Source organism: Streptomyces sp. NPDC001941 (assembly GCF_040296945.1).
Classification (GTDB): domain Bacteria; phylum Actinomycetota; class Actinomycetes; order Streptomycetales; family Streptomycetaceae; genus Streptomyces.
Genome location: NZ_JBEOYE010000070.1, coordinates 1 through 51,010 on the forward strand (window position 1 = coordinate 1; position 51,010 = coordinate 51,010).

Annotated in this window: 47 protein-coding genes, 1 pseudogene and 1 riboswitch; of the genes and pseudogenes, 25 read left to right on the forward strand and 23 right to left on the reverse strand. The window is 74.5% G+C overall.

Going from position 1 to position 51,010, the window contains the following annotated elements; genetic code table 11:
• Nucleotides 1-179: 179 nt before the first annotated feature.
• The 3 genes from ABT160_RS33965 to ABT160_RS33975 all read right to left on the reverse strand — a co-directional run bounded on the left by ABT160_RS33965 (nucleotide 180) and on the right by ABT160_RS33975 (nucleotide 2,148).
• Nucleotides 180-911 carry a hypothetical protein gene (locus ABT160_RS33965; RefSeq protein WP_351651807.1) on the reverse strand — a complete coding sequence of 244 codons (732 nt, stop codon included), beginning with the start codon at nucleotides 909-911 and terminating at the stop codon, nucleotides 180-182.
• Complete coding sequence (locus tag ABT160_RS33970) at nucleotides 908-1,450, reverse strand: SigE family RNA polymerase sigma factor (protein ID WP_351651808.1); 543 nt, start codon at nucleotides 1,448-1,450, stop codon at nucleotides 908-910. Before ABT160_RS33970 ends, ABT160_RS33965 begins: the two co-directional genes overlap by 4 nt.
• Nucleotides 1,451-1,581: 131 nt before the next feature.
• Entirely contained in the window at nucleotides 1,582-2,148 is a 567-nt protein-coding gene (locus tag ABT160_RS33975) for a hypothetical protein (protein WP_351651809.1), read from the reverse strand.
• A 300-nt stretch (nucleotides 2,149-2,448) separates the two neighbouring features.
• Between ABT160_RS33975 and ABT160_RS33980 the strand changes: the two genes are divergently transcribed.
• From ABT160_RS33980 to serS, 4 genes are all read left to right on the forward strand, one after another.
• On the forward strand, nucleotides 2,449-3,240 hold the full coding sequence (locus tag ABT160_RS33980; protein ID WP_351651810.1) for a DUF4389 domain-containing protein: 792 nt from the start codon (nucleotides 2,449-2,451) through the stop codon (nucleotides 3,238-3,240).
• A gap of 194 nt (nucleotides 3,241-3,434) precedes the next feature.
• Complete coding sequence (locus ABT160_RS33985; protein WP_351651850.1) at nucleotides 3,435-3,806, forward strand: phage holin family protein; 372 nt, start codon at nucleotides 3,435-3,437, stop codon at nucleotides 3,804-3,806.
• Nucleotides 3,803-4,210, forward strand: coding sequence for a DUF3618 domain-containing protein (locus ABT160_RS33990; RefSeq protein WP_351651811.1), 408 nt, complete (start codon nucleotides 3,803-3,805; stop codon nucleotides 4,208-4,210). The genes ABT160_RS33985 and ABT160_RS33990 overlap by 4 nt, the downstream gene beginning before the upstream one ends.
• A gap of 524 nt (nucleotides 4,211-4,734) precedes the next feature.
• Nucleotides 4,735-6,030 (forward strand): serine--tRNA ligase, encoded by a 1,296-nt coding sequence (gene serS, locus ABT160_RS33995; protein WP_351651812.1) that lies wholly within the window; start codon nucleotides 4,735-4,737, stop codon nucleotides 6,028-6,030.
• 39 nt (nucleotides 6,031-6,069) lie between these two features.
• Here the strand turns inward: serS and ABT160_RS34000 are convergent, their stop codons facing one another.
• A complete protein-coding gene (locus ABT160_RS34000; RefSeq protein WP_351651813.1) occupies nucleotides 6,070-7,218 on the reverse strand; it encodes a YncE family protein in 1,149 nt (382 codons plus the stop codon).
• Nucleotides 7,215-7,823 carry an ankyrin repeat domain-containing protein gene (locus tag ABT160_RS34005; RefSeq protein WP_351651814.1) on the reverse strand — a complete coding sequence of 203 codons (609 nt, stop codon included), beginning with the start codon at nucleotides 7,821-7,823 and terminating at the stop codon, nucleotides 7,215-7,217. Before ABT160_RS34005 ends, ABT160_RS34000 begins: the two co-directional genes overlap by 4 nt.
• Before the next feature lie 496 nt (nucleotides 7,824-8,319).
• On the opposite strand from ABT160_RS34005, the gene ABT160_RS34010 reads away from it, so the two are divergent.
• Complete coding sequence (locus tag ABT160_RS34010) at nucleotides 8,320-9,183, forward strand: methyltransferase domain-containing protein (protein WP_351651815.1); 864 nt, start codon at nucleotides 8,320-8,322, stop codon at nucleotides 9,181-9,183.
• Between the two features lie 148 nt (nucleotides 9,184-9,331).
• Here the strand turns inward: ABT160_RS34010 and ABT160_RS34015 are convergent, their stop codons facing one another.
• Nucleotides 9,332-10,111: a DeoR/GlpR family DNA-binding transcription regulator gene (locus tag ABT160_RS34015; protein ID WP_351651816.1), complete on the reverse strand. Its 780-nt coding sequence runs from the start codon at nucleotides 10,109-10,111 to the stop codon at nucleotides 9,332-9,334.
• 187 nt (nucleotides 10,112-10,298) lie between these two features.
• Here ABT160_RS34015 and ABT160_RS34020 point away from each other — a divergent pair, with 187 nt between their 5' ends.
• Together ABT160_RS34020 and ABT160_RS34025 are read left to right on the forward strand one after the other, a co-directional pair.
• The gene (locus tag ABT160_RS34020; protein WP_351651817.1) at nucleotides 10,299-11,186 is read left to right on the forward strand and encodes an SIS domain-containing protein; all 888 of its coding nucleotides are present in this window, start codon (nucleotides 10,299-10,301) and stop codon (nucleotides 11,184-11,186) included.
• Between the two features lie 23 nt (nucleotides 11,187-11,209).
• Nucleotides 11,210-12,067, forward strand: a complete 858-nt coding sequence (locus ABT160_RS34025) for a class II fructose-bisphosphate aldolase (protein WP_351651818.1) — start codon at nucleotides 11,210-11,212, stop codon at nucleotides 12,065-12,067.
• Nucleotides 12,068-12,127: 60 nt separating this feature from the next.
• Here the strand turns inward: ABT160_RS34025 and ABT160_RS34030 are convergent, their stop codons facing one another.
• Complete coding sequence (locus ABT160_RS34030; protein WP_351651819.1) at nucleotides 12,128-12,994, reverse strand: endo alpha-1,4 polygalactosaminidase; 867 nt, start codon at nucleotides 12,992-12,994, stop codon at nucleotides 12,128-12,130.
• 587 nt (nucleotides 12,995-13,581) lie between these two features.
• Nucleotides 13,582-14,802: pseudogene (locus ABT160_RS34035) on the reverse strand (M6 family metalloprotease domain-containing protein); the annotation flags it as partial.
• Nucleotides 14,803-15,093: 291 nt separating this feature from the next.
• On the opposite strand from ABT160_RS34035, the gene ABT160_RS34040 reads away from it, so the two are divergent.
• The gene (locus tag ABT160_RS34040; protein WP_351651821.1) at nucleotides 15,094-15,780 is read left to right on the forward strand and encodes a M23 family metallopeptidase; all 687 of its coding nucleotides are present in this window, start codon (nucleotides 15,094-15,096) and stop codon (nucleotides 15,778-15,780) included.
• A gap of 169 nt (nucleotides 15,781-15,949) precedes the next feature.
• Here ABT160_RS34040 and ABT160_RS34045 read toward each other — a convergent pair whose 3' ends face one another.
• The 5 genes from ABT160_RS34045 to ABT160_RS34065 all read right to left on the reverse strand — a co-directional run bounded on the left by ABT160_RS34045 (nucleotide 15,950) and on the right by ABT160_RS34065 (nucleotide 22,859).
• On the reverse strand, nucleotides 15,950-18,511 hold the full coding sequence (locus ABT160_RS34045; RefSeq protein ID WP_351651822.1) for an ABC transporter permease: 2,562 nt from the start codon (nucleotides 18,509-18,511) through the stop codon (nucleotides 15,950-15,952).
• 97 nt (nucleotides 18,512-18,608) lie between these two features.
• Nucleotides 18,609-19,391: an ABC transporter ATP-binding protein gene (locus ABT160_RS34050; protein WP_351651823.1), complete on the reverse strand. Its 783-nt coding sequence runs from the start codon at nucleotides 19,389-19,391 to the stop codon at nucleotides 18,609-18,611.
• Between the two features lie 316 nt (nucleotides 19,392-19,707).
• Nucleotides 19,708-20,328 carry a response regulator gene (locus ABT160_RS34055; protein ID WP_502984352.1) on the reverse strand — a complete coding sequence of 207 codons (621 nt, stop codon included), beginning with the start codon at nucleotides 20,326-20,328 and terminating at the stop codon, nucleotides 19,708-19,710.
• 65 nt (nucleotides 20,329-20,393) lie between these two features.
• Complete coding sequence (locus ABT160_RS34060) at nucleotides 20,394-22,052, reverse strand: sensor histidine kinase (protein ID WP_351651825.1); 1,659 nt, start codon at nucleotides 22,050-22,052, stop codon at nucleotides 20,394-20,396.
• 102 nt (nucleotides 22,053-22,154) lie between these two features.
• The gene (locus ABT160_RS34065; protein WP_351651826.1) at nucleotides 22,155-22,859 is read right to left on the reverse strand and encodes a hypothetical protein; all 705 of its coding nucleotides are present in this window, start codon (nucleotides 22,857-22,859) and stop codon (nucleotides 22,155-22,157) included.
• Between the two features lie 210 nt (nucleotides 22,860-23,069).
• Between ABT160_RS34065 and ABT160_RS34070 the strand changes: the two genes are divergently transcribed.
• Nucleotides 23,070-24,170 (forward strand): M20 family metallopeptidase, encoded by a 1,101-nt coding sequence (locus ABT160_RS34070; RefSeq protein ID WP_351651827.1) that lies wholly within the window; start codon nucleotides 23,070-23,072, stop codon nucleotides 24,168-24,170.
• 118 nt (nucleotides 24,171-24,288) lie between these two features.
• Nucleotides 24,289-24,849, forward strand: a complete 561-nt coding sequence (locus tag ABT160_RS34075) for a DinB family protein (RefSeq protein ID WP_351651828.1) — start codon at nucleotides 24,289-24,291, stop codon at nucleotides 24,847-24,849.
• A gap of 30 nt (nucleotides 24,850-24,879) precedes the next feature.
• On the opposite strand, the gene ABT160_RS34080 is transcribed toward ABT160_RS34075, so the two are convergent.
• Nucleotides 24,880-25,515, reverse strand: a complete 636-nt coding sequence (locus ABT160_RS34080) for a DUF6518 family protein (protein ID WP_351651829.1) — start codon at nucleotides 25,513-25,515, stop codon at nucleotides 24,880-24,882.
• A 218-nt stretch (nucleotides 25,516-25,733) separates the two neighbouring features.
• Here ABT160_RS34080 and ABT160_RS34085 point away from each other — a divergent pair, with 218 nt between their 5' ends.
• Nucleotides 25,734-26,327: an HD domain-containing protein gene (locus ABT160_RS34085; RefSeq protein WP_351651830.1), complete on the forward strand. Its 594-nt coding sequence runs from the start codon at nucleotides 25,734-25,736 to the stop codon at nucleotides 26,325-26,327.
• A gap of 94 nt (nucleotides 26,328-26,421) precedes the next feature.
• Here the strand turns inward: ABT160_RS34085 and ABT160_RS34090 are convergent, their stop codons facing one another.
• The 4 genes from ABT160_RS34090 to ABT160_RS34105 all read right to left on the reverse strand — a co-directional run bounded on the left by ABT160_RS34090 (nucleotide 26,422) and on the right by ABT160_RS34105 (nucleotide 31,609).
• Entirely contained in the window at nucleotides 26,422-28,026 is a 1,605-nt protein-coding gene (locus ABT160_RS34090) for an ABC-F family ATP-binding cassette domain-containing protein (protein WP_351651831.1), read from the reverse strand.
• A gap of 161 nt (nucleotides 28,027-28,187) precedes the next feature.
• A complete protein-coding gene (locus ABT160_RS34095) occupies nucleotides 28,188-29,021 on the reverse strand; it encodes a class I SAM-dependent methyltransferase (RefSeq protein ID WP_351651832.1) in 834 nt (277 codons plus the stop codon).
• Between the two features lie 9 nt (nucleotides 29,022-29,030).
• On the reverse strand, nucleotides 29,031-30,488 hold the full coding sequence (locus ABT160_RS34100) for a uracil-xanthine permease family protein (RefSeq protein WP_351651833.1): 1,458 nt from the start codon (nucleotides 30,486-30,488) through the stop codon (nucleotides 29,031-29,033).
• A complete protein-coding gene (locus ABT160_RS34105; RefSeq protein ID WP_351651834.1) occupies nucleotides 30,485-31,609 on the reverse strand; it encodes an aryl-sulfate sulfotransferase in 1,125 nt (374 codons plus the stop codon). Before ABT160_RS34105 ends, ABT160_RS34100 begins: the two co-directional genes overlap by 4 nt.
• 147 nt (nucleotides 31,610-31,756) lie before the next feature.
• On the opposite strand from ABT160_RS34105, the gene ABT160_RS34110 reads away from it, so the two are divergent.
• Nucleotides 31,757-32,311, forward strand: coding sequence for a helix-turn-helix domain-containing protein (locus ABT160_RS34110; RefSeq protein WP_351651851.1), 555 nt, complete (start codon nucleotides 31,757-31,759; stop codon nucleotides 32,309-32,311).
• A gap of 526 nt (nucleotides 32,312-32,837) precedes the next feature.
• Here the strand turns inward: ABT160_RS34110 and ABT160_RS34115 are convergent.
• On the reverse strand, nucleotides 32,838-33,701 hold the full coding sequence (locus ABT160_RS34115) for a GNAT family N-acetyltransferase (RefSeq protein WP_351651835.1): 864 nt from the start codon (nucleotides 33,699-33,701) through the stop codon (nucleotides 32,838-32,840).
• A 168-nt stretch (nucleotides 33,702-33,869) separates the two neighbouring features.
• Here ABT160_RS34115 and ABT160_RS34120 point away from each other — a divergent pair, with 168 nt between their 5' ends.
• The 3 genes from ABT160_RS34120 (at nucleotide 33,870) to ABT160_RS34130 (ending at nucleotide 37,990) form a co-directional block, all read left to right on the forward strand.
• Complete coding sequence (locus ABT160_RS34120) at nucleotides 33,870-35,249, forward strand: serine hydrolase domain-containing protein (protein WP_351651836.1); 1,380 nt, start codon at nucleotides 33,870-33,872, stop codon at nucleotides 35,247-35,249.
• Between the two features lie 170 nt (nucleotides 35,250-35,419).
• Nucleotides 35,420-35,569, forward strand: a riboswitch (cobalamin riboswitch).
• Nucleotides 35,570-35,615: 46 nt separating this feature from the next.
• The gene (locus tag ABT160_RS34125) at nucleotides 35,616-37,403 is read left to right on the forward strand and encodes a ribonucleoside triphosphate reductase (RefSeq protein ID WP_351651837.1); all 1,788 of its coding nucleotides are present in this window, start codon (nucleotides 35,616-35,618) and stop codon (nucleotides 37,401-37,403) included.
• On the forward strand, nucleotides 37,400-37,990 hold the full coding sequence (locus tag ABT160_RS34130) for an anaerobic ribonucleoside-triphosphate reductase activating protein (protein ID WP_351651838.1): 591 nt from the start codon (nucleotides 37,400-37,402) through the stop codon (nucleotides 37,988-37,990). Before ABT160_RS34125 ends, ABT160_RS34130 begins: the two co-directional genes overlap by 4 nt.
• 25 nt (nucleotides 37,991-38,015) lie before the next feature.
• Here the strand turns inward: ABT160_RS34130 and ABT160_RS34135 are convergent, their stop codons facing one another.
• Nucleotides 38,016-38,549 (reverse strand): GNAT family N-acetyltransferase, encoded by a 534-nt coding sequence (locus ABT160_RS34135; protein ID WP_351651839.1) that lies wholly within the window; start codon nucleotides 38,547-38,549, stop codon nucleotides 38,016-38,018.
• Between the two features lie 140 nt (nucleotides 38,550-38,689).
• Between ABT160_RS34135 and ABT160_RS34140 the strand changes: the two genes are divergently transcribed.
• From ABT160_RS34140 to ABT160_RS34150, 3 genes are all read left to right on the forward strand, one after another.
• Nucleotides 38,690-39,268 (forward strand): flavoprotein, encoded by a 579-nt coding sequence (locus tag ABT160_RS34140; RefSeq protein WP_351651840.1) that lies wholly within the window; start codon nucleotides 38,690-38,692, stop codon nucleotides 39,266-39,268.
• A gap of 88 nt (nucleotides 39,269-39,356) precedes the next feature.
• Nucleotides 39,357-39,827 (forward strand): carboxymuconolactone decarboxylase family protein, encoded by a 471-nt coding sequence (locus ABT160_RS34145; RefSeq protein WP_351651841.1) that lies wholly within the window; start codon nucleotides 39,357-39,359, stop codon nucleotides 39,825-39,827.
• Nucleotides 39,828-39,964: 137 nt separating this feature from the next.
• The gene (locus ABT160_RS34150) at nucleotides 39,965-41,080 is read left to right on the forward strand and encodes a serine hydrolase domain-containing protein (protein WP_351651842.1); all 1,116 of its coding nucleotides are present in this window, start codon (nucleotides 39,965-39,967) and stop codon (nucleotides 41,078-41,080) included.
• Nucleotides 41,081-41,113: 33 nt separating this feature from the next.
• Here ABT160_RS34150 and ABT160_RS34155 read toward each other — a convergent pair whose 3' ends face one another.
• On the reverse strand, nucleotides 41,114-41,896 hold the full coding sequence (locus ABT160_RS34155; RefSeq protein WP_351651843.1) for a DUF4230 domain-containing protein: 783 nt from the start codon (nucleotides 41,894-41,896) through the stop codon (nucleotides 41,114-41,116).
• A gap of 195 nt (nucleotides 41,897-42,091) precedes the next feature.
• Between ABT160_RS34155 and ABT160_RS34160 the strand changes: the two genes are divergently transcribed.
• Nucleotides 42,092-42,955 carry an ATP-dependent DNA ligase gene (locus ABT160_RS34160; protein WP_351651844.1) on the forward strand — a complete coding sequence of 288 codons (864 nt, stop codon included), beginning with the start codon at nucleotides 42,092-42,094 and terminating at the stop codon, nucleotides 42,953-42,955.
• 65 nt (nucleotides 42,956-43,020) lie between these two features.
• On the opposite strand, the gene ABT160_RS34165 is transcribed toward ABT160_RS34160, so the two are convergent.
• Nucleotides 43,021-43,176 (reverse strand): hypothetical protein, encoded by a 156-nt coding sequence (locus tag ABT160_RS34165; RefSeq protein WP_351651845.1) that lies wholly within the window; start codon nucleotides 43,174-43,176, stop codon nucleotides 43,021-43,023.
• A 298-nt stretch (nucleotides 43,177-43,474) separates the two neighbouring features.
• On the opposite strand from ABT160_RS34165, the gene ABT160_RS34170 reads away from it, so the two are divergent.
• The 5 genes from ABT160_RS34170 to ABT160_RS34190 all read left to right on the forward strand — a co-directional run bounded on the left by ABT160_RS34170 (nucleotide 43,475) and on the right by ABT160_RS34190 (nucleotide 48,510).
• Nucleotides 43,475-44,236 (forward strand): DeoR/GlpR family DNA-binding transcription regulator, encoded by a 762-nt coding sequence (locus ABT160_RS34170; RefSeq protein ID WP_351651852.1) that lies wholly within the window; start codon nucleotides 43,475-43,477, stop codon nucleotides 44,234-44,236.
• A gap of 104 nt (nucleotides 44,237-44,340) precedes the next feature.
• Entirely contained in the window at nucleotides 44,341-45,708 is a 1,368-nt protein-coding gene (locus tag ABT160_RS34175) for an ABC transporter substrate-binding protein (RefSeq protein WP_351651846.1), read from the forward strand.
• Nucleotides 45,705-46,688 carry a carbohydrate ABC transporter permease gene (locus ABT160_RS34180; protein WP_502984350.1) on the forward strand — a complete coding sequence of 328 codons (984 nt, stop codon included), beginning with the start codon at nucleotides 45,705-45,707 and terminating at the stop codon, nucleotides 46,686-46,688. The genes ABT160_RS34175 and ABT160_RS34180 overlap by 4 nt, the downstream gene beginning before the upstream one ends.
• Nucleotides 46,685-47,524: a carbohydrate ABC transporter permease gene (locus ABT160_RS34185; protein ID WP_351651847.1), complete on the forward strand. Its 840-nt coding sequence runs from the start codon at nucleotides 46,685-46,687 to the stop codon at nucleotides 47,522-47,524. The genes ABT160_RS34180 and ABT160_RS34185 overlap by 4 nt, the downstream gene beginning before the upstream one ends.
• Nucleotides 47,521-48,510 (forward strand): zinc-dependent alcohol dehydrogenase family protein, encoded by a 990-nt coding sequence (locus ABT160_RS34190; RefSeq protein WP_351651848.1) that lies wholly within the window; start codon nucleotides 47,521-47,523, stop codon nucleotides 48,508-48,510. Before ABT160_RS34185 ends, ABT160_RS34190 begins: the two co-directional genes overlap by 4 nt.
• 34 nt (nucleotides 48,511-48,544) lie before the next feature.
• Here the strand turns inward: ABT160_RS34190 and ABT160_RS34195 are convergent, their stop codons facing one another.
• The gene (locus ABT160_RS34195; protein WP_502984351.1) at nucleotides 48,545-49,273 is read right to left on the reverse strand and encodes a TetR/AcrR family transcriptional regulator; all 729 of its coding nucleotides are present in this window, start codon (nucleotides 49,271-49,273) and stop codon (nucleotides 48,545-48,547) included.
• A gap of 105 nt (nucleotides 49,274-49,378) precedes the next feature.
• Between ABT160_RS34195 and ABT160_RS34200 the strand changes: the two genes are divergently transcribed.
• The gene (locus ABT160_RS34200) at nucleotides 49,379-50,848 is read left to right on the forward strand and encodes an APC family permease (protein WP_351651849.1); all 1,470 of its coding nucleotides are present in this window, start codon (nucleotides 49,379-49,381) and stop codon (nucleotides 50,846-50,848) included.
• The last annotated feature ends 162 nt before the right edge of the window (nucleotides 50,849-51,010 follow it).

The window sequence follows — 51,010 nt, forward strand, 5'->3', positions numbered from 1 at the left end:
GAGTGGCCCCCGTCCGCCCCCTCTGGCCGCCCCGCGCGGGCGCCCGCCCGGCGCGCCGGGGGGCGCCGGCCCCCCCCCGCCCCCCCCCGGCCCGTCCGTGTCGCACCTTGTGCACCCCGAGGTCCGCCGTCCGCGTCAGGCCCCGGCCGTCCCTGCCCCGTCTCCGCCCGCCACGCGTGTCACAGCCCCGGCAGGGACGACAGCAGCCTGCCCCGGCCGTCGTAGTAGCGCACCGAGGGGTCGCCGCCGCCCGCCGGGCGGCGGGGCGTGAACACGTACCAGGCGCCCCAACCGGGGCTTCCCGCCAGCTCGATGAGCTCCGCGGGCACCACCGTGCCGCCCGGGTAGGCGAGTTCGACCCGGGCCGCCCCCTTCGTGCCGTAGTAGACGCCCGAGTGGAACGTGCCCGTGGCGTCGCCCTCGGACTGGTGGCTGATGCCCGGCACCGACATGTCGAGATTGCCGTCGACCGTGCTGCGGAAGTTCTCCTGGCCGTCCGGGCCCGCCCAGTACTTGCCCCGCTCGGTCAGCCAGACGTGCCACCCGCGCCCGGCGTCCACCCGCTGCCCCGGCTCGACCGTCCGAGGCGCCCGCGCCACCGGTACGGACGGCAGGGGCGTACGGGACGGGGCGTGCGACGTCGGCGACGCGGGCGGCGTCGCCACGCGCGCGGGCGCGTCCGCCGTCGTGACCCGCCCGATCGCCAGCGGCACGGCGGCCACCACGAGGGCCGCCCCCAGGGCCGCCGCCGTCGTGCGCCGCCGCTTGATCCGGCGGCCCTCGCGCTCCACGGCCGCCAGCGGGACCGGGCCGGGCGTGATGGCCAGCGCGGCGCCGGCCAGGGCGGCGCGCAGCCGCTGCGCCGCCGGGTCCGGCGGCGCGCCGCCGCGTACGTCGTCTTCGGGCGTCATCGCTGTGCTCCAGGGGTGGCGTGCGGACGGGGTGCGAGCACGGGGTGGGCGCGGAGCGCCTCGAGACCGCGCCGGGCGTGGCTCTTGACCGTGCCGACCGAGCAGTTGAGCACCGCAGCGATGTCGGCCTCGTTCAGGTCCTCCCAGTAGCGCAGCACCATCACCGCGCGCTGGCGCGGGGACAGGTCGGCCAGTGCGGTCAGGACGGCCGCACGCCGCTCGACGGCCTCGGCGTGGCCCGTGTGCGCGTCGCGCACCGAATCGGGCAGGAACGGGGTCAGCAGGTGCACCACGCGCTTGCGGCGCAGCCGGCTGAGGTTGTTGTTGACCAGGGACCGGCGCACGTACAGCTCGACCTCGTCCCGGGGTATGCGCCGCCACCGCGTGTACACCTTGGCCAGCGTCGTCTGCACCAGGTCCTCCGCCTCGTGGAAGTCGCCGGTGAGCAGCTGGGCCGTGCGGACCAGCCGGGGCCAGGCGGCCGTGGCGTAGGCGGCGAAATCGGGCTGGTCTGCCTCGGGGGCGGACTCGTGGGACACGGTGGCGGGAACCTCGCGATCGGGCGGTGCGGGGGCGGTGCGGGCGGGGAGCGGCAGGGCCCGTTCCCTCGTCGGGCCCTGCCACCCCGGTCCGGTGAACCCCCTTGAGGGGGGTGTTCGGCTGATGCGCTCTACATGGCGGGGAGTTCGGCGAGCACGCGGCCCGCGCGGTCGTAGAGCGTGACGGTCGTGTCGTGGTACTGCCCGTCGGCGGCGGGCCCCGTGAACACGTACCAGGCGCCCCAGCCGGGCCGTCCGGGCAGCTCGATCATCGAGGCCCGCGTGCGCACGCCCCGGTGGTCGGTGAGGACGACGCGGGCGGCCGGGCGCCGGGCGGAGTGGTAGACGCCGGAGTGGAACGTCCCGGTGGCGTCGCCCTCGGACTGGTGGGTGACGCCGGGAGTCGACATGTCGATGTTGCCGTCGACGACGCTGCGGAAGTTCTCGAAGCCGGTCGGGTCCGCCCAGTGCTTGCCGTCCGGGGTCAGCCACACCGTCCAGCCGTGCCCGCCCGCCACGCGCTGGCCGGGCTTGACGACGCGGACCGCCGACGACGCTTCGGTGTGCGCCGAACGGTGGGTGGAGGGGGAGGCGGACGAGGTGGCGGGTGCGGGGGTGGCGACGGTGACCGCGTGCGCCGCCGTGGGCACCGCGAACAGCGCGGCGGCCACGGCCGCGGTCAGGACGTGCTTCTTCATCTTCATGACTCCTCGGCGATGCAAGTGACGCAAGTGACGCAAGCGATGCGGGGTGGTGCGGGTTCGTACGGGGGAGCGGCGCCTCTCCACCCGTACAAACTCCCGTGGGGCGGGGTCCGGATGACATGGACCCGCAAGAATTTTCCCGGCACCCGCGACGGGGGCGGGACACGGGCGCGGCGGCCGAGGAGTGGGCGGAGGGGAGAGGGGAACTCGTTCGGGTGCCCAGGACGGGCGGCGCGACCGGTTGCGGCCCAGGCTGGGGAGACCCCCACGCAGCGGCACGGGAACGGAGCGAACATGGCAGAGACCTGGACGGCCCGCGCCGTACCCGACCCGCACGCCGGGGAGTGGCTCCCAGTCCTGGACGTCCCGGCGCCCGCGCCGCAGCGCCGCTGGACCGTACTGCTGCGCTGGCTGCTGCTGCTCCCGCAGTTCATCGCCGTCATGCTGCTCGGGATCGCCGCGTTCTTCGTGGTGATCGCCGGCTGGTTCGCCGCGCTGGTCCTCGGGCGGCTGCCGGAGGCGCTGCACCGCTTCCTCGCGAACGTCGTCGCCTACCAGGCGAGGGTCGAGGCCAGTGCGATGCTCCTGGTGGACCGCTACCCGCCGTTCACCTTCTACGACCTCGACTTCCCGGTCCGCGTGCAGCAGCAGGCCACCCCGCTCAACCGGCTCGCCGTGCTCTTCCGGATCTTCCTGATGATCCCGGCCGCGATCATCTCCGGCCTGCTGCAGTCCGGGTGGGCGGCCGTCAGCTGGGTGTTCTGGCTGATCACGCTCGTCCTCGGCCGCCTCCCCGAGCCGGTCTTCGCCGCGTCGGCCGCCGTGCTCCGCTACCGGATGCGCTTCCAGTCGTACGCGATGATGCTCACCCCGGCCTACCCCAAGCGGCTGTTCGGCGACGACCCCGCCGGGGAGGAGCCGGTCTCCGCCACGCGCCCGCTGGTCCTGGGCACGGGCGCGACGGTCCTCGTGGTGGTCTTCCTGCTCCTCGGCCTGGTCGCCCACGTCACCACGAACACCAGCGTCGACTACGGCGCTGACGACGACTGGACCACCGGCTCGCTCCCCTTCCCCTCCAGCCGCTGACCGGCTGCTCCGCCGACCGTCCGCCTCGCCGCCCCCGCTGACCAGGTCGGCCGCCCGCTTCGTCCCGTTCGCGAACTGCCGTCGTGAAACCGGGCTTCCTGGGTACCCGCGACCTCGACGGACTCGACATCCGGATCCGGAGAGGAGAGGTGGTCCCCGTGGCGGGTGCCCGGCCCGACCTGGGCGAGGAACGCGTGGGTGAACTGGTACAACGTGCCTCGCAGCAGCTCACCGAGCTGGTGCGCGGTGAACTACGGCTGGCCCAGGCCGAGATGAAGGAGAAGGGCAAACGGTACGGGAAGGGCGGCGGGCTGTTCGGCGGCGCGGGCGTCGTGGGCTTCCTGACCCTCCAGGCCCTCGTCGCCGGGGCGATCGCGGGCCTGGCGGTACCGCTGCCCGTGTGGGCGGCGGCGCTGATCGTGGCCGCCGTGCTCGGCGTGATCACCGCCGTCATGGCGCTGGTCGGCCGCAAGGAGGTCGGCCGCGCGACGCCCGCGGCACCCGCGGAGACGATCGAGAGCGTCAAGGCGGACGTCGCCGAGATCAAGAGGAGCGCGCACCGATGAGCGAGCAACGGGACACCGACAAGGCCGCGGCGGCCCCCGAACCACAGGAGCTGCGCGAGGAGGTGGAACGGACCCGGCACGAACTCGGGCGCACCGTCGAGGCGTTGGCGGCCAAGGCGGACGTGAAGGGCCGGGCCCAGGAGAAGGCGGTACGAGTGAAGGAGCAGGCGACGGGGAAGGCGGCCGAGCTGAAGGACCAGGTGGCGACCAAGGCGGGCGAGGTCGCGACGAAGGCGGGCGAGGCGGCCCACGTCGTCCAGGACAAGCTGCCCGAACTGCCCCAGCCGGTACGGGACAAGGCCGCCCAGGGCGCGGTCGTGGCCCGGAACAACCGGGGCGTCCTCTTCGCGGTGGCGGGCGGCGTCGCGGCGCTGCTCCTGCTGCGGCGGTGGCGCAGGTCGTAGCCGACCGGCGACCCCGACGCGCGTACGGGCCGGACCCCCTCACCGGGGGGCCCGGCCCGTACGCGTACGCGCGCGTGGCCACCGGCTCCGTACACGCGCACGCGCGTCCGGCCCGTACGCGCGCGTGGGGTCGGCCCCGTACGCGCGTCCGCGGATCCGGGCGGTCCGCCTCCCGCAGGCCCCCACCGCCGTGACCGGAATTCGTTTGACCAGGTCGCAGGCCCGCTCCTAGGGTCCTCGCAATGCGTTGACGGAGACGAGTAGTCCGGAGACGGAACGGGCCGAGAGAGCCGCCGGAAGCTGTGAAGGCGGTGCCGTTCCCCGGGCGAAATCCCCTCCCGAGCGCGGGGAGGAAAAGGCGCCGCGAAAGCGCCCCAATGCCCCGCCGGCCGGCCCCCGTCACCGGGCCAGAGAGGTCGCCACAGGGCGGCGAAAGCGTGGTGGCACCGCGAGTTTCCCCGCTCGCCCACGCTCCGCGGGGATGACGCCGCTCACCCGGCCGAACGGACTGGAGTGTCACCGACATGCTGGACGCGACCCTTATCCGCGAGCACCCCGACCGGGTCCGCGCCGGCCTCGCCGCGCGAGGCGTCGACGTCGACCTGGACGCCTTCCTCGCCCTGGACGCCGAGTACCGCGAGGTCCGCAGCGCCCTGGAGGCCCTGCGCGGCACGCGCAAGCGGCTGTCGGCGCGGGCCGCGCGGGCAGGCGACGACCCCGACGCCTTCGAGGCCGTACGCCGGGAAGCGCGAGAGGTGGGTGCCCGCGTCAAGGCACTGGACGCCCGCCTGGGCGAGCTGGCCCGGGCCCGCGCGGACTTCCTCGACCCGCTGCCCAACCTCCCCGACGACGACGTGGTCCCGGGCGGCAAGGAGGCCAACGAGGTCCTGCGGGTGGTCGGAGGGCCACAGGAGCACGGGAGCACCCCCGCCTTCCCCGCCAAGGACCACGTCGAGCTCACCGAGAGCCTCCGCCTGGTCGACCACGTGCGCGGCACGAAGATGTCGGGCAGCGGCTTCTGGGCCTACACCGGGAACGGCGCCCTGCTCGAATGGGCGCTGCTCAACTACTTCGTCGACGCCCACCGCCGCGACGGCTACACCTTCGTCCTGCCGCCGCACGTCCTCGGCGAGGCGGCCGGGTACGCGGCCGGGCAGTTCCCCAAGTTCCGCGAGGACGTCTTCCAGGTCACGGGCGGCGCGGCGGACGCGGAGGAGGGGCGCTTCCTGCTGCCCACCTCGGAGACCGCGCTGATCGCCCTGCACCGCGACGAGACACTGCCCGAACAGGAGCTCCCGCGCCGGTACTTCGCGTACTCGCCCTGCTACCGCAGCGAGATCGGCGGCTACCGCTCGACCGAGCGCGGCACCCTGCGCGGGCACCAGTTCCAGAAGGTGGAGCTGGTGCAGTTCACCCACCCGGACGGTTCGGACGCGGCCTTCGAGGAGCTGCTGGCCAAGGCGGAGGCGCTGGTCGCGGGGCTCGGACTGCGCTACCGGGTGAGCAAGCTCGCGGCGGGCGACCTGAGCGGTGCCATGGCCCGGACGTACGACGTCGAGGTGTGGCTGCCCAGCCTGGGGACGTACCTGGAGGTCAGCTCGGTGTCGAACGCCCGCGACTACCAGGCGCGCCGGGGCGGCATCCGCTACCGCGCCCGCCACGGCGGGGGCGGTTTCGTGCACACCCTGAACGCCTCGGGCCTGGCCACCAGCCGGCTGGTGCCCGCGCTCCTGGAGCAGTTCCAGCAGCCGGACGGCAGCGTCCGGGTGCCGGAGGTGCTGCACCGCTTCGGGATCGGTCCGGTGCTGACACCCGCCTGAGCGGACTGCCGGGGTGCCCCGCGCGAGGGGGCGCCCCGGTCACAGCACCGCGATCCCCAACGGCCGCTTCCCCGCGGCCAGTCGGCGCGAGCGGCCCGTGGACAGTTCCACGACCGTGATCCCGTCCCAGTAACCGTCGCGGGTGAACCCTCCGGTCACGTACGCCATCCGGCCGTCGCGGGAGACCGCCACGTCCTCGTGCGGTCCCTGAAGCGGGAACACCCGCTCGCTGCCGTCCGGTCTGCGCACGGTCAGCGACGGGCCGTCGTCGACGGACGGGTCGATCGGCCCGGTGCCCACCACGAGCAGCGTGCCGTCCCGGGTGATCGTCACCCCGTGCTGGTGGGTGTTGGCGGTCATCCGCTCGATGGCCACCCGCCCGGTGCGCGGGTCCACCACCGCGAGCCGTTCGCCCTCGAACGGCAGCAGCAGCCGGCCGTCCGTCGGGCGCACGGCCGCGTAGTGCGGCTTCAGCCAGGAGCCCAGGCCGCCCTCGGTGCCGTACGGCGCCACCTCGATGCGGCGCGGACGGAACGCGCCGGCGCCGCGCACCGGGACCACCGTCACGTCGAAGGAGTCGTGGTCCACGGCGTAGACCTCCGAGCCGTCGCGCGAGACGTCCACGTCGAACGGCCGCCGCCCCACCGCCACCGTGCGCACCACGGCGCGCGCGGACGTGTCGACGACCTCCAGCACGCCGTTCCCGTCGGGGACGTTCACGCCGACGTACACCTGCCGCCCGTCCGGCGCCAGCGCGATGCCCATGCCGCCGCCCCGGTACTCCCCGCCGGTGACCGGCCCGAGCCGGTCGCGCGGAGTGCGGTACGGGACGAGGGCCAGGCGCTTGCGGGCCCGGGTGTCCACCAGTGCCACGCCCTCGGCCGTCGCCACCCAGGCCCCGCCGTCCTCGTCCACCACGAGCCCGTACGGCGCCCGGCCGACCCGCACCGAGCCGAGCGGGCCGCGGTCGGGGTCGGGGTCGACGAAGGTCACCGTGTCGGACCCGAAGTCGGCCACGAGCAGTGTCGTCGAGGGCGCTGGACGGCCCGTGCCCGGCGCGGCGGGCGTGCTGCTGGGCAGCGGCTCGGGCGTGGCCGCCGGGCGTTGCGGCGCCCGGGTGCAGGCGGCCAGGGCGCCCGCGCCGAGCGCGCCGAGCACCAGGCGCCGCGACGGCCCGGCGGGCCTCACGCCGCACCCCGCTCGGCGTCGCGCAGCAGGGCCGCGATCCCGGGGAGGCCGCGCCGCTCGGCGTGCTCCAGCGGGGTCACGCCGTTGCCGTCGGCGAGGTCCGGGGTGGCCCCGGCGCCCAGCAGCAGCTCCACGACCCGGGTGTGGTCGCGGCCGCCGTCGCCGAGGATGACCGCCTCCAGCAGGGCGGTCCAGCCGAGGTCGTTGACGTGGTCCACGTCGATGGCGGTCTCCTCCAGGAGGGCCCGCACGTAGCCGACGTGCCCGCGCTCGGCGGCGGGGATCAGGGCGATCCCGCCGAAGCGGTTGCGCTGCGCCAGGTCGGGGCCGGCGGGCAGCAGGACCCGCATCATGGCGACGCTGCCGGTCACGCCGGTCACCAGCCAGGGGCTGTCCTGCCGCTCGTCGCGCGCGTTCACGTCGGCGCCCGCCGCGACGAGCAGCCGCGCCGCTTCGACCCGGTCCGCCAGGGCGGCCCGCAGCAGCGGGGTGCGGCCGTGCCCGTCGCGGACGTCGACCCCGGCCCCGGAGTCCAGGGCGAGCCGCACGGTGGCCGCGTCGCCCCGTCCGGCGGCTTCGAGCAGTTCGCGGTCGAACGCGCTCATGGTGCTCCTCCTGCTCGCTCCCCGTACGCGCCCACGCGCCCGGGATCGTACGTTCGCGGGACTCCAGGCCATCCCCGTCCCACCGCCTCGTGTCTCGCCGTCGGTCGTCTCGCCGTCGGTCTCCGTGCTCTGCCTTCGTGCTCTGCTCCGATCCTGGTACGGACGAAGGTCCGGGACGATCGGCCCTGCGGCTGCCCCGGCGCGCCGGTACGGACGACATCGGGGTCAACCGATCGGATGACCCGTGAGCCGCTGACCATGCGGTACGCGGAGGCGCCCTACCGTCCGGCGGGGTCGGGCCCCACACTCGTACCCACGCGCACCGTGCGCACCGTGCGGCAGGGGGAGACATGGGCAACAGAGGCGAGCAGAACGGGCAGGTCGGCGGCGACCACTCGGCGCCGGGCGACCCGGGCAACCCGGCGCCCGAGGAGGACCAGTCCACCGGCGGGGACGACGAGTAGCCGACGAGTAGTCCCGGACGGGCGGGCCCGGCATGGACGCGGCCGCGCTGCGGCTGCGCTGCGCGGACCGGATCGCGGCGTCCGCGCGCGGCTTCGGGGACTGCGACTGGCTGCGCGAGGCGTTCCTGCGGGTGCCGCGCGAGCGCTTCGTGCCCGACCGCGTGTGGTGGCCCCACCCGGACCCGGTGGACGGGCTGCACCACGTGATCGACCGCGAGCGAGCCCCCGAGGCGTGGCTGCGGGCCGTCTACCGCCCGCAGGCGGCGCTGATCACCCAGGTCGCGGACGGCGCGGTGCGGCCCGAGGACGGGCCCACCGACGCGCCGTTCACCTCCAGCGTCTCGGCGCCCGCGGTGGTCGTGGAGATGCTGCGGCACCTGGCGCCGCGCCCCGGCGAACGGATCCTGGAGATAGGGGCGGGCACCGGCTACAGCGCGGCCCTGCTGGCCCGCCGCACGGGCCCGGACCGGGTGGTGACCGTGGAGATAGACCCCGCGCTCGCGTCCCGCGCCGACGCCGTCCTGCGGGCCCTGGGCGCGGGGGTGGAGGTGGTCCCGGGCGACGGCGAACGCGGCCACGCCCCCGGCGCCCCCTACGACCGCCTGGTCTCCACGGCGGCGGTCCGCCGGGTCCCCCCGGCCTGGCTGCACCAGGTCCGCCCCGGCGGTACGGTCCTGACCCCCCTGGACACCCCTTTCGGCAGCGACGCCCTGGCCCGCCTCACGGTCACGTCCCCGGGCCGCGCGGAGGGCACGCTGGTGGAGCCGGTGGCCTTCATGAAGCTCAGGGGCCAGCGCACCCGCCGCTCGTACGGCGAACTGGGCTGGCCGGGCTGGGGGGACTACCGGGTGACGGTGGACGGGGCGGAGCAGCGGATACGGACGGGGGAGGGGTGAGGCGCGCCCGCCGTCCCCGAGGGGCACGCTGCCGTACCGGTCCGCGAGGGGCGCGCTGCCGTACGGGTCCCCCGAAGCGCGCGCTGCCGCCGTACGAGTCCGCGCCCGGTCAGGCGGTGCTACAGAGTCCGCGTCCTGTCAGGCGGTGCTACACCGCCACGACCTCCACCCCAGCCTCGCGGAACCGGGCCGCCGTCTCCTCGGCGATCCCCGTGTCCGTGACCAGGACGTCCACCTGGTCCGTCGCGCAGATGCGGGCGAAGGCGCGCTGGCCCAGTTTGGTGGAGTCGGCCGCCACCACCACCCGCTCCGCGCGCTCGCACAGCAGGCGGTTGATGCCCGCCTCGCCCTCGTCGTGCGCCGTCGTGCCGTGCGTGGCGTCGAACGCGCCGACGCCCAGCACCGCCACGTCCAGGCTGATCTGGCTCAGCACCCCGTCGGCCAGCGGGCCGATGAGCTCGTAGGACTGGGGACGGGCCACGCCGCCGGTCACCACGATCTTGAACTGCGGGCGCACCGCGAGCTCGTTGGCGATGTTCAGCGCGTTGGTGACGATCGTCAACGCCGGGGTGCCGGAGGAGAGTTCGGGGTGCAGTGACAGCGCGCGGGCCACCTCCGTGGTGGTGGTGCCGCCGGTCAGGCCGACCACCTCGCCCGGCGACACCAGGTCCGCGACCGCCTTCGCGATGCGCTGCTTCTCCGAGGCCTGGCGTGCCGTCTTGTAGCGCAGGGGCAGTTCGTACGACACGCCGTGCGCGACCGCCCCGCCCCGGGTGCGCACCAGCATCTGCTGTTCGGCGAGCTGGTCGAAGTCGCGGCGGATGGTGGCCACCGAGACGCCGAGCGTCGTCGCCGCCTCCTCCACCTCCAGCCGGCCCCGCTCCACCAGGAGCTCCAGGAGTGCCTGCCAGCGGGCGTCGCGCGACATGCGCACCACCTCTCGTCCTGCGGCCGCGGCCGGTTCCGTGCCCGATCCCGTGGCCGATCCCGTGATCGATCAGCCGAACGAGATGACCTTAGCCCACCTTCCCGTCACCCGTATGCTTGCTTGTGATTGAAACAGCGCTATAAGTTGCAGGAAAAATCATCCAGCGATCACAGGGGTGGAGATCGGCATGAGCCACGTCCAGCAGGAACTGAGCAGCCAGCCCGAGTGCTGGGAGCGCGCCGCCGCGCTCGCCCCCGGGCACCGGGACGCGCTCGGCGCCCCCGGCGAGCGGATCGCCGTCGTCGGCTGCGGCACCTCCTGGTTCATGGGCCAGGCCGTCGCCGCCCTGCGCGAAGGCGCCGGGCTCGGCGAGACCGACGCCTTCGCCGCCTCGGAGTTCCCCGCCTCGCGCCCGTACGACCGGGTGATCGCCCTGACCCGCTCCGGCACCACCACCGAGGTCCTCGCCCTCCTCGGCGCCCTGCGCGGCCGGGTCCGCACCACCGCCGTCACCGCCGACCCCGCGACCCCCGTCATGACCGCGGCCGACGACCTCGTGGTCCTCGACTTCGCCGACGAGCGCTCCGTCGTGCAGACCCGCTTCGCCACCACCGCGCTGACCCTGCTCCGCGCCCACTTCGGGCTCCACCCCGCGCAGGCCGTCGCCGACGCCCGCACCGCGCTCGCCGAGCCGCTGCCCGAAGGGCTCGTGGACTGCGCCCAGTTCAGCTTCCTCGGCCGCGGCTGGACCGTCGGCCTCGCCCAGGAGGCCGCCCTGAAGATGCGCGAGGCCTCGCTGTCCTGGACCGAGGCCTACCCCGCCATGGAGTACCGCCACGGCCCCATCTCCATCGCCACCGGGGGGACCGCCACCTGGATGTTCGGCGAGGCCCCCGCCGGGCTCGCCGCCCAGGTCGGCGCCACCGGCGCCCGCTGGATCGAGGGCCGCCTCGACCCGCTCGCCGAACTCGTGCGCGCCCAGCGCCTCGCCGTCGCCGTGGCCGCCGCCAAGGGCGTCGACCCCGACCGGCCGCGCCACCTCACCCGCTCGGTCGTCCTCGACCCGTCGGTCTGACCGGGCCCGGGGGAGGAACAGCCATGCCGCTCGCCCGCACCGGCGACCTCGTCGCCGAAGCCGCCGCCAAACGCACCGCCGTCGCCGCCTTCAACGTGATCACCCTCGAACACGTCGAAGCCGTCATCGCGGGCGCCGAGGCCGCTACGTCACCGGTGGTGCTCCAAGTCAGCGAGAACGCCGTGAAGTTCCGCCACGGCCGCCTGCTCCCGCTGGCCCGCGCCGCCGCCACCGCCGCCGGTGCCGCCGCCGTCCCGGTCGCCCTGCACCTGGACCACGTCAAGCAGGACGCCCTGCTGCGCCAGGCCGCCGACGCCGGGTTCAGCTCCGTGATGTACGACGCCGCCCACCTGCCCTACCGGCAGAACCTGGCCGCCACCCGCGCCGTCGCCGACTGGGCCCACACCCAGGGGCTCTGGATCGAGGCCGAGCTGGGCGAGGTCGGCGGCAAGGGCGGCAGGCCTCCGCTGGACGCCCACGCGCCCGGCGCCCGCACCCACCCCGAGGAGGCCCGGCGGTTCGTCGCCGAGTCCGGCGTCGACGCGCTCGCCGTCGCCATCGGCAGCTCGCACGCGATGACCACCCGCACCGCGGCCCTCGACCACCACCTCCTCGGCCTGCTCGACCGGGGGCTGAACGTCCCCCTCGTCCTGCACGGCTCCTCCGGCGTCCCCGACGACGAACTCGCCGCCGCCGTCGGCGGCGGCATCGCCAAGGTCAACATCGGCACCGCGCTCAACATCGCGATGACCGGGGCGATCCGCACCCACCTGGCCGACCACCCCGACGGCGTCGACCCGCGCGCCTACCTCACCGAGGGCCGCCGGGCGATGGCCGACGCGGTCACCCGGCTGATCGGGGTGCTCGCGCCGACCGTCTGACGACCGACCGTCCGACACGCGGGGGAGGGGTGCGGGGCCAGACGTGGGGAGGGTGCGGGATCAGACGTCGTCGCACGTGCGGTACACGTACCCGGCCTTCCCCTTCGGCACCACGTTCAGGTCGCGGCGCACCACGCTGATCTCGTCGTCCCAGCCCTCGCACGCCGCGCGCAGGCCCTTCTCCGTGTACTCGATCGCGAGCACCCGGCTGCCGAACGCCTCCACGTAGTCGTCGCACTCGTCGTACGTGCCGCACTCCTCGGCCACCGCGAAGTCCAGGCCCACCCGCTTGCGGTCCGGGGCCAGTTCCGGGGTGTTCTTCTGGCCGATCGCCAGGCCCTTGGCGTGCGCGTGCGCGGCCAGCGCCTTCAGGAACTCCTTGGCGTGCTCCGGGGTGAGCCGTCCCTTCGGGGCGCGCGCGTAGCTGTCGTAGTTGTCCGGTTCCACCGCGTCGTAGCCCTTGGCCGCGCAGTCGTCGATCCAGCCGCCGACCTTCTTGGCGATCCGCGCGCGCTTGGCGGGCGTACTGATGTCCAGGATCGCCTCGTTCCAGTCCTTGTCCATGGCGATCCGGCCCGAGCGGTCGGTCAGCAGCAGGTCCTTGTCCCACTCGTCCTCGGCTCCCGGCTGGGCCTGGAAGGCGTTGACGTAGCAGATGTTGTACAGGCCGCGGGCGGGTGCCACCCCGTGGTCGCGGGCCACGATCCGCACCCCGTCGGGCGGGGTGTAGGGGCCGCCGATCTGGTAGTCGAACCCGGCGTGCGCGGGTGGCAGCCGGACGCCGCCCGGCGACTTGCCGCCGTCGTCGGGCTCGCCGCCCGAACAGGCGGTCGCGAGCAGGGCGACGGCCGTGGCGGCGGCGAACAGCGCGGCGCGGCGGGACGCGGCCCGGGGCGTGGTGTGGGGGGCGGGGCGGTGGTGACGCATGGTGGCGGGCTCCAGGGAGGAGGGCACGGCCCCGCCTCGGACGCGTACCACGTTCCTGGCGACTCGGTCCGGGCTTGCGGCGGGAGCCGACCTACCGGCTGGGCGTGCTCTGGGCCGGGCGCTCGGACCGGCCGTCCGGAAGCTAACGGATCATGATTTGAGCCGTCAAACGGGGGCGGGCGACGGGTGCCGTATCCGGCCAGCGGAACGGTCGGTACCGGTAACGGGACGCGCACGGCGGGAGTCGGCGGGACGGACCCCGGTGAACCGGTCGACAAGGGGACTGGTCGATGAGTGGACCGGTCGAGGAGTGGGCCTGTGGAGCAGTGGACTGGTGGATCGCGCGGGACCGCGACCCGCCGCTACCGCCCGCACCCCGGCAGCCGCGCCGCCCACCACTGCGCGCACACCGCCTGCCTCAGCCGCTCCAGCGCCTCCCGGAAGCCGTCGCCGGCGGCGGCCTGTTGGGGCAGCCGCTCGGAGGGCGCGGCTAGGGAGGGCACGGGTGTGGTCGGTACGGGTGTGGTCGGTACGGATGCGGAGGGCAGCGGTTCCGAGGCAGGGGGCAGCGACGCCACCGCCTGCGCGCCGCGCGCCACCCGCACCCGGTAGTCGCCCGCGGCGTCGACGCCCAGGACCTGCACGGCGATCCCGTGCGCCCGGTCGGTGAACGTCTGGCCCGGCTGGTACGCCGCGTCGCTGAGCGCCGCGTTGACGTTCGGGTCGCGGAAGCACCCGGCGCTCCCCGGGGTCGCGTCCCGCACCCGGACCGGGCCCTCCCCGGCGGCCACCCGGGTGCCGACGCCCGCCACGAGCACCCCGGGACGGCACACGGCGGCGTCCAGCGCGCTCTTCGTGCGCGCCTCCAGGGTCAGCGCCCGCTCGCCGTCCAGGGGCACGGTCACCAGCTTGGTGCCGCCCGGCACGGACAGCGGCCGCAGCGTGAACTCCCGCGTCCCCGGGGCGTCGGCGCAGACCGCCTGGTCGGCGCCGAGCCAGCCCAGCTTCCACTTGTGCCAGGCCATCAGGTCGTTGGCCGGACCCCAGTCCTCGTCCATCAGGTCCCAGTGCCCGGCCGTGGTGCCGCCCCCGCCGTCCAGGTAGAGGTCGGGAAGGCCGAAGGCGTGCCCGTTCTCGTGCGCGAGGACCCGCCACGGGCTGTCCCCGGTCTGCCGGCTCCACACGAAGCTCCCCGCGAACGGGACCGCGCCGCGCCCGAAGTCGAAGGTGCCCCCGCTGTACGTCACCGAGAGCACGGTCTCCAGCGCGTCCGGCCCCGCGTTCGGCGTGACCAGCACGTTGAGCAGGTCGTACGCGCCGGGGTCGGCCTCGGCCCGCACGGCCCGGGCGACCTCGGCGGTGAGCGCCGCGTAGCCCGGCGAGAACGGGACGCCGCGGCCTATCCCGTACGAGGCGAGCGGCTTGGACATGCGTATCCAGGAGAAGCGCGGCATCGGCCGGTAGTCGAGCCTGCCGTACGAGGCGCGGGCGAAGTAGTCGGAGACCGCGGGGAAGAACTCGGCGTACCGCTCGCGCGGTGTCACGGTGGCGGGCGCGTCCGGGAAGTCGACGAAGACGGTGTACGCGCGCACGGTGCCGGTGGACCGGGCGAAGTTCCCCGGGGTGGGCACGCCCTCGAAGTAGCGTGCGCCCGAGTCCGGCGGACCGGCCAGCGCGCAGGGCCCTGAAGGGGCCTGGGCGCGGGGCGCGGGGCGGGCGGGGTCCTCGGCACGGACCGGCGCGACGGCCGCGACCAGGGCGACGCAGGCCGCGACGGACACGGATATTCGGCGCACGGCTCCGCGCATGGGTCCTCCCGGTGGCCGGCCGCACCGCCGCGACCGCATTCAGCCAGCAGAAGCCGCGGGAGGACCGGACGCCCGCCCAGCGGGTCCGATCGGGGGACGGGAGCCGAGTGGACCGGGGCCGACCGGTACGGCGGCCGGCCCGACGCCGCCGTCGTCGCGCCCGACCGGCCGCGTGAGCAGGGCTGTTGGGCCGGAATGGCCCTACGGCCGGGGCGGTGCGCGCCGAGGGCCCGTTACCCCGATCGGGTGCCCCGAGGTGCACGCCGCCCCGGGGTTCGATGACCTGGCCGCATGGGCGATCACATACGCGGCCCGGGTACGGGCCTGACCAGACGGGCGGCTCTGGGGATGGCGGCGCCACTCCTCGCGGGCCCCCTCCTCACCGGCACCTTCCTCACCGGCCCCCTCGCCGACGACGCCGCCGCGCGCGGCGCCCCGGGCCCCGGCGGCCCCGGCCCCGACGACTGCGGCGCCGACTACGACGAGCGGTTCGAGGCGGACCTGGAGCGGGCCGACGCCGAGGTCCCCGAACCGGAGGAGCGCTTCGTGCTCCCGGCCCGCTGCGTCCTCCCGCTGCGCCGCCGCTTCCGCGTCACCACCCGCTACGGCGAGCCAGGCGACTGGCTCGCCGGCTACCACACGGGCATCGACCTGGCCGTCCCCCAGGGCACCCCGGTCTTCGCGGTCTCCGCCGGAGTGGTGGTGCTGGCCCGCTGGTCGGGCGCGTACGGGCAGGCCGTGACCGTACGCCACCGCGACGGGCACTTCGCCGTCTACGGCCACCTCTCCCGCATCGGCACCCGCCAGGGCGCCACCGTCCGCGCGGGCGCCCGGCTCGGCCACTCCGGCAACACCGGCCGCTCCACCGGCCCGCACCTGCACCTGGAGATCCGGGCCCAGCGCGACTACGGCTCGGACGTCGACCCGCTGGGCTACCTCAGGCGCAAGGGCGTACGGCTGCCCGCGTACGCGCGCTGAGCGGCACGCGTGTCGAACGGCCGGTCGACGAGCCCGGCCGGGAAAGCTCAACGGCTGGTCGACGAGCGCGAACGGGACACCCGGGCCGCCGGGGTACGAGCGCGGCCGGGGTCGCGCGGGAACACTCCCGCGCGACCCCGGCCGCCGCCCCTCACCGACCGCGCCCCGCCTACGCCTCCGCGACCGCCTCCAGCGGGCCCAGCGCCGCCGCGTTGCGGGCCGGGACGGCCGCCGCGAGCACCCCGATCACCAGGGAGGACAGGCAGAGCAGCAGCAGCGTGCCCCACGGCAGGGCCAGCGCGTACCCGGGCATCGCCCCGTTCGCCAGCGACCCCACCGCCCAGGCGCCGAACAGGCCGCCCGCCAGGCCGAGCAGGGTGCCGAACACGGCGACCGTCAGCGACTCCAGCCGGATCATGCGCCGCACGGCGGCCCGGTCCATGCCCACCGCGCGCAGCACCCCGATCTCCCGGGTGCGCTCGGAGACCGACATCACCAGCGTGTTCACGATGCCCAGCGAGGCGATGACGACGCCGAGGCCGAGCATCCCGTACATCAGCGTCAGCAGCGTGCCCAGCGAGCCGGACGCCTCCGAGACGAGCTGGTCGCGGTTCTGCACCTTCAGCAGCGGGTTGTTGCCGAACGCGGCGCGCACCTCGTCCTCGGTGCCGCGCGAGACCTCGTCGGTGCGCAGCAGGACCCGCTGGAGGGTGCCGGGCCGCAGGGCCGAGCGCTGCACCTCGGCGCGGGCGCCCAGCGCGTCCTTGGCCACCGGGTTGTCCCGGTAGGTGCCGACCACGGTGTACGACCGGAAGCCCTCGCCGAACCCCATGCGCGCCTGGACGGTCGCCCCGGTGCTGACGCCCTGCGCCTTGGCCGTGCTCACGGACAGCGCGATCCTGCCGGGCCCCAGGTCCTTCAGGGAGCCGCTGGTGAACTCCAGTTCCATCACGTCGCCCGCGGTGGCCGGGTCCACGCCCGCGATCTCCATGGCGCCCCCGCCCGTGAACAAGGTGCCGTCCGCGACCGCCGAGGCGGTGCGCACGCCCGGCGCCGACGCGACCTTGTCGATGGCGTGCTGGTCGACGCCCGACATGCCGTCGCGGGTGCTGACCACGTAGTCCGCGCCGAGGCCGCGGCCCGCCTCCCGGTCCAGGGCCTGGGAGGTGGAGTTCCCGATCACCGCGAGCCCGGCCACCATCGCCGTGCTGAGCATCAGCGCGGAGGCGGTGGCGGCGGTGCGCCGCGGGTCGCGCAGCGCGTTCTCCTTGGCCAGCTGCCCCACCACGCCGAAGCGCCGGGTCAGCAGGCCGGTGAGGCGGACCAGGGGCCCCGCGAGCGCCGGGGCGAGCAGGACCAGTGCCCCCGCGAGCAGCGCGCAGGCCGCCAGCGCGTCCTGGAGGTTCTGTTCCGAGGCGTCCTCGGCGCTGCCCGCCAGGGACACCAGCCACCCGGCCCCCAGGACGAGCAGGACCGCTCCCGCGCCCGCCCGCAGCCGGGCCCGGGTGGCGGACGGCGCCTGCTCGGCGGCGCGCAGCGCCTCGACCGGCGCGATCCGGGCGGCCCGGCGCGCGGGCAGCCAGGCGGCGAGCACGGTCACGCCGACGCCCACCGCGAGCGAGGCCAGGACCGGCGTCGGGCCGATCACCAGCGGCCCCTGGGGCAGCACCTCGCCGTCGGTGCTCAGCACGTGCGGCAGCAGGGTGGCGACCCCGAGGCCGAGGACGAAACCGGCCGCCGAGGCGACCGCGCCGACCACCAGCGCCTCCAGGAGCACCGAGCGGGTCACCTGGCGGCGGGTGGCGCCGACGGCGCGCAGCAGCGCGATCTCCCGGGTGCGCCGCCCGACCAGCATGGTGAAGGTGTTGGCGATCAGGAAGCTGCTGATGATCAGCGACACGCCCGCGAAGACCAGCGGCAGCTTGGCGTAGCCCCGGGTGAGGGTGCCCAGGTGGAGGTTCTGCTGGGCGATCTGGGCGCTGCCCGTGACGGTCTGGGCGCGGCCCGCGGGCAGTACCGCCTCCACCCGCCGGGCGAGCTCCGTCTCGCTGGTGCCGGGCGTGGCGGACACGTCGACGCTGTTGTAGTGCCCGGGGGAGGCGTACAGCCGCTGCGCGGTCGCCTTGTCGAACAGGGTGAGGGTGCCGCCGGACCGTACCCGGCTGTCCTTGGGGGTGACGATGCCGACGAGCCGCTTGGTGAGCGCGGGGCCGTCCGTGCCCAGTGTCACCGCGTCGCCGATCCGCAGCCCGCCCGCCTCGGCGGTGCCGCGGTCCACGGCGATCTCGCCCGCGGAGCGCGGCGCCCGGCCCTCCGCGATCGGATAGCGGCTGTCCGTACCGTCCTTGCCCGGTACGTAGGAGGCGCCCAGGTTCGACCAGACGCGCTCGGCCCGCAGCGGGCGGCCGTCCGAGCCGTTCAGGACGGCCCGCCCGTCGGCGGACGGGTGCACGGCCGCGACGCCGTGCACGGCCGCCAGCTTGCGCACCAGGGCCTCGTCCAGCGGCGAGGCGGCGGTGTCCTCGGCGGTGCCCGGCGCCGGGTCGGCGGGGCGCACCGTGACGGCGGTGTCGGCGTAGCTCTTGGACGCGGCGGCGCGCTGGGCCTCGACGGAGGAGTCCGCGAAGACGAGCGCGCCGGAGACGAACGCGACGCCCAGGCAGACCGCGAGGACGGTCATCAGCAGCCGGGCCTTGTGCGCGACGACGTCGCGCAGCGCTGTTTTCAGCATGGGGAGTTCTCGGGGCCTTCGGAAGGAGGGTGCGTACGGGTACGGGGGCGTACGGGTACGGAGGAGGGCGGGTACGGGCGCGGGCGGGGACCCGGGCTCAGCGGACCGGCCCGGGCGCCTCCAGGCGGAGCATCCGGTCGAGCACCGCGTCCGCCGTCGGCCCGTGCAGCTCGTCCACCAGACGGCCGTCCGCGAGGAACACCACCCGGTCCGCGTGCGCGGCGGCCACCGGGTCGTGGGTGACCATCACGACCGTCTGCCCCAGCTCCCGTACCGAGTCGCGCAGGAAGCCCAGGATCTCGGCGCCCGCGCGGGAGTCGAGGTTGCCGGTCGGCTCGTCGGCGAACACGATCTCCGGGCGCGAGAGCAGCGCCCGGGCCACCGCGACCCGCTGCTGCTGGCCGCCGGAGAGCTGCGCGGGCCGGTGGCCCAGGCGGTCGCCGAGGCCGACGGTGGCGACCACGGCGTCCAGCCAGGCCCGGTCGGGCTCGCGGCCGGACAGGCGCAGCGGCAGGGTGATGTTCTCCAGTGCGGTGAGCGTGGGCAGCAGGTTGAAGCCCTGGAAGACGAAGCCGACCTTCTCGCGGCGCAGCCGGGTCAGTTCGCGGTCGCCCAGCGAGGCGAGCTCGGTGTCCCCGATGCGGGCCGATCCCGACGTCACCGTGTCCAGGCCCGCCATGCAGTGCATCAGGGTGGACTTGCCGGAGCCCGAGGGGCCCATCACGGCGGTGAACCGGCCCCGGTCGAAGGCGACGGTCACCGCGTCGAGCGCGGTGACCCCGGTCTCGCCGCCGCCGTAGACCTTGGTCAGCGCCGAGGCGCGGGCGGCCGGTTCGGCGGTGGCGAGGGGCGAGCGGTGCGAGGGGGACAGCTGGGTCATGGGTACTCCGCCGGGTGGACTGCGGCCCGCGCACCGTGCGCCGAGCCGGGGGACTCACCCATCCTCACGGCCCTCACCTGCGTAAACGTCGCCCTGGAGAAGGGAGTTGAGGTCTTCCCGAAGGGGGTCACGGGACACCGTCACCTCTGTCGTACGGCAGGGGCGCCTCCGACCAAAGACAGAGGCGCCCCGGGGACGTGCCAAAGGCAGAGGCGCCCTCGGGGCGACCCCAGGGCAGAGGCGTCCCCCCGGCTACCCCAGGGCAGAGGCGTCCCGCGGGCTACCCCAGGGCGGAGGTGCCCCGGGACGACGCGTCCTACGAGGCCAGGCCCGTGCGGTGGGCGAGCAGCGCCGCCTGCACCCGGCTGGACGAGCCGGTCTTCTCCAGGATCGCGCCCACGTGCGTCTTCACCGTGCCCACGCCGATGCCCAGGCGCTCGGCCACGTCCTGGTTGGAGGCGCCCTCGCCGAGCATCGCCAGGACCTCCCGCTCGCGCGCGGTGAGCCGGGCGATCCGCTCGTCCGCCTCGCCGGGGCCGCCCAGGTCGCCGCCGCGCAGCATCCGGGCGATCACGGTGCCGGTGACACCGGGGGACAGGACCGCGTCGCCGTGCGCCGCCGCCCGTACGGCCGTGATCAGCTCCTGCGGCCCGTCGTCCTTCAGGAGGAACCCGGTGGCCCCCGCGCGCAGCGCCCGCAGCACGTTCTCGTCGTCGCCGAAGGTCGTCAGCATGACCACCCTGGGCGCCGGGTCGAGGGCGAGCAGCGGGGCGATCGCGGCCAAGCCGTCGCAGCGCGGCATGCGGATGTCGACGAGCGCCACGTCCGGGTGGTGCTCGGCGGCCAGTTCGACGGCCTGCAAGCCGTCGGACGCCTCCGCGACGACGTCGATGCCCTCGGCGTGCCGCAGGATCAGGCGCACGCCGTGGCGGATCATCGCCTCGTCGTCGGCGAGCAGTACGCGGACGGTGCGCCGCGCGTCGGTCGGGGGTACGGGCTCGGTCACTGGTGCTCCCAGGGCGCACCGTCCAGGATCGCCGGGACGGTGAAGCGGTCGATGGAGATGAGGCGCTCCGAGGCGTCGAAGCAGTAGCGGGGGATGGTGAACTCGCCCTTCGGGGGCGCGTCCTCGCCCCCGAAGGGGAAGGGGAAGACGCAGCCGGTGGTTCCGGCGGGGCGCGGCGGCTCGTGGCCGTACGCCGCGGCGCGCACGGCCGGGTTGTCGAAGATCCCGGCGAGCATGGCGTCGGCGTACGACATGCCGAGGTGCACCGGAGGGGTGGGTGTGCTCGGGGGGAGCGGCCGGATCGAGTTCATGAACAGGATCCCGAGGGCCATCAGCACCGACAGGACCGTGAGGCCCAGGACGTGCACCAGGACCGCCACGAAGCGGCGCGCGGGCGTCGCGGCGGTGGCGTCGGTGGTCGCGACGGCGTCCGCGGGGCCGCCGGAGCGCGCCGAGGGGGCGGCGTCCGGGTCCGTGGGCAGGGCGGCGACCACCTGGAACCCGCCGGTGTCCAGGGCGGTGGCCGCGAAGGCGCCGCCCAGCAGCTCCACCCGCTCGCGCAGCCCGGTCAGGCCACGCCCGGTGCCCAGCTGTCCGGCGGCCGGCGGCCGGGTGGGGGCGCCGTTGCGCACGGTGACCCGCACCGCGTCGGCCGCGTGGGCCACGCCCACGGTGACGTGGGCGTCCGTGGCGTACCGGTGGACGTTCGTCAGGGACTCCCGCACCACCCGGTGCACCGCCCGCCGCACCCGGGTCGCCACCGCGTCCAGGTCGGGCCCCGACCACTCCAGCTCCACCGCGATGCCCCCGCCGCGGGACTCGGCGACCAGCGCCTCGATGTCGGCGCGGGTGCCGGTCGCGTCGGTCAGCACGTCCGCGCCGGTGTCCCGGCCCAGCGGCCCCAGCACCCCGAGCGACTGGCGCAGCTCGCGCATGGCGTCTCGGGTGGTACGGCGCAGCAGCACGGCCTCGTCGCGCAGCTCCGGGTCCGCCTTCGCCAGGGCCAGCTCCAGTCCGCCCGCGTGCAGCGCGATCAGGCTGAGCCGGTGGCCCACCAGGTCGTGCATCTCGGCGGCGATGCTGGAGCGCTCCTGGGTGCGGGCCTCGCTGTCGGCGAGCTCCCTGGCCCGCTCGGAGGCGGCGGTGCGCTCGCGCAAGGCCCGCACCAGACGCACCTGCTGCCCGTACGCGGTGCCGACCAGGCCCGGTACGACGACGGCGATCGCGGCCATGACGAGCCCGAGCGCGAACCCGTACAGGTACGAGCCCCCCGGCCCGGTCCACGGCGCGGCGAGCGTCGCGAAGCCGGCCAGCAGGGCGCTCGCCCCGGTCAGCACCGCGACGGCCTTCCGGGTGCGCGGGATGCGCCGGCCCACCGTGTAGGCGGCCACCGCGGTGAACGGCCCCAGGCACGGGAAGGGCCCGGCGAGCACGGCGGAGGCCAGCAGCACCGGGCCGGGCAGCCGGTGCCGCAGCGGCAGCAGCGCGGTGGCGACGAGGAACGCCAGTGCCTGCTGTCGCGGGTGGTCCGGCGGGGCCAGCCGCCCGACGACCGCGTACACGCACAGCGAGGCGGCCACCACGAGGGCGGTCTCGGCGACGAGCAGCCGGGTGCCGGGCCGGGCGGGGGACTGGGGAGGACGGGCGAGTGACACGTTGACCAGTATTGGTGCCCGGCGGCCCGGAAGGCGTGCGCCTCACGGCCGATCCGCCCTCTGCCGAAAGTCACAGGACCCGGCGGGCGGCCGGCGCCCGGCTCAGCCCACCAGCTTGTCCAGGGCGGCCACCGGGTGTGCCTCCAGGCCCGGCGTCGCGAGCAGCTCGGCGATCAGCGCGGATGACCCGCCCACGTACGTGCTCACCAGGTCCACGTCGCCTCCCACGCACCACGCGCGGTCCTCGGGCCACCACAGGTCGGGCAGCTCCAGGAAGCCGTCGTCGCGCGCGGGCGACAGCACGTCGTCGAGCGTCCCGGACAGCAGCACCTCGTCCCGGCCGGGCGTGGGGAAGGTCGGTACGCCGTCGAACTCCCGGCGGCCGTAGCCGTGCCACAGCCCGAACCAGCACGCCCCGGGGGTGCCCGTGTGCCGGGCGAGCACGGGGAGCAGGGTCCGTGCCACGTCCACGGGGGTCGGGCCCTCGGCGGGGTGCTCGTCCCACACGCCGTCCCGTCCGTAGTCGGAGGCGTTCTGGTAGAAGAGCTCCATCCCGACCAGGTCCGGCCAGGCGGTGTCCGGCCCGACGGTGCGGCCGTAGGCGGCCCCGACGTCCGCCCACCGTACGGGCCGCTCGCGCAGCTCGGCGGGGTGCAGCACGCGCGCGTAGGCGTCGAAACCGGGCGCGGCCACGGCCGCCACGGTGCCGAAGGGCCGCTCGCCGGGGGGCTGCTCGGCCAGCCAGCGCGCCGGTTCCAGGCTGTCGGTGTGCACCCGCAGGGAGCCGTAGGGGAGGAAGGCGTTCATCCGCCGAGTGTGCCGCACTGCGGTGCCGGAGCACGGCGCGCCCTGTGGCGCGGTGCTGCGTCGCGGTGCTTCCTGTGCCGCGGACTTCCGGTGCCGCGAACTTTCCGTGCTGCGTACGGCAGTTGAGGCGGTGGCGTATGTGCCTGTCCGTGCCGTTTCGTCGCCTGTGCTCGCACACGCGTGCGTAGGGGCGCCGGATAGGGTGACGGCATGACCATGCGCAAGGGTGTCCCCGTGAGCGTCGACGCGATGCTGGAGGACCTGCGGGTCCTCGTCGAGATCGAGTCGCCGTCCCGCGACCTCGACGCCCTGAAGGGCTCCGCGGAGGCGGTCGCCGCCCTCCTGGAGAACCGCCTCGGCGGGAGCGCCGCGCTCGTCGAGACCGGGGCCGGGCCGCACGTGCACTGGTCCGGCGGCGGCGAGCCGCGCGTCCTCGTCCTCGGCCACCACGACACGGTCTTCCCGCTCGGCACGCTGGAGCGCCGCCCGTTCCGGGTGCGCGAGGGCCACGTCACCGGGCCCGGCGTCTTCGACATGCTCGGCGGCCTGGTCCAGGCCGTGCACGGCGTCGCCTCGCTCGACGACCTGTCCGGCGTGGAGTTCCTGGTCACGGCCGACGAGGAGGTCGGCTCCCACTCCTCCCGCAAGCTCATCGAGGAGCGCGCCCTGGCCTGCGGCGCGGTCCTGGTGGTCGAGGGCGCCGCGGACGGCGGCGGCCTGAAGACCGGCCGCAAGGGCTGCGGCAGCTTCGAGGTGGCCATCGCGGGACGCGCCTCCCACGCGGGCCTCGAACCCGCCGCGGGCGTCAACGCGCTGGTCGAGGCCGCGCACCAGATCCTGGACGTCACCGCGCTCGCCGACCCGGCCCTCGGCACCACGGTCACCCCGACCGTCGCCTCCGCCGGCACCCTGGACAACGTGGTGCCCGCCGAGGCCACCGTCGTCGTCGACGTACGGGTGGAGTCGCAGGAGGAGAAGGAGCGCGTCGAGGCCGCCTTCGCCACGCTCGCCCCCTACCTGGAGGAGGCCGAGATCACCGTGCGCGGCGCCATCGGCCGCCCGCCGATGCCGCAGGCCGCCTCCGCCGAACTCTTCGCCGTCGCCCAGGAGCTACTCCCGGGCGTCGAGGGCAGGGCCGTCGGCGGCGGCAGCGACGGCAACTTCACCGCCGCGCTGGGCGTCCCGACGCTGGACGGCCTGGGCGCGGTGGGCGGCGGCGCGCACGCCGACCACGAGTACGTGGTCATCGCGTCGATGCCGGAGCGGGCGCGGCTGGTGGCGGGGCTGGTACAGGCCGTCCAGCGGCGCTGAGGGCGGTCCGGCGGGGCGGGGCCGCGACGCCGTCGGCGGTCCTGGTGTCCCGGCGTCCTGGCGTGCGTACGCCACAATTCACTGGCCGCGCCGGGTGGCCGCCCGGGATCATCGCCGTATGAGCGAACAACCCGAGCGATGGACCCAGGCGACCGTCTACCGCGACATGTGGACCGACCCCGCCGACGACCCCCGCGACAACGACGGGCCCAGCCCCGAGGGCGAGCGCGCCACGCTGCTCGACTTCCTGGTGAACTACCGGCTGACCCTGCGGATGAAGTGCGAGGGCCTGGACGCGGAGCAGCTGGCCCGCCGCTCGGTCCCGCCGTCGGACATGTCGCTGCTCGGGCTCATACGCCACCTCGCCGAGGTGGAGCGGGACTGGCTCAACTGGATCACCGAGACGGAGCCGCTGCCCCGGCTGTACGGCCCGAAGGACGGGGACTTCCACGGGGCGGTCGCCGACCCGGCGGTGGTCGAGGCCGCGTTCCGGGACCTGGAGCGCGAGCAGGCGGCGACCGACGCGGAGCTGCACCGGCACGAGGACCTGGGTGCGCGGATCGGCCGGGAGGACATCGCGGTGCGCGAGCTGATGGTCCACCGGATCGACGAGTACGCCCGCCACAGCGGCCACGCGGACCTGCTGCGCGAGTGCGTCGACGGACGCGTCGGTCAGTAGCGGGGGGTACGGGAGCGCGGGGGTGCGTGCTCAGCCCAGCAGGGTGCCGAGCACGGCCTGGTCCACGACCAGGTAGGCGACGGCGGCCAGCGGGACGGACGCCGCGAGCGTGAGCGCGCGCTCACGGTGCGAACGGGCCGCCAGCGGTACGAGGAGGAGGGCGAGGAAGCAGCCCCAGGCCTGCGGGGCGTAGTGCAGGACCAGGGCGTAGTGGGCGCCCTCCATGCCGAACACGCCCGCCATCGCCGCGAGCCCGGTCACCCGCCGTACGACCGTGGTGCCGCGCCGCCACCACGCCCCGGCGGCCCCGAAGAGCGGTCCGGCCACCAGGGCCATGGCCAGCCAGACGAGCGGGGCCGCCAGACTGCCCATGCCGTCCCTGCCGAACTCGGCGTACCCGTAGTAGCCCGCCACCAGCCCCACCTCGGCGCACAGGCCCGCGACCGCCGCCAGGGGCACGGAGACCCGCCGGGCGAGCACGGCCCCGGCGGCGAAGGCGGCGACGCTCCAGATCGCGCCCGAGTTGGCGATCTGGTTCCAGTTCCCGGGGAGCAGGCCCTGGGCGAGGTTGGTGAGCACGCCGAGCAGCAGCCCGGCGAGGAGGGCGGCGGGCGGCACGGCGTACGCGGGTGCGGCGCGGCGGGCGGGGGACACGGAGGTCGTCACGGGTGCGGGGTCTTCCTCACGGCGGGGCAGGCACAGGCGGGCAGGCGGCCCGGGCCAAGCGGATCGGCTTGTTCCGAGGTCCCGGCAGGAGGACGCCCCGAACGCGCCCGCGGTTGCCTCCCACCCCACGGAACCCGCTCGTCCCCGAGAAACCCCGTCCCCGATCAACGCTGCCCCTGATCAACCCCGCCCGAGACGCCTTGACCTACCCTGTCGCGATGACCACCCCGCGCGTACGGTCGATCGCCCTGGACCCCTCCGAGGACCCCGCCCTGCGTCCGCTGCCCGCGCCGGTGGCCGACCTGCTGGTGACGCTCGCCGCGCCGCCCCGGCTGGTGGCGCACCTGCGGCTGGTGCACGACGTCGCGGTGCGGATCAGCGACTGGACGCAGAGGTCCTACCCGTCCCTGCGCTTCGACCGCGACGCCGTGCTCTTCGGGGCCGCCACCCACGACATCGGCAAGACCGTCCACCCGGCCGAACTCTCCGGCCCCGGCGCCCGGCACGAGGAGGCGGGCAGCGCGCTGCTCCTGGAGCACGGGGTGCCCGCGGATCTAGCCCGGTTCGCGGCGAGCCACGCCTCCTGGGACGACCCCGCAACGCCGGTCGAGGACCTGCTGGTCAGCCTCGCGGACAAGGTCTGGAAGAACAAGCGGGTCACCGGCCTGGAAGACCGCGTCGTCGCCGCGCTCGCCCAGGCCGGGGGCCGGGAGCCCTGGGACGTCTTCCTGGAACTCGACGCCTTCCTGGAGGGCATCGGCGACACGGCCGACGAACGGCTCGCCTACCAGGCGCGGCACCCGACGGCGTAGGCGGACGCGGCGCGGGCGGACGGCCGTGCGGAGGCCGTGAAGTGCCCGCCCCGCCCCGCACGTGGGGCCCGCCCGCCCCGTGCCGCACGTGGCCCTACGCCAGCTCCACCAGTTCCCGGTACTCCTCGCCCCACAGGTCCTCGTCCCCGTCCGGGAGGAGCAGTACCCGGTCCGGGCGCAGGGCGTCGAGGGCGCCCGGGTCGTGCGTGACCATCACGATCGCCCCCGGGTAGGCGCCGACCGCCTCCAGGACCTCGGTGCGCGAGGCCGGGTCGAGGTTGTTGGTCGGCTCGTCCAGGAGCAGCACGTTCGCCCCGGAGTGCACCAGGCCCGCCAGCGCCAGCCGGGTCTTCTCGCCGCCGGAGAGCACGCCCGCGGGCTTGTCCGCGTCGTCCCCGCCGAACAGGAACGCGCCGAGCACCCGCCGCGTCTCGCCGTCGCTCAGGTGCGGCGCCGCGTCCGCCAGGTTCTCCCGGACGGTCCGCGAGAGCGCGAGCGTGTCGTGCTCCTGGGCGAAGTAGCCCAGGCGCAGCCCGTGCCCGTGCACCACCCGCCCCGAGTCGGGCCGCTCGTGCCCGGCGAGCAGCCGCAACAGGGTCGTCTTCCCCGCCCCGTTGAAGCCGAGGACCACGAGGCGGGTGCCCCGGTCCACCGCCAGGTCCACGCCGCGCAGTACCTGGTGCTCCCCGTACGCCTTGGCCAGGCTGACCGCGCCGAGCGGGGTGCGACCGCAGGGCAGCGGCTCGGGCAGCCGGATGCGGGCGACCTTCTCCGTCCGCCGCACGGGCTCCAGGCCCGCCAGCATCCGGTCGGCGCGCCGGGCCATGCTGCGGGCGGTGACCGCGGTCGCCGAGCGGGCCTTCATCTTGTCGGCCTGCGCGTGCAGCGCCGCCGCCTTGCGCTCGGCGCCGGCCCGCTCCCGGGTGCGGCGCCGCTCGTCGGTCTCGCGCTGGGCCAGGTAGACGTCCCAGCCGGTGTTGTGGACGTCGAGGGCGGCCCGCGTGGCGTCCAGGTGCAGGACCCGGTTGACGACGTCGGCCAGCAGCGCGGTGTCGTGGCTGATGACGACGAGCCCGCCGCGGTGGGCCCGCAGGAAGTCGCGCAGCCAGGCCACCGAGTCGGCGTCCAGGTGGTTGGTCGGCTCGTCCAGGAGCAGGGTGCCGCCGTGCCCGGCGAAGAGGATCCGGGCCAGCTCCACCCGGCGCCGCTGCCCGCCCGACAGGGAGCCGACCGGCTCGTGCAGGACGCGCTCGGGCAGGCCGAGGCCCGCCGCGACCCGGGCGGCCTCGGCCTCGGCCGCGTATCCCCCGCCCGCCTGGAACGCCGCGTCGGCGCGCGCGTACGCGGCCATCGCCCGCTCCAGCGCGTCGGGGGAGGCGGCCCCGGCCATGGCGGCCTCCGCGGTGCGCAGCCGGCGCAGCGCCTCGTCGAGGCCGCGCGCGGACAGCACGCGGTCGGTGACGGTCACGGACGGGTCGGCGGCGCGCGAGTCCTGCGCGAGGGCGCCGACGGGACCGGTACGGGTGATCGTCCCGGCGGCGGGCCGGGTGCGGCCGGTCAGGGCCGACATCAGGGTGGTCTTGCCCGCGCCGTTGCGGCCGACCAGGCCGATGCGGTCGCCGGGGGAGACGGTGAAGGACACGTCGGACAGCAGCAGGCGGGCGCCCGCGCGCAGCTCGACGTCACGAACGGTGATCATGGGATGACGCTCCGAAAAAGCAAAAGGACACACTTCTGGCGTGGAAGCGGGTCCTCAGCTAGGAGATTCGGGGCGTGGACATGCCTCCACGCTAACCGAAGCGCGCGGACGGGCGCACCCGGATTACGTGTGACCTGCGGCGGAGCCGGTCCCCAGGGGCCTCAGCCCTTCGCGGCCGTCACCACGTAGTAGTCGAGCAGGCCCTCGCGGTAGGCCCGCAGGAAGTTGCGCGGCCAGGTGACCGGCATCTCCACCCCGGCCAGGAAGTGGTCGAGCCCCGCCCACACGTCCTCGCCGATCGACGTGACCCGCACCCCGTCCAGGCCCGCCGCGCCGAGCCCGTCGGCCAGCGCCGCCACCGGGTGCGGCTCGTCCAGGCCGCTGGCGAAGCTGTCGAGCAGGCCGCCGAGCGTCTCGACGGCCCGCTCGCCGGCGCCGTCCGGCAGGAAGAAGCTGGTGACGGCCACCCGGCCGCCGGGCCGCAGCACCCGGGCGGCCTCGGCGGCGAACGCGCCCAGGTCCGGGAAGTGCTGCGCGGCCTCCACCGAGTACACGCAGTCGAACGCGGCGTCCCCGAACGGCATCCGCTCCGCCGCCCCCTGGGCGAACCGCAGCCGCCCCGAACCGTCCGACAGCAGTGCCGCGTTGGCCCGCCGGGCCCGCTCCAGCTGGGCCGGGTGGACGTCCATCCCGGTCACCGAGCCGAAGCCGCCCTCGGCCAGGACGAGCGCGGCCCCGAGCCCGAGCCCGCTGCCCACCTCCAGCGCGGTCTTGCCCCGTACGTCGCCGAACTCGCCGACCACCCGCCGGTACAGGCCCTGCTGGCTGCGCACCCGGTCCTCGGCGCCCACCGGCGCGTCCAGCGGGATGCCCTGCCAGTAGCCGAAGTTGATGAACCCTCCGGCGAACGCGGGCGCGGAGCTGAGGTCCTGCTCCCCGTACGTGGCACGCACCGCCGCGTTGGCCGCCCCGGGCTGAACGTCGTCCATGGTCATGCCACGACCCTAGGCCTGCGGCACCGCCCGCGCCCCCAGGTCATGGTCAACTGGCCGGTCATCGCCAGCCGATGGCTCACGGCCGCCTGACCGGTCGCCGGACTTGTCGCCGGACCGGCCGGCGAGCGAGAGCAGCGCGTGCAGCGTGACGGCGGTGAGCGTACCGGCCACCACCCCGCTGCCCAGCACCGTGCGCACCCACCCGGGGAACCCCGCGTACAGCCCCGGCGCCACCACCGGGAGCAGTCCCACCGCCAGCGCCAGGGCCGCGACCAGGGAGTGCGGGCCCTCGCGCAGTCCGGCGCGGGCCAGCATCTCCACGCCCATCACCGCGATCACCGCGTACACCACCAGCGCCGACCCGGCCACCACCGCCGGGGGCAGCCCCGCCACCAGCCGCGACAGTGGCGACAGCAGGCCCACCGCCACCAGCAGCGCCCCGGCCGCCGCCGTCACGTACCGGCTGCGCACCCCGGTGAGGCGCCCGATGCCGATGTTCTCCGCACTCGTCACCATCAGGGAGGTCCCCAGGAGCCCGCCGCACAGGGACATCAGCGCGTCCGCGCGGGCCACCCGGGGCACGTCGCGGCCCGGGTCGGGGTGCTCGCTGTTGAGGACCGTCTGCCCGGTCACCTCGGCGAGCGTGGTGAGGCTGAACAGCAGCAGCGGCAGCGCGGCCAGCAGGTCGAACTCCGGCGTCCCGTACGGCAGCGGGCGCGGCAGGGCGAAGCCCTCGCCGGCCGCCGGGCGGAACGCCCCGAGCCCCGTCACCACCGCCACCACCGTCCCCGCGGCCATGCCGATCAGGACCGCGCCCTGCCGCCAGGCGCCCCGCAGCAGCAGGTACGCCACGAGGGTCGCCGCGACGGTCAGGCCCGCGAGGACCACCGCGCGCGGTGGCGCGGCGCCGTCGGGCCCGGTCACCAGCTGGGCGGCCACCCGCACCATCGAGATCCCGATGAGCAGCACGGTCACGCCCATCACCAGCGGCGGGAACAGCCGCACCACGCGCGCGTACAGCGGCACCACCGCCAGCAGCAGTGCCGCGGCGAGCAGGACCGACCCGCTGGCCACCGCGGGACCGTGGTCGTGCGCCACCGTCAGGAACAGCGCGGTGGCGGCCCCGCCGGGCAGCATCACGAACGGCAGCCGTGCCCCGAACGTCCACACCCCCAGGGACTGGAGCAGCGACCCGGCCCCGCACAGCACCAGGACCGCGCTGAGCAGCGACGCCGTCTGGGCACCCGTCAAGCGCAGTGCGGTGGCGGTGAGGAAGACGGTGGACACGGGTGCCGCGGCCATCGCCAGCACGTGCTGCACCGCCAGCGGGACGAGCCGCCGCAGGGGCACCCGCTCGTCGACGGAGCCGGGGCCGGGGCCGGACCCGGGGCCAGAGAGGCCGGAAGGGTCGGAGGGACCGGAAGGGTCGGAGGGGCCGGACCTGGTTCCGGCGGTGCTGCCGCTCACGACGACACCTCCAGCCAGGGCAGCTCCCCTGCCGCGTACCGGTAGGCGCGGAAGACGGCGTTGGGCTCGGCGGGGAACAGCCGCCGCACCTCGCTCTCCTCGTACCCGCCGAAGAACGGCACGACGTACTCCCAGCACAGGTAGCCCTCGGCGGTCACCTCGAAGAGGCGTCCCGCGGGGGAGTCGGTGACCAGGGTGTTGCCGTTGGGCAGCCGCTGGGCCGCGCCCATGAAGGGCGCGAAGAACGACTCGCGGGCCGGGTCGTGGTACTCCCACACCACCGCGCCGCCCGGCCGCTCGATCTCGACGACCCGCGTGTACGGCACGTCGTGGCCGGGACGGAAGACGCCGTTGTCGAAGACCAGCAGGTTGCCGCCGGGCAGTTCGGTGGGGTGGTGCTGCTGGGAGACGGCGCCGCGGTCGGTGCGCCACAGCACCTCGCCGCTCTCACGGCTGATGACGATCACGTCGGAGGTGCTGCGCAGGCTGGCCAGGACGTTGCCGTCGGCGAGCGGGATGACGCTGTTGACCAGGGGCCAGTGCTCGCGGGCGTACGCGGGGTGCAGCGGGTACTCCGCGCGGTCCAGGTGCTCGGCCGCTCGCCACGACCAGCGCTCGGTGCCGTCCGGGCCGATCTCCTTGATGGTGTCGGCCCAGACGGTGCCGCCGTGCGCCTCGGAGCCGGGCACCCCGCCCCGGACGTCCGCCGCGTCGGCGCCGCGCAGCGGCTCCAGGGCCGTGTACAGCACCCCGCCGTCGTCGAGGTGGTGGGCGTCGTGGTGCTGGAGCGGGTCGCGGTGCTCGGCGACGACGGACGAGTCCGGGTCGGCGCGCAGCATCACGCCGCCGCGGTACTTGTGCCACATGGGGAAGAGCGCGTCCTCGCCGGGCAGCACGCCGTTGTACGCGAGCGTCCCGCCGGGCAGCACGCGCGCGTGGCGGCCGGGACGGTACGGCAGCTTCCAGGTGTGGACGACCTCGCCCGCCAGGTCCACCAGGTACACCTCGCCCGCCCCGGTGAGCGGGGCGAAGAGGGTGAGCCCGGGGAAGGCGGCGTCGGGATCGAGGGCGATGAGTCCGGTGCCGCGACGGCGGCGCTGGTTCTGGTCGACCCGGGGCATGGCTGACTCCCTCAACGTTTCTTTCTCAAAGTTTCTTTGACAAGTTCAAAGCGACTTTGAGGCTAGGGGCGTGGTGTGTCGGCCGTGTGACAGGCGTACGAAACGTGGCCCGCGGGTGCGTAGGGTGGCCGGGGGAGGTCGGTGATCATGGGTGACGGCGGTACGGGTGAGGCGGGCGCGGGCCTGGGGGCGGCGGTGCGCCGCAGGCGCCGGGCCCTGGACCTGACGCTGGCGGCGGTGGCGGAGCGCAGCGGCCTGTCGGTGCCCTTCCTCAGCCAGATCGAGAACGAGCGGGCCCGCCCCAGCATGCGCTCGCTGCAGCGCGTCGCGGACGCCCTGGAGACCACGGCGGTGGACCTGCTGGCGGCCGCCGACGCGCGCGCCCGGCCGGTCGACGTGGTGCGCGCGGACGAGCGGGCCGGCCTGGAACCGGCGTCCGGGGTGCGCCCGCTGGTGCGCGGCTTCCACGACCTGCACGCGCTGGAGTTCACCGGGGCGCACGAGGCGGACCGCGAGTTCGTCCACCCCGGCGACGAGCTGATGTACGTGGCGGACGGCGCGGTGGAGGTCGAGGCCGAGGGGAAGGTCCTGCGGCTGGGGCCGGGCGACACGGTCTACCTGGCCGGCGGCGTCCGACACCGCTGGCGCACCGTGGGCGAGGGCGCGCGGGTGGTCCTGGTGGCGGTGGGCGGCCGGGGGTGAGGCGCGGGCCTCGCGGGCGGACCGGGCGTGGCCGGAGGTGAGGCGTTCGGTGCGCAGGGAGATCCGGGTCATGGGCCGGTACGGGGAGCCGGGCGGCCCCTCGTGGCGGGAGCCGCCCGGCGGGGTGACCGCGCGCGACCGGGGCCGAGTCCCGCGCGGTCACGTGCGGGGGCGCCGCGGGTGCGGGGGAAGCGCTCGTCGTGGTGGCGGCCCCGGCCCGGGCGGTCGATGCCGCCCGGTGCCGGAGCCACGGTGCGGGACGCACCGAGGGCACGTGTGTGCCCTGCGCCTGCCGCGCTCCCCGTCGTCCGTACACGACGGAGGGCCACAGCCCCCGTGACGCGGTGCGACCCGGTCTCCCGTCCCCCGTGGCCACGCACCGCAATCTAGGCGCCCGGGGGCGTGCGCGGCGTCGGGTGGCGGGTTGAGGTCGAGGGTCAACCAGGGGTGTACGCCGGGTGGAGTGGATCAACCCTGGGGTTGAGGCACGGGTTCCGGTACGGAGTACGCGTACGGGCCGTGCGCGTCAGCGCACCAGCACCGCCCGCGTGTAGAGCAGCGAGAACCCGCGCCGCTGGGCGTTGTGCTGGGACGTGGAGGCCGGCTGCGTCGTGATGACCGCCAGGTCCGCCCTCTCCTCGGCCGCCCGGTCCAGACGGGCCGTCAGGAGTGCGGCCTGGACGCCGCGCCGGCGGTACGCGGGCAGGGTCGCCGCCCCGGTCAGCTGCGCCAGGCCGTCGACCACCCGCATGCTCGCCGCGCCGGCCACCACGCCGTCGACCCGCGCCAGGTAGCGGCGCATCCCGGCGGCGGCGCTCATGTCGCGCACCGAGGTCTCCACCACGTCGCGGGGGAACTCCTCGTGCGAGGCGACGCCCTGGGTGTCCGGGTGCGCGAACCCGTCCACCACGGTGTCCAGCCACGCCTCGAACTCCTCGTCCCCGGACTCGCCGACCTCGACGTCCGGGACGGTCGCCGCGCGGTCCCGTGCGGTGACCTCGCGGCCCAGGAGGTTCTCGAAGCCGGCCAGGCGGTAGCCGCGGCCGGTCAGCAACTCGCCCACGGCCGGGTCCGCGACGTGCGCGAGCTCCACCTGGACCGGGGTGCCGAGCGCGGCGAACCGCCGTTCCACCGCGTCGAGTTCCGCTTCGGAGGGCGCTCCGGCGAAGCCGAGTCCGACCACCTTGTTCAGCGGGGAGTGCTCGTCCGCGCGGCAGGCGGCGCCGCCCGCGAGCGGAGTGACGAATCCCGCGTCCGGGCCCAGCCGGGCCAGTGCGGCGCGGGCGCCCGCGGTGATCAGCCCGGTCTCCGCGCGCTCGATGCGGGCGGCGAGCTCCAGGCCGCAGAAGAGGGTGCCGGCGGGGCCGCCGCCGAGTTCAGGGGTTGCCATGGCCTCGACCCTAGGCCTTGAGCCGTACGCCGATCCGCATCCCATGGGCGCCCGATGCTTGCACTTAGTTCAAGTGATGCCGTAACTTCTGTCTTGCACTTAGTTCAAGTGCTCGGGGGTCCTGGCCCCCACGGTTTTCTCAAGGATTCGGGACGAGAGGGGAACGTCATGGCGCAGGAGCTGCGGGACTTCGTGAAGGCGGCGGCCGAGGAGTTCGGCCTGCCGGGAGCGGCGGTCGGCGTACTCGTCGACGGGCAGCGGGTGTACGCCTCGCACGGCACGACCGCCCTGGTGGACGGGCTGCCCATGGACGAGCGCACGCTCTTCCCCGTCGCCTCCACCACCAAGCCCTTCACCGCCACCGCCCTGGTGCGCCTCGCCGCCGAGGGCAGGGTCGACCTCGGCGCCCCGGTGCGCCGCTACGTCCCCGACCTCAAGCTGGCCGACGAGAAGGCCGCCGACCGCATCACCGTCCTGCAGCTGCTCAACCACACCGGGGGACTCGACTGGAACCTGATCCCCGACGAGGACAACGAGACCCTCGCCGGGTTCGTCGAGCAGATGGACCGCCTGGAGGTCATCGCCGCCCCCGGTGAGCGCGCCTCCTACAGCCAGGCCGGCTACAACCTCGCGGGCCGCGTCATCGAGAACGTGACCGGCCTGCCCTACGAGCGGGCCGTGACCTCGCTCGTCCTGGAACCCGCCGGTCTGAGCAGCACCTTCTTCGACCTCGACGACGTCATCACCCGCAAGTACGCCGTCGGGCACGTCCGGGACGAGGAGGGGAGGCTGCGGGCGGCCACCCCGTGGAAGGCCTTCCGGGGCACCTCGCGCGCCAACAACCCCGGTGGCGGTGGCATCTCCACCGTCGAGGACCTGCTGAGCTGGGCCGAGTTCCACCTCGCCGACGGCGAGGGAGTCCTGCCCGCCGAGTCGGTGCGCGCCATGCGGGAGCAGACCGTGGAACTGCGGGCCAGCACCCTCGGCGACGGCTTCGGCATCTGCTGGTTCCTCAAGTGGATCGACGGTGTCCTGACGATCAGTCACGGAGGCTCCGGCAACGGTCAGTTCGCCGAACTCCTGATCGTTCCCGAGCGGAACTTCGCGGTGGTGTCCCTGTCCAACGCGGGCCCCGAGGGCTACCCGTTCAACCAGTCCGTGGTCCGCTGGGCCCTGGAGCACTACCTGGGCTTGGTCGAGCGCGACCCCGAGCCCGTCGCGTACGACGACGCGCGCTCCCGCGAGGTCGCCGGGCGCTACCAGAACGACGTGATGAACCTCGACATCGCCACCGACGGCGCGCGCCTCACCCTCGCCGTGGGCATCAAGCCCGAGGTCCGCTCCGCCTCCGACGCCGAGATGCCGCCGGACTACGCGGCCGAGCCGATGGGCTTCCTGCCCGCCGAGGGCGGCGGCGACGAGGCGGGGGACGAGTACGTGATCACCGAGGGCGGGCTGAAGGGGCAGCGGGGGTTCTTCACCCGGGACGCGGCGGGGCGGGTGACCGGGGTCGACCTGGCGGGGCGCCTCTTCACCCGTACGAGCTGACCGCCCGGGCGACGGGACCGTACCGCGCGACGGGACCGTACCGCGCGACGGGACCGAGCCCGACGGCGCGACCGAGCCCGACGACTGACCCTGGTCCCGGCCCTAAGTCCCGACCTGATGGACCGAAGTCACACAACATCTTCGGTCGGCATGTCGGACATGGCACCAGATGTAGTGTGACGGGCGTCGGTTCGTCGGGCGGCGCGCGCAGCGCCCCGACGAGGCAACAGGGAACCCGGTCGGATGCCGGGACTGCCCCGCAACGGTAGGGGCCGCACCCGCGGCCCGAGTCCGATACCTGCCGACGCCCTCCCCGCGTACACCTCCGGGGAGGACACACCCCGGACGCCTCGTGGGAGGGCCGACGTGACCAAGATCGACGCCGTGGCAGCGGTGACCGAGTACCTGGACCGCACCGACTGGCGGGTGAACGCCAACGCCAACCAGGGCTACTCGCTCGGCGGCCTCGTCCTCAACTCGGCGGGCAAGATGATCGCCAACTACTGGCTCGACGAGGTCTACCCGCCCGCCGTCGGCCGCGCCCACCGCGAGGGCGACCTGCACATCCACGACCTGGACATGCTCTCCGGCTACTGCGCGGGCTGGTCCCTGCGCACCCTGCTCACCGAGGGCTTCAACGGAGTCCCCGGCCAGATCGACTCCGCGCCGCCCAGGCACTTCGCCTCCGCCGCCGGACAGATCGTCAACTTCCTCGGCACCCTGCAGAACGAGTGGGCCGGCGCCCAGGCGTTCAGCTCCTTCGACACCTACATGGCGCCGTTCGTCCGCAAGGACGCCATGACGTACGCACAGGTCCACCAGTGCGTGCAGGAGATGGTGCACAACCTCAACGTGCCCTCCCGCTGGGGCACCCAGACCCCGTTCACCAACCTCACCTTCGACTGGACCTGCCCCGAGGACCTGCGCGCACAGGTCCCCGTCATCGGCGGCGAGGAGGCGGACTTCACCTACGGCGAGCTCCAGGCCGAGATGGACCTGATCAACCGCGCCTACATCGAGGTGATGACCCGCGGCGACGCCCGGGGCCGCGTCTTCACCTTCCCCATCCCCACCTACAACATCACCCGCGACTTCCCGTGGGAGAGCGACAACGCGCGGCGGCTGTTCGAGATGACCGCCAAGTACGGCCTGCCGTACTTCCAGAACTTCATCAACTCCGAGCTCAGCCCCGGCATGATCCGCTCGATGTGCTGCCGCCTGCAGCTGGACCTCACCGAACTGCTCAAGCGCGGCAACGGACTGTTCGGCAGCGCCGAGCAGACCGGATCGCTCGGCGTCGTCACCGTCAACTGCGCCCGCCTGGGCCATCTGCACCCGGGCGACGAGCCCGCCCTCCTCGCCGCCCTCGACCGGCTCCTCGAACTCGCCGTGGAGAGCCTGGAGATCAAGCGCGTCAAGGTCCAGGACCTCATCGACGACGGCCTCTACCCGTACACCAAGCGCTACCTGGGGACCCTGCGCAACCACTTCTCCACCATCGGCGTCAACGGCGTCAACGAGATGGTCCGCAACTTCACCGGCGACGCCCACGACCTCACCACCGACGAGGGCCACGCGCTCACCGTCCGCCTCCTCGACCACGTCCGCGCCCGCATGGTCGAGTTCCAGGAGCGCACCGGCCACCTCTACAACCTGGAGGCCACCCCCGCCGAGGGCACCACCTACCGGTTCGCCAAGGAGGACCGCCGCCGCCACCCCGGCATCCTCCAGGCCGGCACCGACGCCAACCCCTACTACACCAACTCCAGCCAGCTGCCCGTCGGTTGGACCGACGACCCGTTCGAGGCGCTGGAGCGCCAGGACGAACTCCAGGGCAAGTACACCGGCGGCACCGTGCTGCACCTCTACCTCTCCGAGCGCGTCTCCAGCGCCGAGGCCTGCCGCGAGCTGGTGCGACGCTCCCTGGAGCGCTTCTCGCTGCCCTACCTCACGGTCACCCCCACGTTCTCCATCTGCGCCGACCACGGCTACCTGGCGGGCGAGCACCCCCACTGCCCCACCTGCGGCTCCCCGTGCGAGGTGTGGACGCGGGTGATGGGCTACCACCGGCCGGTGTCCTCCTTCAACATCGGCAAGCGCGGCGAGCACGAGGAGCGCGTGCCGTTCCTGGAGCGGGCCGGAGCGCCCGCGTGATCCGGATCGGCGGCTGGGCCCGGCTGTCCACCTGCGACTGGCCGGGCCGCCTGGTCGCCACCGTGTTCTGCCAGGGTTGCCCGTGGCGCTGCGGCTACTGCCACAACCCGGAACTCCTCGACCCGCGCGTGCCCGCCGCCGTGTCCTGGGGCGCCGTGACGGTCCATCTGGCCCGGCGCCGGGGCCTGTTGGACGGCGTCGTCTTCTCCGGCGGCGAACCCCTCCTCCAGGCCGGGCTCGCCGACGCCGTGCGCCAGGCGCGTGCCCTCGGCTTCGCCGTGGGCCTGCACACCGGCGGCGCCTACCCCCGCCGGTTCGGGCAGCTCCTGGGGGAGGGGCTGCTCGACTGGGTCGGCTTTGACGTGAAGGCGCACCCGGAGGCGTACGAGAAGGTGACCGCGACCCCCAACAGCGCGTTCCCGGCGGCCCGTTCGCTCCGGCTGCTGCTCGACTCGGGGGTGCCGCACGAGGTCCGCACCACCGTCGACCCGGACCTGCTCGACGCGGCCGGGGTCACCGCCCTGCGGTCCTGGACCGAGCGGCAGGGCGTGCGCGGACACGTACTGAAGACGGCGCGGGCGGTCTGAGGCCCAGGGGGAGCCCCGACCGGGCTCAACTCCCTTCCGGAAGCACCCGCTTCTCCATCAGCGTGTACGACTTGCGCACGCCGCCGGGCTGCGGCTTGCCCTCCATCGTGCCCACCGCCCGGTAACCGGCGCGCAGGTAGTAGGAGTTGAGCCGCTCGTTGTCCGCGAGGCAGTCCAGGCGCACCAGTTCGCGCCCGGCCCGCGCCACCCGTTCCTCGGCGGCCCGCAGCAGGGCGCTTCCGGTGCCGGGCCGGGCGGTGCGCCGGTCCACCATCAGCCGGTGCACGTAGCCGGCCACCGGTGGGCGCGCGCCCCAGGCGGCCTCGTCGCTCCACCACAGCTCCCACGCGCCGACCGCCCGGGAGCCGTCCCGGGCGATCCAGATCTCGCCGTGCCCGAGCACCCGCCGGAAGTGGTCCTCGCCCAGCTCCCCGGGCTGCCACTGTCCGGTGATGCCCCGCTCCGCCATCCAGCGCGCGGCGCCGTCCCGCAACTCGACCAGGAACCCCAGGTCAGCGGCGTCGGCACGGCGGAAGTCGAGGTCGTTCGGTTCACTCACCCACCGATCGTCGCACGGGGCGGGGAGCGCGGCCGCCCGGCCCGATCCGAACGAAGGCCCTAGGATCCCGACCAGGGAACGCACCGGTCATCCGGTCTTCCGGGCAGGAGCGGGCACGCGGACGCGACGGGAGCTGGACGATGAGCGACGAGAACGGGCAGCCCTTTCCCCACGACAGCGGGCAGCCCTTCCCTCAGGAGCCTCACGGGCGCGGGCGGCCCTTCCTGTACGTGGTGGTGTGCGCGGCCGGAGTCGCCGTCGACGTCGCCGCCCTGATCACCGCCGCCCGGGAGCGTGGCTGGGACGTCGGCGTGATCGCCACGCCCAACGGCCTGGCCTTCATCGACGAGCAGGACGTCACCGCCCGCACCGGCTATCCCGTCCGCTCGGCGTGGCGCCGCCCCGGCGACCCGCGCCCGCTCCCGCCGCCCGACGCGATCGCGGTCGCACCGGCCACCTTCAACACGGTCAACAAGTGGGCGGCGGGCCTCGCCGACACCCTGGCGGTGGCCACCCTCTGCGAGGCGTACGGTCAGGGCGTGCCCACCGCCGTGCTGCCCCGCGTCAACGCCGACCTGGCCCGCCACCCCGCCTACCGCGAGAGCCTGGAGCGCCTGTCGGCCATGGGCGTCCTGATCGGCAAGGGCGACCCGTTCCGGTGGGAGGAGGTCCTGGAACTCCTGGACCCGCGGTTCGCGGAGCTGTCCCGAAGGGCGTGAGACGGGGGTCACACCGGAGCGTGTCACAACCCCGTGAGGCGATCCGTCATAGGGGTGTAACCAGCCGACACCACCGGAGGAGACCGCCGTGGAACCCCGCATCAACGCCTTCGCCAACCCCCTCGGCCCGAAGCTGATCAAGCACTTCAACGCGGCCGGCAAGGCCGTCGCCGACACCGCCCTGCCCGCCGCCGTCCAGGAGCTGGTGAAGATCCGGGCCAGCCAGATCAACGGCTGCGGCTTCTGCCTGGACATGCACACCAAGGACGCCGCCGCCGCGGGCGAGACGCCGGTGCGCCTCGCCCTCGTCGCCGCCTGGCGCGAGGCGACCGTCTTCACCGAGGCCGAGCGCGCCGCCCTGGAGCTGACCGAGGCGGGCACCCGCCTGGCCGACGGCGCGGGCGTCCCGGACGACGTCTGGGAGGGTGCGGCCAAGCACTACGACGAGGAGCAACTCCTCGCCCTGGTGGCCCTGATCGCCACGATCAACGCGTACAACCGCCTCAACGTCCTGCTGCGCAACCCGGCGGGCGACTACCAGCCGGGCCAGTTCGGCTGATCCGGAGGCCAGTTGGCCGCACCGCGGCGCCGTGCGGGCCGGGAGCTCGGGGGATGTTCCCGGACCCGCGCGGAGGTGCGGGGCGCCGGCCCGTAATCCGGTGGCCGCCCGGGCCGGGGCGGGATACGTTGGCGGGTATGGCCGAAATCCAGGGCAATTACGATGAGTTGTTCGCCCCCGTCGCCGACGCGTTCGCGGCGACCCTGGACGAGGGGGACACCGGCGGCTCCGTCGCCGTGTTCATCGGCGGGGAGCCCGTCGTCGACCTCTGGGGCGGGCACGCCGACGCCGCCCGCACCAGGCCCTGGCAGCGCGACACCCTCACCAACTGCTGGTCCGTCACCAAGACCATGACCGCCCTGTGCGCCCTGGTCCTGATGGACCGCGGCGAGCTCGACCCGGCCGCGCCGGTCGCCCGGTACTGGCCCGAGTTCGCCGCGGCCGGCAAGGACGGGGTGCTGGTGCGCCACCTGCTCTCGCACACCGCCGGGCTGCCCGACTGGGAGTGGCCCGTCGAGGAGCTGTTCGACTGGGAGGCCGCCACCGCCCGGCTCGCCGCCCGGGCCCCCCGCTGGGAGCCCGGCACCCGCGCCGGGTACCACTCGCTCACCCAGGGCTTCCTGGTCGGCGAGGTCGTGCGCAGGATCACCGGCCGCACCCTGGGCCGCCTCTTCGCCGACGAGCTCGCGGGCCCGCTCGGCGCCGACTTCCACATCGGGCTGCCCGCCGCGCACGACCCGCGCGTCGCCCTCGCCGTACCGCCGCCCGGGCGCGACGAGGAGTACACGGCGGGCGCCGCGAGCGACACCGCCGAGGAGTCCGGCACCGCGACGGCGCTGCGCGTACGCGACGGCAACAGCACCGCCTGGCGCCGCGCCGAGATCCCCGCCGCCAGCGGCTACGGCAACGCCCGCTCGGTCGCCCTGCTCCAGTCCCTGACCGCCTGCGGCGGCGAGGTCGGCGGCGTGCGCCTGCTCTCGCGGGCCGGGTCCGACCGGGCCCGCGAGGTGCAGTACGAGGGCGAGGACGTCGTCCTCGGCATGCCCGCGCGCTACGCCATGGGCTACGGCATGTTCGGCGACCGCAGCTACGGCTGGGGCGGCTGGGGCGGCTCGCTGGTCGCCGTGGACGTCGACGCGCGGATGGCCGTCGCCTACGTGACCAGCCAGATGCGCGAGCCCGCCGCCGACGCCCGCGGCATGGACCTGATCGGCGCCGCCTACGAAGGGCTCAAGCGGGCCGCCGCCGGATGAACAAGCCCTCTCCGAAACCACATTGACACTACGTCAGGCATAGGTCACCTTCACCGTCGTGAAGCCCAGGGAGCGCAGCAGCCCCTCCAGCATCCGGGTCGTGTTCTGCTCGGCCCGGGCCGTCAGCCGGCTCTCGTTCGCCGCGTCCGCGATGTGCTTCACGGCCAGCTGCTGGACGGCCTGCTCGCTGCCCGGGTTGTCGGAGAAGAAGTCCCCGAGCCGGTCGAGGAGCCCGCGCTGCTTGGACACCGTGTACGAGCGGTCCGGGTCCAGGGCGGGCTTGCCCAGCGCCGCGTGCGGCAGCCGCAGCGTCGCCGTCGTACGCCCCTCGTCCACGGTCACGTCCTTGTCCTTGACCCGACCGAGGTCCACGTACGCGTCGACGGTGCCCGCCCCCACGTACAGCGTCCGCGTCCCGCGCACCGCGTCGGGCAGCAGCTTGGCGTCCTTCTCCAGGTCCACGACCACCTGGAAGTTGCCCGACGCGGCGTCGTAGCGGCTGAGGTCCTGCACGGACTGCAGCAGGGTCGGCCCGGTCCGGTCGTTGGTGCGCGACCCCAGGAAGTCGTCGAGCCCCGGCACCAGCGACAGCTTCAGGCCCGCGAACAGCAGGGCCAGCACGAACGCCGCCGCCCCCACCGCCTTCACCCACCACGGCGTCCGCTGCCGCACGGGCCGCACCCGCTCCTCGCGCTGTCTCTCCGTGCGCGTCGCGGACCCCTGATCCGTATCGGTCCGGTTCCGCTCGTCCTCCGCCGTCCGGCCCCGCTCCTCGTCTCGCGCACCGGACCTCGTCTCGGCCCTGTTCTCGGCCATGGCACACCTCCCTCACCCCAACGGGTGCCCCGAAGCGGCGAGATCGATCGGGGCACGGGGGAACGGGAGGCGCGTGTGCGGGCCACGGGGGAGCGCGGGGTGCCCGATGGAGAAGGGTGCGCGAAGGCGGGGCGCGGGTCGCGCACGGCCCACCCCCGCGCGCACCGCGCATCACCGTCGCGCACGCTGGACGGTATGGAGATGCCGGTGGCCGTCGCGCTCGCCCGGTCCGTGACCGCCCTGCCCACGGGCCCGGACTGGTGGTTCGAGCCGAAGTTCGACGGACACCGCGTCGTCCTGCTGCGCGAACCGGACGCCGTACGTCTCCAGGCCCGCTCCGGACGCCTGGTCACCGCCGCCTGGAACGACCTCGCCGCCGCCGGCGAGGCGCTGCCGGCCGGCACGGTCCTGGACGGCGAGGCGGTGGTCTGGCGCGAGGGCCGCACCGACTTCGGCGCCGTCCAGGCGCGGGCCAACTCCACCCCCGCGCGCGCCCGCGAGCTGGCCCGGCAGTGGCCCGCCTCGTACGCCGTCTGGGACCTGCTCGCCCACCCCGTCCACGGCGACGTCCGGCCCCGCCCCTACACCGAGCGGCGCGCCCTGCTGCTCGACGTGCTGTCCGGCCTGGGGCCGCCGATCCAGCCGGTGCCCGCCACCGACGACCGGGAGACGGCCCTGGTCTGGTACGAGAACCTCCTGGACCAGGGCATCGAGGGCGTCGTCGCCAAGCGCGGCTCCGGCGCCTACCGGGCCGGGCGGATCTGGCAGAAGGTGCGCCACGCGGAGACCGTGGACGCCGCCGTCATCGGCTACACCGGGCCCGCGGACCGGGCCGACCACCTGGTGGTGCGGCTGCCCGACGGGCGGCGGGCGCTCTCGCAGCGGCTGACCGCTCCGCTCGCCGCCCGGGTCAGCGGCCACCTGCACGCGCACGGGCCGGGCCGGGCGGCCCGCACGGACGAGGACGAGCCCTACCGCACGACGGGCGCGGGCCTGGTGGTGGAGGTGCTCGCGGGGACGACCCGGCACACGGTGGTCACGGTGACCCGGGTGCGCTGACGCCCGTACCGCCGCGCCGGCCGCTCCCCGTACAGCCGTACGTCACCCGTCGGAGTGGCGCGCGCTCAGGCGGGGGCGCTGCCGCCCTGGCCCAGGGGGCGTCTGCGGGCCGCCGGGGCGGGGCCGGGCGCGGTGGGCGGCGGGGCGGGCTGTGCGGGCTGTTCGGGCACGTCCGGGGCGGGACGGGGGCCGAGGCCGAGCGGGCGGCGGGTGGTGCTCACCCCCTCAGTCTCCCAGGTCCCCCGATTCCGGGCGTCCCAAGGGCGTGGGCGGGCCCGCCGTGCCCGGAGGAGCGCACCGCTCGCGCCCGCCACGGTCCGAAGCGGTGCCCGTCCTCGGGGAAACGGGCACACGCGCCCCGGCCCGTGAGGCATGCCACATCGCTGAACAGTGCGTACGGAGTGACCGGTACGGGCACAATCGGGCACTCCGGGGCCGGGACCGGGCGTCCGCACCCCCGGGCGGCGGAGGTATAACACCTAGACGAGGTCCCAACCACCGGGAGGGGGCGGAACGTTGATCCGCTCGGAGGAACGCCACCACCGGCTGCTCGCCGAGGCGCGCCGCCGGGGGCGGGTCGAAGTCGCCACGCTGGCGGTGGACTTCGGTGTCGCCCCGGAGACCATCCGCCGCGACCTGAGCGAACTGGAGCGGCGCGGCCTGGTCCGCCGCACCCACGGCGGCGCCTACCCGGTGGAGAGCGCCGGGTTCGAGACCAACCTTGCCCAGCGCGTCACGCTGCACGCCGAGAACAAGCGGCGGATCGCGGCCGAGGCCGTGCGCCACCTGGCGGGCGCGGAGACGGTCTTCGTCGACGAGGGCTACACCCCCCAGCTGCTGGCCTCCCTGCTGCCCGACGACCGCCCGCTGACGGTGGTGACCGCCTCGCTGTCCACGGCCGCCGCAGTCGCCGAGTCCGCCAACGTCACGGTGCTGCTGCTCGGCGGCCGGGTGCGGGGCCGCACGCTGGCCACCGTCGGCGCCTGGGCCTGCGACATGCTGGCCGGGTTCGTCATCGACCTGGCGTTCATCGGGGCCAACGGCATCTCCCGGGAGTTCGGCCTCACCACCCCCGACCCGGTGGTGGCCGACGTGAAGGCGAAGGCGGTGCAGGTGTCGCGGCGCCGCGTGTTCCTGGGCCACCACGGCAAGTTCGGCGCCAACAGCTTCTGCCGGTTCGCGGAGGTCGGCGACTTCGAGGCCATCGTCACCGACGCGGGCCTGTCCAGCGCCGAGGCGCACCGCTACTCGCTGCTCGGCCCGCAGGTGGTACGGGTCTGACGCCCGGCCCGCGCGCCGGCGGGCCGCCCCACACGGATGAATGACATGTGCACGCCCAATCTGGTCCGGCCGTGCCCCGGCCGGACCACCGGGAAGGAAGCCCCGTGACCCCACCCCCACCCGCACGCCCACGCCCGTACCGCAGGCTCAAGGCCACCGCCGCGGCGGCGGCGCTCGCCCTCGTCTCCCCGGCCGCCTGCGCCGGCGCGGGCGGCACCGGCGGCGACGGCCTCAACGTCCTCATGGTCAACAACCCGCAGATGATCGACCTGCAGAAGCTCACCGCCGAACACTTCACCAAGGAGACCGGCATCAAGGTGCACTTCACCGTCCTGCCGGAGAACGACGTCCGCGACAAGATCAGCCAGGACTTCGCCGCCCAGGCCGCCCAGTACGACGTCGCCACCATCAGCAACTACGAGACGCCCATCTACGCCAAGAACCGCTGGCTCGCCCCGCTCACCCAACGGGCCCGCCAGGACCCCGCGTTCGACCAGCAGGACGTCCTCGAACCCGTACGCCAGTCCCTCACCGCGCAGGGCGAGGTCTACGCCGAACCCTTCTACGGCGAGTCGTCGTTCCTGATGTACCGCAAGGACGTCCTCGCCGCGAAGAACCTCACCATGCCCGCCCGCCCCACCTGGCAGCAGGTCGCCGACATCGCCGCCAAGGCCGACGGCGCCCAGCCCGGCATGAAGGGCATCTGCCTGCGCGGCCAGCCCGGCTGGGGCCAGCTCCTCGCCCCGCTCACCACCGTCGTCAACACCATGGGCGGCACCTGGTTCGACAAGGACTGGAAGGCCCGCCTCGACAGCGACGAGTTCCGCCGCGCCACCCGGTTCTACGTCGACCTCGTCCGCGCGCACGGCGAACCCGGCGCCTCCCAGGCCGGGTTCACCGAATGCCTCAACACCATGGAACAGGGCAAGGCCGCCATGTGGTACGACGCCACCTCCGCCGCCGGACAACTCGAACGCCAGGGCTCCCCGGTCGCCGGGAAGATCGGCTACGCGCCCGCCCCCGTCGAACGCACCAAGAGCTCCGGCTGGCTCTACACCTGGGCCTGGGCCGTCCAGAAGGCCAGCGAACGCCAGGACGACGCCTGGAAGTTCATCTCCTGGGCGTCCAGCAAGGAGTACGAGAACCTGGTCGGCGAACAGCTCGGCTGGTCCCGCGTCCCCGCCGGCAAACGCGCCTCCACCTACGCCAACCCCCAGTACGTCAAGGCCGCCTCCGCCTTCGCCGGCGCCACCCGCGACGCCCTCACCCAGGCCGACCCGCTCCACCCCGGCGTACAGCAACGCCCCGCCCCCGGCATCCAGTTCGTCGGCATCCCCGAGTTCACCGACCTCGGCACCGAGGTCTCCCGCCAGATCAGCGCCGCCATCGCCGGACGCCAGAGCGTCGACGAGGCCCTGGACCTCGGCCAGCGCCTCGCCGCCGACGTCGGACACAAGCAGGCCCGACGGTGAGCGCCGACCGCGCCACCGGCGCCCCCGGCACCGCGACCGCCCCGCGCACCACCCGGACGCCGCGCACGCACGGCGCCGGGACGAAGCGCACCGCGGGGGAGTGGGCGCGCCGCGCGCCCCTGCTGCCCGCCCTGGTCTTCCTCGTCGTCGTCACCCAACTCCCCTTCGTCGGCACCCTGCTGATCTCCTTCACCCGCTGGAACGCGCTGGAGCCCGACGAACGCCGCTTCGGCACCCTGGAGAACTACACCACCGCCCTCACCGACCCGCAGCTGCGCGACGCCATCGTCACCACCGTCCTGCTCACCGCCACCGTCGTCCTGGTCAGCCTCGTCCTCGGACTCGGCCTCGCCCTGCTCATGGACCAGAAGTTCCTCGGCCGGGGCATCGTCCGCACCCTGCTCATCACACCGTTCCTGGTCGTCCCCGTCGCCGCCGCGCTGCTGTGGAAGCACGCCCTCTACAACGCCTCCTACGGCTTGGTCAACGGCACCCTCACCGCCCTGTGGCGGCTCTTCGGCAGCGACGACCCGCCCCAGACCGACTGGCTGTCCACCAACCCCCTGGCCGCCGTCGAACTCTCCCTCGTCTGGCAGTGGACGCCGTTCATGATGCTCATCCTGCTCGCCGGGCTGCAGAGCCGCGCCACCGACGCCGTCGAGGCCGCCCGGGTCGACGGAGCGAGCAGCTGGCAGGTCTTCCGCTACCTGACCTTCCCCCACCTGCGCCGCTACCTGGAACTCGCCGCCCTGCTCGGCAGCATCTACGTCGTCCAGAACTTCGACGCCGTCTTCACCCTCACCTCCGGCGGCCTCGGCTCCGCCAACCTGCCCTACAGCGTCTACGACACCTTCTACCAGGCCCACGACTACGGTCTGGCCTCCGCCCAGGGCGTCCTCGTGGTCATCTGCTCCCTGCTCATCGCCACCTTCGCCCTGCGCACGGTCTCGTCCCTGTTCAAGGAGGAGGCGTCCCGATGACCCCCGCCACGTCCGCCCGCGCCCGCCGCGGCGCCCGAGGGCTCGCCGCCTGGCTGTGCGGCCTGCTGTTCTTCGCGCCGTTCGGCTGGATGGTGCTCACCTCCTTCCACTCCGAGTCCGACGCCGCCACCAACCCGCCCAGCCCCGGCGCGCCCCTGACCCTCCAGGGCTACCGCGAGTTCTTCGGCTCTGGCACTGGCACCACCCCCTGGCCCCCACTGGCCAACTCCCTGACCGCGAGCGTCGTTTCCACCGCCCTGGTGCTGCTCCTCGCCCTGCCCGCCGCGTACGCCCTCGCCATCAAGCCCGTGCGCAAGTGGACCGACGTGCTCTTCTTCTTCCTGTCCACCAAGATGCTGCCCGCCGTCGCCGCGCTGCTGCCGCTCTACCTCATCGCGCAGAACACCGGCACCCTGGACAACATCTGGCTCCTGGTCGTCCTCTACACCTCGATGAACCTGCCGATCGCGGTCTGGATGATGCGCTCCTTCCTCGCCGAGGTGCCCCGCGAGATCCTGGAGGCCGCCTCCATCGACGGCGCCTCGCTGCCCACCGTCCTCCTCCGCGTCGTCGCGCCCGTCGCCGCCCCCGGCATCGCCGCGACCGCCCTCATCTCGTTCATCTTCAGCTGGAACGAGCTGCTGTTCGCCCGGGTGCTCACCGGCGTCGTCGCCTCCACCGCCCCCGTCTTCCTCACCAGCTTCGTCACCAGCCAGGGCCTGTTCCTGGCCAAGGTGTGCGCGGCCGCCGTCTGTGTGTCCCTGCCGGTCCTCATCGCCGGATTCGCCGCCCAGGACAAGCTCGTCCAGGGCCTCTCCCTCGGAGCGGTCAAGTGAAAGCAGCCCTCATCAGCGCCCCCGGCAGCGTCTCGGTGGAGACCGTCGAGGACCCCGCGCCCGCGCCCCGTGAAGTCGTGGTGGAGGTCGCCGCCTGCGGCCTGTGCGGTACCGATCTGCACATCCTCCAGGGCGAGTTCGCCCCCTCGCTGCCGATCGTGCCCGGCCACGAGTTCGCCGGCACCGTCGTCGCGCTCGGCACCGCCGTCACCGAACTCGCCGTCGGCGACCGGGTCGCCGTCGACCCGTCGCTGCCCTGCCACGAGTGCCACTACTGCCGCATCGGCCGCAACAACCTCTGCGACCACTTCTCCGCCATCGGCGTCACCGTGCCCGGCGCCGCCGCCGAGTACGCCCGCGCGCCCGTCGCCAACTGCGTACGCCTGCCCGAGCACGTCCGCACCGAGGACGCGGCCCTGATCGAACCCCTGTCGTGCGCGGTGCGCGGGTACGACGTCCTGCGCAGCCAGCTCGGTGCCCGGGTGCTGATCTACGGCTCGGGGACGATGGGCCTGATGATGCTCGAACTGGCCAAGCGGACCGGCGCCGTCAGCATCGACGTCGTCGACATCAACCCCGAACGACTCGCCACGGCACGGCAGTTGGGCTGCGACCACGCCGTCGCGGGCGCGGACGAGGTGGAGCGCCCGCGCGGCTGGGACGTCGTCATCGACGCCACCGGCAACGAGCGCGCCATCCAGGACGCCGTCGGCCGGGTCGCCCGAGGCGGTACGTACCTGCAGTTCGGGGTCGCCGACTACGCGGCCCGCACCACCATCGAGCCGTACCGCATCTACAACGAGGAGATCACCATCACCGGCTCGATGGCGGTCCTGCACAGCTACGAGCGCGCCGCCGCCCTCTTCGCCACGGGCGTCCTGGACCCGGAGGTCTTCGTCAGCGACCGGCTGCCGCTGACCGGGTACGCGGACGCGCTGGAACGCTTCCGCCAGGGGAAGGGACGCAAGATCCTGGTGGTGCCCTGACGGCAGGCCGAGGGGGCGCCGGGCGCGGCCCCCCTCACCCGGCCCCCCGCAAGAACCCCAGCCTCCCCGCCGCCGACGCCAGCACCATGTCCAGCGCCGCCGGGTACGCGCTGCGCGACATCTCCGCCACCAGCAGCGGCGCGCACGACGCCACGTGCGGGTGCGCGTCCGCCGCCACCGCCCCGTACACCTCCGGCCACGCCCGCCGCTCCGCCTCCCGCAGCTCCCTCGGCAGCGTCAGCACATGGGCGTCCAGCGCCGCGAACGACAGCGCCTGGTCCACGAACACGTGGTAGATCCGCACCGCCTCCGCGTCCGGGAACCCCGCCCCCCGCAGCACCCCCAGGATCGTCTCCACCGACCGCAGCTCGTTCGCCCGCCCCGTCACCCGCGCGCACGTCAGCAGCGCCGCCTGCGGGTGAGCCTGGTAGCCCGCGTGGATCGCCAGGCCCAGCGAGCGCAGGTCCGCCCGCCAGTCCCCGCTCGCTTCCCAGGTGCACAGCGTCCGCCCGATCAGCTCGTCCGCGATCGCGAGCAGCAGGTCGTCGGTGTCCCGGAAGTAGCGGTACAGGGCGCTGGGGTCGGCCCCGAGCGCCGCGCCGAGACGGCGCACCGTCAGCGCCGCCGCCCCGTGTTCCTGGATCAGCCGCAGCGCCGTCTCCACGATCAGCTGCGCGGACAGCACCGTACCCCCCTTGGTGGGGCGCCTGCGGCGCCGCTCACCGTCCCGTACGACACGCTCACCCACGACTCGCTCGCTCATGGCCCGCACCTTATGACAACAGCGTTGACCAGGGGAGCCCCCGGGGAGTTCGATGTGCCGCCATCGGGCCCGCCGCAGGGGCCCCGGGGTGAAGGAGCAGCAGCCGTGACGCCGTACAGCAGCGACCCACCACAGCTCAGGAAGACCCTCACCGTCCTGGACGGCTTCGCCATCGCAGCCTCCTCGACGGCCGCCACCACGTCCATCGGCATCGGCCTGGGCGTCACCGCCGCCGTGGTCGGCGCCCACCTGCCGATCGTGATGCTGCTCGCGTTCCTGCCGGTCCTCGGCATCGCGGGCGCCTACGGGCGGCTCAACCGCGTCGAGCCCAACATGGGCAGCGCCTACACCTGGGTCGGCCGCTCGCTCGGCCCCTGGGCCGGGTTCCTCGTCGGCTGGCTCGCCATCGCCGCCACCGTCGTCTTCCTGGCCTACACCACCACCGTCACCGGCTCCGCGCTCATCCAGCTCGCCGCCCGGGCGGGCCTGCACGGCCCCGACCCCGACTCCACGGCCCACTCCACGGCCGTCGGCCTGGTGGTGCTGGCCGCCGTGACCCTCACCGCCGTCACCGGCACCCGTACCGCCGCCACCTTCCAGAAGTGGCTGCTCGTCTTCGAGTACGCCGTACTGCTCGGCTTCTGCGGGTACGGACTGCTGACCGGGCCGCACCCGTTCAGCTGGGACTGGGTCAACCCGTTCGCCGTGCCGTCCGCGCAGGCGCTCGCCCAGGGGCTGCTGCTCTCGGTCTTCTGCTACTGGGGGTTCGAGGCGACGTTCAGCGTCAACGAGGAGATCCACGACCCGCGCGACGCCTCCAAGGCGGGCACCCTCACCCTGTTCACCATGCTGGGCCTGTTCCTGCTCGGCTCGTTCTCCTTCCAGCGGGTGCTGTCCGTCGACGAGCTGGCGGACAACGGGGCCCAGGGCCTGGCCTTCTTCGGCGAACGCCTGGCCAGCCAGCCGCTCGCGGTGCTCCCGCTGGTGGCCCTGACCTTCTCCGCGGTCGCCTCCCTGCAGTCCGGCGTCATCCCCACCGTGCGCGGCATGTTCGCCATGGGCCGCGACCGCACCCTCGGCCCGCTCTGGCTCAAGGTCAGCCCCCGGTACGGAACCCCCGCCGCGGGCACCGTGGTGATCGGCGCGATCGCCGCGTCCATCGCCCTGGTGTCCCTGGTGATCCGGCAGATCGGCGACGTCATCCTCGCCTCGGTCAACGCCATCGGCATCGTGGTCTCGCTCTCCTACGCCCTCACCGCCCTGGCCGCCGCCCGGCGCTTCCGCGGCGTACGCGCCGAAGAGGGCACCGGCGCCTTCGTCCGCGTCGTCGTCCTGCCGGTCCTGAGCGCCTGCGCCCTGCTCGCCCTCGGCGGCTACCTCGCCTGGACGTTCTGGGACTCCGCCGACCACTTCGCCGTCAGCCCGGACAACGGCTGGTTCATGCTCCTGTGTCCCGCCGTGATGGTGGCCACCGGGCTGGTGGCAGCCGCCTGGGCCAAGTGGGTGAGAAAGTCGCCGTACTTCGTCCGCGGCGCCGCCGCCCGCACCGACCAGGAGCCCGTCACGGCGACCTGAACCACCGTCCGCCGCACCGCACTCGGCGCCCGACGGCGGACCGCGCCACCCGGCGCGGTCCGCCCCCCCGCCCCCCCCCCCCCCCCCCCCCCCCCCAACCCCCCAATAGAAACCGCCAATACAACCACCCCCCCCACAAAGACATCAAACGCGGCCCCCCAA

Excerpts from the sequence above, each read along its gene's own strand:
- ABT160_RS33965 (WP_351651807.1), bottom strand. The coding sequence starts at position 911 with ATGACGCCCGAAGACGACGTACGCGGCGGCGCGCCGCCGGACCCGGCG.
- ABT160_RS33975 (WP_351651809.1), bottom strand. The coding sequence starts at position 2,148 with ATGAAGAAGCACGTCCTGACCGCGGCCGTGGCCGCCGCGCTGTTCGCG.
- ABT160_RS33980 (WP_351651810.1), top strand. The coding sequence starts at position 2,449 with ATGGCAGAGACCTGGACGGCCCGCGCCGTACCCGACCCGCACGCCGGG.
- ABT160_RS33990 (WP_351651811.1), top strand. The coding sequence starts at position 3,803 with ATGAGCGAGCAACGGGACACCGACAAGGCCGCGGCGGCCCCCGAACCA.
- serS (WP_351651812.1), top strand. The coding sequence starts at position 4,735 with ATGCTGGACGCGACCCTTATCCGCGAGCACCCCGACCGGGTCCGCGCC.
- ABT160_RS34005 (WP_351651814.1), bottom strand. The coding sequence starts at position 7,823 with ATGAGCGCGTTCGACCGCGAACTGCTCGAAGCCGCCGGACGGGGCGAC.
- ABT160_RS34010 (WP_351651815.1), top strand. The coding sequence starts at position 8,320 with ATGGACGCGGCCGCGCTGCGGCTGCGCTGCGCGGACCGGATCGCGGCG.
- ABT160_RS34015 (WP_351651816.1), bottom strand. The coding sequence starts at position 10,111 with ATGTCGCGCGACGCCCGCTGGCAGGCACTCCTGGAGCTCCTGGTGGAG.
- ABT160_RS34020 (WP_351651817.1), top strand. The coding sequence starts at position 10,299 with ATGAGCCACGTCCAGCAGGAACTGAGCAGCCAGCCCGAGTGCTGGGAG.
- ABT160_RS34025 (WP_351651818.1), top strand. The coding sequence starts at position 11,210 with ATGCCGCTCGCCCGCACCGGCGACCTCGTCGCCGAAGCCGCCGCCAAA.
- ABT160_RS34030 (WP_351651819.1), bottom strand. The coding sequence starts at position 12,994 with ATGCGTCACCACCGCCCCGCCCCCCACACCACGCCCCGGGCCGCGTCC.
- ABT160_RS34040 (WP_351651821.1), top strand. The coding sequence starts at position 15,094 with ATGGGCGATCACATACGCGGCCCGGGTACGGGCCTGACCAGACGGGCG.
- ABT160_RS34045 (WP_351651822.1), bottom strand. The coding sequence starts at position 18,511 with ATGCTGAAAACAGCGCTGCGCGACGTCGTCGCGCACAAGGCCCGGCTG.
- ABT160_RS34050 (WP_351651823.1), bottom strand. The coding sequence starts at position 19,391 with ATGACCCAGCTGTCCCCCTCGCACCGCTCGCCCCTCGCCACCGCCGAA.
- ABT160_RS34055 (WP_502984352.1), bottom strand. The coding sequence starts at position 20,328 with ATGATCCGCCACGGCGTGCGCCTGATCCTGCGGCACGCCGAGGGCATC.
- ABT160_RS34065 (WP_351651826.1), bottom strand. The coding sequence starts at position 22,859 with ATGAACGCCTTCCTCCCCTACGGCTCCCTGCGGGTGCACACCGACAGC.
- ABT160_RS34070 (WP_351651827.1), top strand. The coding sequence starts at position 23,070 with ATGACCATGCGCAAGGGTGTCCCCGTGAGCGTCGACGCGATGCTGGAG.
- ABT160_RS34075 (WP_351651828.1), top strand. The coding sequence starts at position 24,289 with ATGAGCGAACAACCCGAGCGATGGACCCAGGCGACCGTCTACCGCGAC.
- ABT160_RS34085 (WP_351651830.1), top strand. The coding sequence starts at position 25,734 with ATGACCACCCCGCGCGTACGGTCGATCGCCCTGGACCCCTCCGAGGAC.
- ABT160_RS34090 (WP_351651831.1), bottom strand. The coding sequence starts at position 28,026 with ATGATCACCGTTCGTGACGTCGAGCTGCGCGCGGGCGCCCGCCTGCTG.
- ABT160_RS34095 (WP_351651832.1), bottom strand. The coding sequence starts at position 29,021 with ATGACCATGGACGACGTTCAGCCCGGGGCGGCCAACGCGGCGGTGCGT.
- ABT160_RS34105 (WP_351651834.1), bottom strand. The coding sequence starts at position 31,609 with ATGCCCCGGGTCGACCAGAACCAGCGCCGCCGTCGCGGCACCGGACTC.
- ABT160_RS34110 (WP_351651851.1), top strand. The coding sequence starts at position 31,757 with ATGGGTGACGGCGGTACGGGTGAGGCGGGCGCGGGCCTGGGGGCGGCG.
- ABT160_RS34115 (WP_351651835.1), bottom strand. The coding sequence starts at position 33,701 with ATGGCAACCCCTGAACTCGGCGGCGGCCCCGCCGGCACCCTCTTCTGC.
- ABT160_RS34120 (WP_351651836.1), top strand. The coding sequence starts at position 33,870 with ATGGCGCAGGAGCTGCGGGACTTCGTGAAGGCGGCGGCCGAGGAGTTC.
- ABT160_RS34140 (WP_351651840.1), top strand. The coding sequence starts at position 38,690 with ATGAGCGACGAGAACGGGCAGCCCTTTCCCCACGACAGCGGGCAGCCC.
- ABT160_RS34150 (WP_351651842.1), top strand. The coding sequence starts at position 39,965 with ATGGCCGAAATCCAGGGCAATTACGATGAGTTGTTCGCCCCCGTCGCC.
- ABT160_RS34155 (WP_351651843.1), bottom strand. The coding sequence starts at position 41,896 with ATGGCCGAGAACAGGGCCGAGACGAGGTCCGGTGCGCGAGACGAGGAG.
- ABT160_RS34160 (WP_351651844.1), top strand. The coding sequence starts at position 42,092 with ATGGAGATGCCGGTGGCCGTCGCGCTCGCCCGGTCCGTGACCGCCCTG.
- ABT160_RS34185 (WP_351651847.1), top strand. The coding sequence starts at position 46,685 with ATGACCCCCGCCACGTCCGCCCGCGCCCGCCGCGGCGCCCGAGGGCTC.
- ABT160_RS34195 (WP_502984351.1), bottom strand. The coding sequence starts at position 49,273 with ATGAGCGAGCGAGTCGTGGGTGAGCGTGTCGTACGGGACGGTGAGCGG.